Source organism: Sphingomonas sp. ATCC 31555 (assembly GCF_000282895.1).
GTDB lineage: Bacteria > Pseudomonadota > Alphaproteobacteria > Sphingomonadales > Sphingomonadaceae > Sphingomonas.
Genome location: NZ_ALBQ01000011.1, coordinates 227441 through 283762, shown reverse-complemented (window position 1 = coordinate 283762; position 56322 = coordinate 227441). Strand labels below are relative to the sequence as shown.

General features: G+C 66.5%; 55 protein-coding genes, 1 tRNA gene and 2 pseudogenes (2 of these 58 only partly in view). 30 read left to right on the top strand and 28 right to left on the bottom strand.

The features are described from left to right. Positions 1-929, top strand: the 3' portion of a protein-coding gene (locus B215_RS0105680) for a fumarylacetoacetate hydrolase family protein (protein WP_019368670.1). It extends 34 nt beyond the left edge of the window; 929 of the gene's 963 nt are visible here — the last part of the coding sequence; the start codon falls outside the window, past its left edge; the stop codon is at positions 927-929. Positions 930-1089: 160 nt separating this feature from the next. On the opposite strand, the gene B215_RS21240 is transcribed toward B215_RS0105680, so the two are convergent. The 3 genes from B215_RS21240 to B215_RS0105670 form a co-directional block, all read right to left on the bottom strand. Continuing rightward, the gene (locus tag B215_RS21240; protein ID WP_152997932.1) at positions 1090-1395 is read right to left on the bottom strand and encodes a hypothetical protein; all 306 of its coding nucleotides are present in this window, start codon (positions 1393-1395) and stop codon (positions 1090-1092) included. A 1-nt stretch (position 1396) separates the two neighbouring features. Then, entirely contained in the window at positions 1397-1768 is a 372-nt protein-coding gene (locus tag B215_RS0105675) for a cupin domain-containing protein (RefSeq protein WP_019368669.1), read from the bottom strand. 344 nt (positions 1769-2112) lie between these two features. Beyond that, complete coding sequence (locus B215_RS0105670) at positions 2113-3759, bottom strand: glycoside hydrolase family 43 protein (RefSeq protein WP_019368668.1); 1647 nt, start codon at positions 3757-3759, stop codon at positions 2113-2115. A gap of 306 nt (positions 3760-4065) precedes the next feature. Here B215_RS0105670 and cphA point away from each other — a divergent pair, with 306 nt between their 5' ends. The 4 genes from cphA (at position 4066) to B215_RS0105645 (ending at position 10130) form a co-directional block, all read left to right on the top strand. Next, on the top strand, positions 4066-6828 hold the full coding sequence (gene cphA, locus B215_RS0105665; RefSeq protein WP_019368667.1) for a cyanophycin synthetase: 2763 nt from the start codon (positions 4066-4068) through the stop codon (positions 6826-6828). Next, positions 6821-7717 carry an isoaspartyl peptidase/L-asparaginase family protein gene (locus tag B215_RS0105660; RefSeq protein ID WP_019368666.1) on the top strand — a complete coding sequence of 299 codons (897 nt, stop codon included), beginning with the start codon at positions 6821-6823 and terminating at the stop codon, positions 7715-7717. Before cphA ends, B215_RS0105660 begins: the two co-directional genes overlap by 8 nt. Continuing rightward, positions 7710-8510: a cyanophycinase gene (locus tag B215_RS0105655; protein WP_019368665.1), complete on the top strand. Its 801-nt coding sequence runs from the start codon at positions 7710-7712 to the stop codon at positions 8508-8510. Before B215_RS0105660 ends, B215_RS0105655 begins: the two co-directional genes overlap by 8 nt. Before the next feature lie 393 nt (positions 8511-8903). After that, positions 8904-10130, top strand: a complete 1227-nt coding sequence (locus B215_RS0105645; RefSeq protein ID WP_019368663.1) for a nucleotide disphospho-sugar-binding domain-containing protein — start codon at positions 8904-8906, stop codon at positions 10128-10130. Here the strand turns inward: B215_RS0105645 and B215_RS19615 are convergent. The 4 genes and pseudogenes from B215_RS19615 to B215_RS20820 all read right to left on the bottom strand — a co-directional run. Next, positions 10102-10887 carry a fatty acid desaturase gene (locus B215_RS19615; protein ID WP_019368662.1) on the bottom strand — a complete coding sequence of 262 codons (786 nt, stop codon included), beginning with the start codon at positions 10885-10887 and terminating at the stop codon, positions 10102-10104. The genes B215_RS0105645 and B215_RS19615 overlap by 29 nt on opposite strands. 223 nt (positions 10888-11110) lie before the next feature. Next, positions 11111-11992, bottom strand: coding sequence for an NAD(P)H-hydrate dehydratase (locus B215_RS19610; RefSeq protein WP_019368661.1), 882 nt, complete (start codon positions 11990-11992; stop codon positions 11111-11113). Next, complete coding sequence (locus B215_RS0105630) at positions 11989-12750, bottom strand: histidine phosphatase family protein (RefSeq protein ID WP_019368660.1); 762 nt, start codon at positions 12748-12750, stop codon at positions 11989-11991. The genes B215_RS19610 and B215_RS0105630 overlap by 4 nt, the downstream gene beginning before the upstream one ends. Positions 12751-13320: 570 nt before the next feature. Then, positions 13321-13587: pseudogene (locus tag B215_RS20820) on the bottom strand (transposase); the annotation flags it as partial. On the opposite strand from B215_RS20820, the pseudogene B215_RS0105620 reads away from it, so the two are divergent. The 4 genes and pseudogenes from B215_RS0105620 to B215_RS20815 all read left to right on the top strand — a co-directional run. Continuing rightward, positions 13577-13855, top strand: a pseudogene (locus B215_RS0105620) (STAS domain-containing protein); the annotation flags it as partial. The pseudogenes B215_RS20820 and B215_RS0105620 sit on opposite strands and share 11 nt — an antisense overlap. A 65-nt stretch (positions 13856-13920) precedes the next feature. After that, a complete protein-coding gene (locus B215_RS0105615; protein ID WP_019368657.1) occupies positions 13921-15828 on the top strand; it encodes a BCCT family transporter in 1908 nt (635 codons plus the stop codon). A gap of 229 nt (positions 15829-16057) precedes the next feature. Next, complete coding sequence (locus B215_RS0105610; RefSeq protein ID WP_019368656.1) at positions 16058-16417, top strand: PRC-barrel domain-containing protein; 360 nt, start codon at positions 16058-16060, stop codon at positions 16415-16417. A gap of 60 nt (positions 16418-16477) precedes the next feature. Then, on the top strand, positions 16478-16651 hold the full coding sequence (locus B215_RS20815; protein ID WP_019368655.1) for a DUF1328 domain-containing protein: 174 nt from the start codon (positions 16478-16480) through the stop codon (positions 16649-16651). Here B215_RS20815 and B215_RS0105600 read toward each other — a convergent pair whose 3' ends face one another. Further along, positions 16652-17113, bottom strand: coding sequence for an MgtC/SapB family protein (locus B215_RS0105600; protein WP_019368654.1), 462 nt, complete (start codon positions 17111-17113; stop codon positions 16652-16654). Between the two features lie 39 nt (positions 17114-17152). After that, positions 17153-18862: an SLC13 family permease gene (locus B215_RS0105595; protein WP_019368653.1), complete on the bottom strand. Its 1710-nt coding sequence runs from the start codon at positions 18860-18862 to the stop codon at positions 17153-17155. Between the two features lie 180 nt (positions 18863-19042). Here B215_RS0105595 and B215_RS0105590 point away from each other — a divergent pair, with 180 nt between their 5' ends. Then, positions 19043-20494 (top strand): L,D-transpeptidase family protein, encoded by a 1452-nt coding sequence (locus tag B215_RS0105590; RefSeq protein WP_019368652.1) that lies wholly within the window; start codon positions 19043-19045, stop codon positions 20492-20494. A 1-nt stretch (position 20495) separates the two neighbouring features. Here the strand turns inward: B215_RS0105590 and B215_RS0105585 are convergent, their stop codons facing one another. From B215_RS0105585 to B215_RS0105575, 3 genes are all read right to left on the bottom strand, one after another. Then, positions 20496-21704 carry a cation:proton antiporter gene (locus B215_RS0105585; protein WP_237718455.1) on the bottom strand — a complete coding sequence of 403 codons (1209 nt, stop codon included), beginning with the start codon at positions 21702-21704 and terminating at the stop codon, positions 20496-20498. 29 nt (positions 21705-21733) lie between these two features. After that, positions 21734-23299: a DUF389 domain-containing protein gene (locus tag B215_RS0105580; protein ID WP_019368650.1), complete on the bottom strand. Its 1566-nt coding sequence runs from the start codon at positions 23297-23299 to the stop codon at positions 21734-21736. 71 nt (positions 23300-23370) lie between these two features. Then, positions 23371-24483 carry a serine hydrolase gene (locus B215_RS0105575; RefSeq protein WP_236704540.1) on the bottom strand — a complete coding sequence of 371 codons (1113 nt, stop codon included), beginning with the start codon at positions 24481-24483 and terminating at the stop codon, positions 23371-23373. 42 nt (positions 24484-24525) lie between these two features. On the opposite strand from B215_RS0105575, the gene B215_RS20810 reads away from it, so the two are divergent. Beyond that, positions 24526-24969: a hypothetical protein gene (locus tag B215_RS20810; RefSeq protein WP_082664506.1), complete on the top strand. Its 444-nt coding sequence runs from the start codon at positions 24526-24528 to the stop codon at positions 24967-24969. On the opposite strand, the gene B215_RS0105565 is transcribed toward B215_RS20810, so the two are convergent. Continuing rightward, on the bottom strand, positions 24966-25850 hold the full coding sequence (locus tag B215_RS0105565; protein ID WP_037513163.1) for an MBL fold metallo-hydrolase: 885 nt from the start codon (positions 25848-25850) through the stop codon (positions 24966-24968). The genes B215_RS20810 and B215_RS0105565 overlap by 4 nt on opposite strands. Before the next feature lie 68 nt (positions 25851-25918). Here B215_RS0105565 and B215_RS0105560 point away from each other — a divergent pair, with 68 nt between their 5' ends. From B215_RS0105560 to B215_RS0105550, 3 genes are read left to right on the top strand one after another with little or no spacing between them, the layout of a single operon-like run. Further along, positions 25919-26236: an ArsR/SmtB family transcription factor gene (locus B215_RS0105560; RefSeq protein ID WP_019368646.1), complete on the top strand. Its 318-nt coding sequence runs from the start codon at positions 25919-25921 to the stop codon at positions 26234-26236. Positions 26237-26240: 4 nt separating this feature from the next. Then, the gene (locus tag B215_RS0105555) at positions 26241-26759 is read left to right on the top strand and encodes a rhodanese family protein (RefSeq protein ID WP_019368645.1); all 519 of its coding nucleotides are present in this window, start codon (positions 26241-26243) and stop codon (positions 26757-26759) included. A gap of 7 nt (positions 26760-26766) precedes the next feature. Continuing rightward, entirely contained in the window at positions 26767-27546 is a 780-nt protein-coding gene (locus B215_RS0105550; protein WP_019368644.1) for a sulfite exporter TauE/SafE family protein, read from the top strand. Positions 27547-27757: 211 nt separating this feature from the next. Here B215_RS0105550 and B215_RS20805 read toward each other — a convergent pair whose 3' ends face one another. The 6 genes from B215_RS20805 to B215_RS19600 form a co-directional block, all read right to left on the bottom strand. Next, positions 27758-28279 carry a tyrosine-type recombinase/integrase gene (locus B215_RS20805; protein ID WP_269083847.1) on the bottom strand — a complete coding sequence of 174 codons (522 nt, stop codon included), beginning with the start codon at positions 28277-28279 and terminating at the stop codon, positions 27758-27760. A 39-nt stretch (positions 28280-28318) separates the two neighbouring features. Beyond that, positions 28319-28543 (bottom strand): phage integrase central domain-containing protein, encoded by a 225-nt coding sequence (locus B215_RS22120; RefSeq protein ID WP_443028896.1) that lies wholly within the window; start codon positions 28541-28543, stop codon positions 28319-28321. Next, positions 28497-28580 (bottom strand) — tRNA-Leu (locus B215_RS0105535). The genes B215_RS22120 and B215_RS0105535 overlap by 47 nt, the downstream gene beginning before the upstream one ends. A gap of 50 nt (positions 28581-28630) precedes the next feature. Then, complete coding sequence (locus B215_RS0105530) at positions 28631-29470, bottom strand: formate/nitrite transporter family protein (RefSeq protein WP_019368641.1); 840 nt, start codon at positions 29468-29470, stop codon at positions 28631-28633. 74 nt (positions 29471-29544) lie between these two features. Beyond that, positions 29545-31053, bottom strand: coding sequence for a YifB family Mg chelatase-like AAA ATPase (locus B215_RS0105525; RefSeq protein WP_026008986.1), 1509 nt, complete (start codon positions 31051-31053; stop codon positions 29545-29547). 322 nt (positions 31054-31375) lie between these two features. Continuing rightward, complete coding sequence (locus B215_RS19600; RefSeq protein ID WP_019368639.1) at positions 31376-31957, bottom strand: DUF305 domain-containing protein; 582 nt, start codon at positions 31955-31957, stop codon at positions 31376-31378. A gap of 356 nt (positions 31958-32313) precedes the next feature. Here B215_RS19600 and rpmH point away from each other — a divergent pair, with 356 nt between their 5' ends. From rpmH to B215_RS0105490, 6 genes are all read left to right on the top strand, one after another. Next, on the top strand, positions 32314-32448 hold the full coding sequence (gene rpmH, locus B215_RS0105515; RefSeq protein WP_010545931.1) for a 50S ribosomal protein L34: 135 nt from the start codon (positions 32314-32316) through the stop codon (positions 32446-32448). A gap of 83 nt (positions 32449-32531) precedes the next feature. Next, positions 32532-32810, top strand: a complete 279-nt coding sequence (gene rnpA, locus B215_RS0105510) for a ribonuclease P protein component (protein ID WP_050990139.1) — start codon at positions 32532-32534, stop codon at positions 32808-32810. Further along, positions 32807-33019, top strand: coding sequence for a membrane protein insertion efficiency factor YidD (yidD, locus tag B215_RS0105505; protein ID WP_026008985.1), 213 nt, complete (start codon positions 32807-32809; stop codon positions 33017-33019). Before rnpA ends, yidD begins: the two co-directional genes overlap by 4 nt. A gap of 22 nt (positions 33020-33041) precedes the next feature. After that, entirely contained in the window at positions 33042-34760 is a 1719-nt protein-coding gene (yidC, locus tag B215_RS0105500; RefSeq protein ID WP_019368636.1) for a membrane protein insertase YidC, read from the top strand. A gap of 71 nt (positions 34761-34831) precedes the next feature. Further along, the gene (gene yihA / locus B215_RS0105495; protein WP_019368635.1) at positions 34832-35467 is read left to right on the top strand and encodes a ribosome biogenesis GTP-binding protein YihA/YsxC; all 636 of its coding nucleotides are present in this window, start codon (positions 34832-34834) and stop codon (positions 35465-35467) included. Between the two features lie 8 nt (positions 35468-35475). Continuing rightward, entirely contained in the window at positions 35476-35802 is a 327-nt protein-coding gene (locus tag B215_RS0105490) for a gamma-glutamylcyclotransferase family protein (protein WP_019368634.1), read from the top strand. A gap of 4 nt (positions 35803-35806) precedes the next feature. Here the strand turns inward: B215_RS0105490 and B215_RS21960 are convergent, their stop codons facing one another. Next, a complete protein-coding gene (locus B215_RS21960) occupies positions 35807-37759 on the bottom strand; it encodes an alpha/beta hydrolase family protein (protein ID WP_019368633.1) in 1953 nt (650 codons plus the stop codon). A gap of 136 nt (positions 37760-37895) precedes the next feature. Here B215_RS21960 and B215_RS0105480 point away from each other — a divergent pair, with 136 nt between their 5' ends. Next, on the top strand, positions 37896-38558 hold the full coding sequence (locus tag B215_RS0105480; RefSeq protein WP_019368632.1) for a glutathione S-transferase family protein: 663 nt from the start codon (positions 37896-37898) through the stop codon (positions 38556-38558). 47 nt (positions 38559-38605) lie between these two features. On the opposite strand, the gene B215_RS0105475 is transcribed toward B215_RS0105480, so the two are convergent. Further along, positions 38606-39067: a cupin domain-containing protein gene (locus B215_RS0105475; RefSeq protein WP_026008984.1), complete on the bottom strand. Its 462-nt coding sequence runs from the start codon at positions 39065-39067 to the stop codon at positions 38606-38608. On the opposite strand from B215_RS0105475, the gene dapE reads away from it, so the two are divergent. Beyond that, positions 39067-40209, top strand: coding sequence for a succinyl-diaminopimelate desuccinylase (gene dapE / locus B215_RS0105470; protein WP_037513083.1), 1143 nt, complete (start codon positions 39067-39069; stop codon positions 40207-40209). The two genes, B215_RS0105475 and dapE, sit on opposite strands and share 1 nt — an antisense overlap. 6 nt (positions 40210-40215) lie before the next feature. Here dapE and B215_RS0105465 read toward each other — a convergent pair whose 3' ends face one another. The 4 genes from B215_RS0105465 to B215_RS0105450 form a co-directional block, all read right to left on the bottom strand. Continuing rightward, positions 40216-41892 carry a putative bifunctional diguanylate cyclase/phosphodiesterase gene (locus tag B215_RS0105465; protein ID WP_026008983.1) on the bottom strand — a complete coding sequence of 559 codons (1677 nt, stop codon included), beginning with the start codon at positions 41890-41892 and terminating at the stop codon, positions 40216-40218. A gap of 97 nt (positions 41893-41989) precedes the next feature. Further along, positions 41990-42598, bottom strand: a complete 609-nt coding sequence (locus B215_RS0105460) for a Smr/MutS family protein (protein ID WP_019368628.1) — start codon at positions 42596-42598, stop codon at positions 41990-41992. Further along, the gene (gene mltA, locus B215_RS0105455; RefSeq protein ID WP_082664507.1) at positions 42595-43914 is read right to left on the bottom strand and encodes a murein transglycosylase A; all 1320 of its coding nucleotides are present in this window, start codon (positions 43912-43914) and stop codon (positions 42595-42597) included. Before mltA ends, B215_RS0105460 begins: the two co-directional genes overlap by 4 nt. An 8-nt stretch (positions 43915-43922) precedes the next feature. Then, positions 43923-44567, bottom strand: coding sequence for a Tim44/TimA family putative adaptor protein (locus B215_RS0105450; RefSeq protein ID WP_026008981.1), 645 nt, complete (start codon positions 44565-44567; stop codon positions 43923-43925). 159 nt (positions 44568-44726) lie between these two features. Between B215_RS0105450 and secB the strand changes: the two genes are divergently transcribed. The 3 genes from secB (at position 44727) to trpS (ending at position 48011) form a co-directional block, all read left to right on the top strand. After that, the gene (gene secB, locus B215_RS0105445; protein WP_019368625.1) at positions 44727-45236 is read left to right on the top strand and encodes a protein-export chaperone SecB; all 510 of its coding nucleotides are present in this window, start codon (positions 44727-44729) and stop codon (positions 45234-45236) included. A gap of 78 nt (positions 45237-45314) precedes the next feature. Further along, positions 45315-46883 carry a murein biosynthesis integral membrane protein MurJ gene (gene murJ / locus B215_RS0105440; RefSeq protein ID WP_019368624.1) on the top strand — a complete coding sequence of 523 codons (1569 nt, stop codon included), beginning with the start codon at positions 45315-45317 and terminating at the stop codon, positions 46881-46883. Between the two features lie 138 nt (positions 46884-47021). Beyond that, positions 47022-48011, top strand: a complete 990-nt coding sequence (gene trpS / locus B215_RS0105435) for a tryptophan--tRNA ligase (RefSeq protein WP_019368623.1) — start codon at positions 47022-47024, stop codon at positions 48009-48011. Between the two features lie 63 nt (positions 48012-48074). Here the strand turns inward: trpS and dnaA are convergent, their stop codons facing one another. From dnaA to mutM, 3 genes are all read right to left on the bottom strand, one after another. Further along, positions 48075-49454 (bottom strand): chromosomal replication initiator protein DnaA, encoded by a 1380-nt coding sequence (dnaA, locus tag B215_RS0105430; RefSeq protein WP_152997933.1) that lies wholly within the window; start codon positions 49452-49454, stop codon positions 48075-48077. Between the two features lie 428 nt (positions 49455-49882). Beyond that, entirely contained in the window at positions 49883-50146 is a 264-nt protein-coding gene (gene rpsT / locus B215_RS0105425; RefSeq protein ID WP_019368621.1) for a 30S ribosomal protein S20, read from the bottom strand. A 97-nt stretch (positions 50147-50243) separates the two neighbouring features. After that, positions 50244-51053 carry a bifunctional DNA-formamidopyrimidine glycosylase/DNA-(apurinic or apyrimidinic site) lyase gene (gene mutM, locus B215_RS0105420; RefSeq protein ID WP_019368620.1) on the bottom strand — a complete coding sequence of 270 codons (810 nt, stop codon included), beginning with the start codon at positions 51051-51053 and terminating at the stop codon, positions 50244-50246. Between the two features lie 89 nt (positions 51054-51142). Here mutM and ubiE point away from each other — a divergent pair, with 89 nt between their 5' ends. The 5 genes in view from ubiE to B215_RS0105395 are tightly spaced (at most 40 nt apart) and all read left to right on the top strand, a layout consistent with a single transcriptional unit that may run on beyond the window. Continuing rightward, a complete protein-coding gene (gene ubiE / locus B215_RS0105415) occupies positions 51143-51874 on the top strand; it encodes a bifunctional demethylmenaquinone methyltransferase/2-methoxy-6-polyprenyl-1,4-benzoquinol methylase UbiE (RefSeq protein WP_019368619.1) in 732 nt (243 codons plus the stop codon). Between the two features lie 40 nt (positions 51875-51914). Further along, positions 51915-53447 carry a 2-polyprenylphenol 6-hydroxylase gene (gene ubiB, locus B215_RS0105410; protein ID WP_026008979.1) on the top strand — a complete coding sequence of 511 codons (1533 nt, stop codon included), beginning with the start codon at positions 51915-51917 and terminating at the stop codon, positions 53445-53447. Then, complete coding sequence (locus B215_RS0105405; protein ID WP_019368617.1) at positions 53444-54550, top strand: hypothetical protein; 1107 nt, start codon at positions 53444-53446, stop codon at positions 54548-54550. The genes ubiB and B215_RS0105405 overlap by 4 nt, the downstream gene beginning before the upstream one ends. Further along, complete coding sequence (coaBC, locus tag B215_RS0105400; protein WP_019368616.1) at positions 54547-55716, top strand: bifunctional phosphopantothenoylcysteine decarboxylase/phosphopantothenate--cysteine ligase CoaBC; 1170 nt, start codon at positions 54547-54549, stop codon at positions 55714-55716. Before B215_RS0105405 ends, coaBC begins: the two co-directional genes overlap by 4 nt. After that, a protein-coding gene (locus B215_RS0105395; protein ID WP_192813032.1) for an alpha/beta hydrolase crosses the window boundary here: on the top strand, positions 55706-56322 show its 5' portion. 337 nt of this gene lie beyond the right edge of the window; only the first 617 of its 954 coding nucleotides appear in the window; its start codon is at positions 55706-55708; its stop codon lies beyond the right edge, outside the window. The genes coaBC and B215_RS0105395 overlap by 11 nt, the downstream gene beginning before the upstream one ends.

Genomic DNA, 56322 nt, shown 5'->3' with positions numbered 1-56322 from the left:
ACGGCGAACTGATCCTGGTTTCCCGCGACGGCGCCACCTGCCTGCCGGCCGGCGCCGCTGCGCCCCATCTGCTGGGCGCGCTCGAACACTGGGAGGCGGCACTGCCCGCGTTGCAGGGCACGGCCGCGCGGCTGGAGGCAGGCCAAGGCAGCCCGCTCGATCCCGCCACGCTGCGCGCGCCGCTGCCGCGCACTTGGCAGTGGCTGGATGGCTCCGCCTTCCCGACACACGGCGAACTGATGCAGCAGGCCTTCGATCTCCCGCCGATCGAAACCGACAAGCCGCTGATGTACCAGGGCCTGAGCCATCAGTTCCTCTCCCCGACCGAGGATGTGCCCTTCCCGTCCGAAGCCGATGGCATCGATTTCGAAGGCGAGTTCGGCGTCATCACTGGCCCGGTGCCGATGGGCTGCCCGGCCGATCGGGCGCTGGCGCATGTCCGGCTGATCGTCCTGATCAACGACTGGTCGCTGCGCACGATCGCGCCGGTCGAGATGAAGACGGGCTTCGGCTGGATTCAGGCCAAGCCGGCATGCAGCGTCGCGCCCTTCGCCGTCACGCCCGACGCGCTCGGCCAGGCCTGGCAGAACGGTCGCGTCTGCCTGCCGCTCACCGTCGCGGTGAACGGCGCCTGGTTCGGCAGCCCCAATGGCGACGCCATGGCCTATGGCTTTCACGAACTGATCGCCCATGCGGCGCGGACCCGCAGCTTGCCGGCGGGCACCATCATCGGATCGGGCACCGTTTCCAACGCCGATCACGCTACGGTCGGCTCGACCTGCATTTCCGAGCGAAGGGCGATCGAAAAGATCGCACACGGCGCCTTCCGCACCCCCTTCCTCAGCGCAGGCGATCGCGTGCGGATGCACGTGGGCGAAGACGCAGCGTTCTTCGGCAGCATCGATCAGCGGGTGGCGCTGGCACGCTGAGGCGGCAGGCGCCGGCCAGTCCTATTTCACCGGCGTCGCCTGGCGCAGGGCGCGTGAAAGAACGTCCATCGAATAGGGCTTGCGGACCAGATCAGATCCATGGGTGCCGCCCTAGGCATGCCCTGCCGCTGTCGTTCCAAGCTTGCCGGAGCAACTCCGTCTACCGAGGATCTTCCCGATCCCGGGGGCTCAGCGGGCTCTTCTGCGAGGCATGATGACTACTCGGCTGCGCGGAGAGGCGCCGGCATACTGCCAGCACGCCAAAACGATCGCGATGCTCGGCAATGCCTTTGTCCTCGAAATTGGGATCCAAGGCGTCCGGACATCTAGGGGCTGCCCAGTCGTCGAAGCGCTGCAGGATGTGGTGGCGAAATCGCTGGCCCTGCGTGACCTTTGCACAAGCCGAGCGGCACGACAGTTGACGCAGTCCTGCCGCGGCGCGCGACAGGCGCGCCGCGGAGGTCACGTCATTCCTCTTCAGCGGCCTCGGCTTCTTCCTTGGTCTTGTGATTGATCCCCTGCTCCTCGGCGGGCGGTGAGTAGACGGTGAACAGCTTCAGCGGTTCGTCGCCCTTGTTGATAATGTTGTGCTTCGCGCCCTTCGGGATGACGATCATGTGGTTGGGCGTCACCTTGGTACGGCTCCCGTCGACCACCGCCTGGCCTTCGCCCGCCACGAAGAAGGTGGTCTGATCGGCGTCATGCGTTTCCTCGCCGATGTCCTCGCCGGGTTCGATGCTCATCAGCACCACCTGGCAATTATCATCATAATAGACTTCCTTCTGGAAGTTCTTGTTCTTCGTCGCCAGGTCGATGATGTCCTTGTTGAATACGGCCATGCGGCATCTCCTGCTTGTGTGGACACTCGTGCCGGGGCGAGCCTGCTCCGGCGGGACCGCCGCTCTCAACGATGTGCCGGCACGAAGGGTCCGGTCGCATGTTCGATTGCAACGCGATGCGATCATTCGCTCGAGGTACAAGCTCGCATCTACAAGGAGAAATGCCTGCAGAGCCGCCACAGCCGCTCGCCTGCAGCAGGGGTACCCACGTACCGGCGGGCCTCAAACGCTTCCGGCGCATTGCCCTAGGGTCATGGTCCCAAGAGTTGATATCCTGGGGGAAGCCGGCTGCGACAATATGCACGTCATGATTCCGGCGGAGCGCCAGCGCGACACCTGCCGCATCACTGCGTCCAGGCCATCGGGCCGATCACGGTGCCGACGAATCCGCCTGCTTCGTGCGTGCTGAGGAAGCGCGCGTCGAGGTCGCGCTTCAGCGTGCCCTTGGCCTGTCCGCTCGCATAATCGAACGCGATGGTGCCGCCGGTGATCCGCAGGGTCAGTGTAACCGGCGCAGTGCCGGGTAGCGGGCGCGCGGCGACCAGTTGCTCGTCACCTTTTTGGCGCGTGTAGAGCGCGAGCGTCCGAACGCCGCCGGCGCGGGTCAGCCCGAAGAATAGATGGTTCTGGTCGCTCTGCACCGCGGCCAGACCGGCGCGATCGCCGTCTTTGACGGGCGCATAGCGAACGGTGACGCTGACGGTGGCGTTGGCGTGCTGCTGGCGACGACCGACAAATCCAGGCACCTGCTGCAGATCCCCTAAAGGGCCGCCCTTGGTGATCACCAGTTCGCCGCCTTCGACCTTGTAGAAGGGTGTCTTGGGGGTGCGGATGCCGATCCACTGCATCGACAGCCGGTTGCCGGCAAAGCGGTCGACATAGCTGAAGTCGCCGCTGGTCGGCAGCACAGGCCTGGGCTGTCGGGGAAGTGCCGGCGCCTTGGCGACGAGCGGCACCGCCTTGCCCGCGGGCAGGATGATCGGCCAGCCATCCACCCAGGTGACCGGCAGCAGGAACGTCTCGCGGCCGGCATTATAGAAATCGTCGGCATAGGGGCGCACCCCCAGGAAGGTCGCCCACCAATCGCCATTCTGCGTCTGCACCAGCTTGGCGTGGCCGGTGGAGGTCACCGGATGCGGCCGGTCGGGATCTAGGTCGCGCTGGGTGAGGATCGGATTACCGGCGAAGGGCACATAGGGCCCGCGCAGCGTGCGCGAGCGAAACGCCACCTGCGAATGATTGACGCTCGTCCCGCCCTCGGCGGCGGTGAGATAGTACCACCCGTCCTTCTTGAAGATGTGCGGCCCTTCGATCCACACCGGCTTCTTGGCGATATCGACGCCGCCGTTGATGAGCTGCGTGCTGGGACCCACCATCTTGCCGGCCCGCCAGTCATACTCCTGGATCCAGATCGCACGATGGCCATCGTAGCGCGGCGGCTCATCGGGTGCGCGGTTGTTGACGATATAGGCCTTGTCCCCTTCCCAGTAGATCGAGGGATCGATGCCTTCGAAGGGCAGCCAGATCGGATCGGACCAGGGGCCGCGCGGGTCCTTCGCCGTGATGACGAAATTGCCGTTGCAGCTCACGCAGGTGTTCACGATGGTGAAGGTGCCTTGGTGGTAGGAGATGTCCGGTGCGAACACCGCCTGCGACGTGCGCATGCCGGTGAAATCGAGCTGGCCCGGCCGGTCGATTGCGTTGGCGATCTGCGTCCAGTGCACCAGGTCCTTCGAATGAAAGATCGGCAGTCCCGGATAATGGGCGAAGGACGACAGGACGAGATAATGGTCGCTGCCGACGCGGGTGACCGATGGATCGGGATAATAGCCGGAAAGAATGGGGTTGCGATATTCGCCGGCGCGAAGCGCCACCGTTTCCGCAGCGCGGCCCGCATAGCGGAAGTCGCTGAACCGCGCCGGTGCCTGCGCCGTCGCGGGCGTTGCCATGATGGTCGCCAGCAATGCGGGCGCCGTGAACCGTGCAATCATCAGGCTGTCTCCTGCTCCGGGCGTGTATCTGCGTGGTGATGAACATCGGAATCTTGGCCGCACTACCGCCAGAGCCCTGGATCGTCAGGGCCGACAATTACCATTGCGCGAGCGACTTCAAGAGAAAAACTAGGGCCATCCGCTCAAAGCTGTTTGGCGTGCCCCCGCGCCGCTAGCGCGAATGCCGCCGGATAATCCACATCGTTTCAAACCGTTGATCCGCATCAAACGGCGGAACGCGGATGCCGGCTGCGCCGTTTTACGGGTTCAGGCACCGGTCCTCGGTGCCGCTTCCAGAGGGTAACCATGACAGCGTTGGTGCAGCCGGCCGATTTTGCGCGCCCGGCGACGGCGAACGGAATGCGGGTGCAGGAGCGCAGCGTCTATCGCGGTCCCCATCTCTACAGCACGCGGCCGATGATCCGCATCCAGGTGGATCTGCGCGACCTGGAGCAGTGGCCGAGCAACAGGCTGCTCGGCTTTGCGGACGCGCTGCTCGCGCTGCTCCCCGGGCTTGGCATCCATGGCTGCAGCTATCAGCGTCCGGGCGGCTTCGTCGATCGGCTGCGCGAAGGCACCTGGATGGGCCACATCATCGAGCATGTCGCGCTCGAGCTGCAGACACTCGCCGGCTCGCGGGTCACCCGCGGCAAGACGCGGTCGGTGAAGGATCGGCCGGGCGTGTACAATATCCTCTATGCCTATCGCGACGAAGCGCTGGGGCTCGCCGCCGGCCTGGCCGCGATCCGGCTCGTGGCAGACCTGCTGCCCCAGCCGCTGCGCAAGGTGGAGGGGCTGCGCCTGCTCGGCACCGCGCCGCTGGATTCCCCACAGGACGTGCGCGCGATCGTCGCTCCGCTGCAGGCGATCCTCAAGGCGAATGCCCTAGGCCCTACCACGCGTGCGCTAGTAGAGGCGGCAGAACGACGCGGCATCCCGGTCACGCGGCTCAACGAGCAGAGCCTGATCCAGTTCGGCTATGGCAGCCGCCAGAAGCGCATCCGCGCTAGCATCACCGGCGATACCGCGCAGATCGCGGTCGACATCGCGGGCAACAAGGCAATGACCAAGCAGTTGCTGGCCGAGGCCGGGCTGCCCGTGCCTCGCGGCGTGGTGGTTCGGCGCTGGGAAGAAGCGCTGGAGGAGGCGAAGCGGCTGAAATGGCCGGTGGTGATAAAGCCGCTGGACGGCAATCACGGCCGCGGCGTCACCACCGGCATCATGGAGGAAGACGCGGTGCGCACCGCCTTCGGACTGGCCGCGCAACATAGCCGCCGGGTGATCGTCGAACAGCAGGTGCCGGGCAACGATCATCGCATCCTGGTAGTGAACGGCAAGGTCGTCGCCGTCGCCGAGCGCGTGCCGGCGCAGGTGATCGGCGACGGCTTCCATTCGATCGCGCAGCTGATCGACGATCTCAACCAGGATCCGCGCCGCGGCACGGGGCACGAGAATGTGCTGACCCGGATCGTGATCGACGAAGCGATGCTGGCGCTGCTGGCAAAGGCCGGCCGCACCCCCGCGACCATTCCGATGGCGGGCGAGCAGGTGATCCTGCGCGACACCGCCAATCTCTCCACCGGCGGTACCGCAGTCGACCGGACGGACGTGATTCACCCCGCCAATCGCGCGATCGCCGAGCAGGCGGCGGCGGTCGTCGGCCTCGACGTTTGCGGGATCGACTTTCTCTCGCCGGACATTCGGCGCCCGGTGCGCGAGACCGGTGGCGGGATCGTCGAGGTGAATGCCGCGCCCGGCTTCCGCATGCATCTGGAGCCCTCGAGCGGCACCCCGCGCGACGTGGCGACCCCGGTCATCGACATGCTGTTTCCGCGCGGATCGCGCAGCCGCATACCGATCTTCGCGATCACCGGTACGAACGGCAAGTCGACCACTGCCAGGATGGTGTCCCGCATCCTGTGCCAGTCGGGCAAGAATGTCGGCATGACGTCTACCAGCGGCATCTACTTCAACGGCCATCTGATGGTGGAGGCCGATGCCAGCGGACCGAAGAGCGCGCGCGCGGTGCTGCGCAATGCCGCGGTCGACGTGGCGGTGCTGGAAACCGCACGCGGCGGGATCCTGCGCGAGGGGCTGGGCTATGACGCCGCCGATGTCGGCGTGGTGCTGAACGTCACCGCTGATCATCTGGGGCTGAAGGGTATCGACACCGTCGAAGAACTGGCCGCACTGAAGGGCGTGGTGGTGGAAAGCGTGGCACGGCGTGGACATTCGGTGCTCAATGCCGACGATCCGATGTGCCACCGCATCGCCCGGCACGCACGCGGCACGATCGTGTGGTTCTCGCTGTCTGGCGGCAGTGACCTTTCCGATCAGCTGCGTCGCCACATCGCGGCGGGCGGCATGGCGGTGGTGCGCGAACCCGACAGCTATGGCGGGTGCATCGCGATCCACCGCGACGGCGAGCGGATTGAACTGATGCCCGCCGCCGACATCCCCGCCACCTTGGGCGGGATCGCCGAATTCAACATCGCCAATGCGCTCGCCGCGGTGGCGATGTGCGTTGCGCAGCGCGTGCCGTTGGATGCGATCCGCGAGGGGCTTCACGCCTTCAGCGTCTCGTTCGAGGACTCGCCGGGACGCCTCAACATCCATGACGCACACGGGATGCGCTACATTCTCGATTACGCGCACAACCCCGCAGGCCTGCGCGCGCTGGGGCAAGTGATCGAACAGATGCGCCCGCGCTACCGCCGCGTGATCGGCATGGTCAGCATCCCCGGTGACCGGCGCGACTGCGACATTGTCGAGATGGGCCAGCTCGCCGGCGCTCTTTTCGACGAGATCGTTTTCCGCGAGGCGCCCGACGGCCGGGGACGCCCGCGCGGCGAGACCAACGGGCTGATGTCCGAAGGCGCGATGCAGGCAGGGGTGCAGCCGGAGAAGGTCCACCGCATCGTCGACGAGATGGACGCGGTGAACATGGTGCTTCAGCTTGGCCGCCCGGGCGACCTGCTGGTGATCATGCCCAGTGCGATCCAGGCGGTGTGGGATCGAATCCTCGCCTTCGAGCCCGAAGCGACAGTTCGGGAGACGCTGCATGTCTGAAGCAGCCCGGTGGGCGATCATCGTTCATGGTGGCGCCAAGACCATCGATCCGGCGCTCCATGATCGCAACCGCAAAGGCTGCGCCGCCGCCGGCAGGGCGGGCGCAGACGTGCTGCGCGTCGGCGGCAGCGCGGTGGCGGCGGCCGAAGCGGCGGTTCGGGTGCTGGAGGACGATCCGGTGTTCAACGCGGGCTTCGGCTCCGTACGGACGAGCGACGGCACGGTCGAGATGGACGCCGCGATGATGGAGGGTTCCAGCCTCGCGATCGGGGGTGTCGCGGGGGTGCGGCGCGTGCGCAATCCGATCGGCGTCGCGCGCGCGATGCTGCCGGACCAGCCCGTGCTGCTCGCCGGCGAAGGCGCGGAGCGGTTCGCGGCGGCGCACGGCATCGCGCTGGTCGAGCCCGAGACGATGCTGTCCCGCGAAACGCTCGCCTCGGAGAACAGCAAGGCACATGATACGGTGGGCTGCGTGGCGATCGACGCCACGGGCGCGATCGCGGCTGCCACATCCACCGGCGGACTACCGGGCAAGCACCCCGGCCGGATCGGCGACTCTCCCGTCCCTGGCGCCGGGCTCTATGCGGACGATACGCTGGGCGGCTGCGCCTTTTCGGGCGACGGCGAAGCGATCCTGCGGACGATGCTCGCGGCGCACGTGATGCACGCCTTGGAGACAGGCGGCACCGCACACGAGGCGGCCGAACACGCGATCGCTCGGCTCGGCAGGGTCGGCGGCGAGGCGGGCGCGATCGTGGTGGACCGATCCGGCGCCTTCGGCATTGCGCACAACAGCGATCACTTCGCGCTGGCACTGCATTCCAGCGAGCTCGATGCTCCGCGTGCTGCCGTTCACCGCGATGAATTGAAGGATATCCTGCATGGCTGAACGGGGCGGACCGCTGATCATCATCGGCGGCCACGAGGACAAGGAAGGCGACAAGGCCATCCTTAAGGAAGTCGCCGCGCGCGTGAAGCAGGGCAAACTGGTGATCGCCACCGTCGCCAGCCACAAGCCCGAAGGCTATTTCGACGCCTATCAAAAAGCGTTCGGTGCGCTGGGCGTCGACCATCTCGTCGAGCTGTATGTGCACGAGCGCGGCGACACGCTGGAGCAGCAAATGCAGTCGGTGCTCGAAGGCGCCGCCGGCATCTTCTTCACCGGCGGCGACCAGCTGCGCATCTCCAGCCAGATCGGCGACACGCCGGTGGAACGGATGGTGCGCGACATTCACCAGCGGGGCGGCGTGGTGGCGGGGACGTCCGCGGGCGCCTCGGTGATGAGCGAAACGATGCTGGTAAAGGGCTCCAGCTCGGAATCGCACCGCATCGGCGATCTGCACATGGCGCCCGGGCTGGGGCTGGTGCGCGACGTGATCATCGACCAGCACTTCGCCGAGCGCGGGCGGATCGGGCGGTTGCTCGGCGCGGTGGCGCAGAACCCGCGGGTGCTGGGCATCGGCATCGACGAGAATACCGCGATCGTGCTGGAGGGCTGCTGCTTCCGGGTGATCGGCGCGGGCGCGGTCTACATCGTCGATGGGTCGGGCGTAACGCATTCCAACATCGCCGAAGCCAGCCCGGAGCGCACGCTATCGATGCACGATGTGCGGCTGCACGTTCTCAGCGATGGGGACGGCTTCGATCTGGACGAACGCCGCCCGGCACTGCGGAAGGGCTGAAGCTCGACGGTGCAGCATCACCGGTGCATGCTGGGCGCGTCTGGCTGAAGCGGTGCGCTCGTCATCGCCGCGGTGAAGCGCACGATGCATGCGCCCATGCCCTCACATCTCCTCGCCTCGCTGCCGCGCGTCGCGGCCAAAATGGCCTTCAGGGTCGGCGCTCCCTGCCGGATCCGGAATCGCATCTCGGCCGCGACATCCGTCAGCCGCTCTGGCAACCGGACCCTTCCGACTCTAGCCACAGCATTCCTGGTCGACGAAGGTGTCGTCGCGGCGATCGACCCCAGCCAGCCTCGCGTTCCTCGCCTTTGCGTAACCCGAGCGTTGGCGAGGCACGGATGATGCCGGACAACGTTGGTGGAAATTCCGCTTCACACAGGCGATCGAGCATCGATGGGACATCTCGCTATCCTCACCGCTCCGCTGCCGGGTCATCTGAACCCGGTGCAGGTACTGGCCAGCGCCCTGGTCGGTCGCGGCTGGCGGATATCGCTGGTACATCTGGACGCAGCGCGGCGGTTCATTACCACGCCTGATATCGGGTTTACGCCCTTGCCGGGCGGAACGGAGCAGGTGCTGGAGGCGTATCTCGCCACCCTCGTGGAGCCGAACGGCCCCACGCGCCTCAGACGCATGATCGGTGCGACCGCGGCGATGACGGACAGGCTGCTGGCGGAAGCGCCCGGGGTGCTGGATCGGATCGGCGCCACCGCGATCCTCGCGGATGCGGTGGAACCCGCCGGTCCGCTGATCGCCGCCAGGCTCAAGCTTCCTTATGCCATTGCCGTGACCGGCCTGCCGCTCCTGGGCGAAGCCGATGTGCCGCCGCCCTTCGTCGGCTGGCGGTACCGCCCCGATGCGCTGGGCAGGTTCAGGAACCGATCCGGCTATGCGATCACCGATTGGCTGATGCGGCCCGTCCAGCGTGTGATCGATGCCCGTCGTCGCGAATGGAACCTCCCGGCGAGTTGCCCGCGACCACGGGTTCAGGTCGCGCAGTGCCCGCGGGGACTGGATTTCCCCCGCCGGCGCCTGCCGCCGGAGTTTCACTACGGGTCCCCCTGGCGCGCCGCCGAAACAGAGCCCCTGCACTTGCCGCACGACGGCCGCCCTTTAGTCTTCTGCTCGCTCGGCACGATACAGGGGGCTCGCCGGGAGCTCTTCGTCACCATGGCACGGGCTTGTGCGGCGATCGGCGCAAGAGCCGTGATCGGCCATGGTGGCGGCCTTTCGCCAATGGAAGAAAACGCACTGCCCGGCGATCCGTTGGTGCGTGCCTTCTGGCCGCAGGCGGCGGTACTGCGGCAGTGTGCCGCCGCGGTGCTCCACGGCGGCTTCAACTCGGTGCTCGATGCGCTCGCCGCGGGCGTACCGATCGTGGCGCTGCCGATCGGCTTCGAACAGCCCGCAACCGCTGCCCGGCTGGCGCATATCGGCGCAGGGCGCGTCCTGTCCCCGCGCGGGCTGAGCGTCGGCGAATTGGCCCTCGCGTTGGAAGCCGTCCTCCGGCAGCCAAGCTATCGGCAGGCCTCCCGTACCATCGGCGCCGAGATCGCTGTCGCCGGAGGTGCGGCCGCCGCCGCTGCCGCCGTCAACGCCGCGCTAGCCGCTCCCGCCTGAGTGCCGGCAGCCGCCACCAGGGTGTGCCGGGGCTCAGGTGATGTTCGTGATGATAGGCACCGAAGTGGAAGCAGGTAATCAGCGACAGCATCGGCCCCAGCGTGTTGCTGCGCGCATGATGTTTGTCGGCAAACGGCCGGCCATCATGGCGGTGCGGCAGATAAGTGCCGAACAGGAACAACTGCCCCAGCGCCAGCAGCGCGGGCACCGCCCAGAAGACGACGATGTTGAGCAGCGACGCCCCCAGCAGCAGATAGACGATCGCCGCCGCGGTGATCCGGGCGAGCTGGCCGTGCGTATAATAGGTCCGGAAGAAGGATCCGAACCAGGGTAGTGCACGCTGCGGCGCGTCGGCATGGAAGTCTGGGTCGTCGGCACTGCCGGGTGCCGCATGATGGGCGTGGTGCTTGGGCAGCAGGACGGCGTAGGAAAGGCCGGCATATGCGCCCAGGCAGAGCGCTCCCACAACCGCGTTCCATCTCGGCCTGCCCGGTGCAAGCGATCCATGCATGCAATCATGCGCGACAATGAACAGCCCGGTGCTGAGCCAGGCCTGTAGCAGGACGATGAACACCGCCAGCGGCGCGGCGGCGATGCTCCAGCGCCAGAAGAAGATGCACCCGACATGCACGGCCAGCCAGGCGCCCCCGATCGCCGCAGCGATCCACCGCCCGCGCTGTGCGACCCGCTTGTCCTGCGCGTCGATGCCACACCGGCCTTGTCGTCCTTCGTCGCGAGGTGCTTCTAACCGGGTCATGGATTGCTCCGGTGCTGCCCGCGCTGCCGTGCAGGCAGGTCGACGGCAGCATGGTTGGCAATGGGGTAAGCCGTTGTGACAAAAGAACGCCTTGTCTTCAACGCCAGGCAGCGACGCCGGGTCCGCGGCGCGAACGCTAAATCTGCGATCCGGGAAGGATGATGAGCCGATGCATCGCGCTCGTCCGCACCACGGCCGCCGGGACGTAAGCATCTCTGGAAGGTCAAAGCTCGCCTGCGGCCATCAGCGTCGGAAACGCCGAGGGCAGTTCCCGACCTAGAAAGCCGATGGGACCGACACGTTCCGCCAGCTGCCGGCCTGCTTCGCCATGCAGCCACACGCCCCAGGCGGTCGCCGGCAGCGGATCGGCGCCCCGCGCGAGCAGCCCGCCGATCGCACCGGCCAACACGTCGCCGGAGCCTCCGGTTGCGAGGCCGGGGCCGCCGCCGGGATACCGCAATACCCGGCCATCGGGCGTGGCGATATGCGTCTCCGGCCCCTTCAGCGCCACCACGGCGCCAAACCGTTCCGCAGCCGCCCGCGCAACGGTGGCAGGCTCGCGCGCAATCCGTTCGGGCTCTTCGTCCATCAGCGTCGCCATCTCGCCAGGATGGGGCGTCAGCACGGCCGCGCGCTCGCGCCCTTTGACCATCGCCGCGCGCGGCCCCAGAACCGCCAGCATGGCCGCGTCCAGCAGTAGCGCAGGCCGGTCGCGCGAGAAGGTGAGCACTGTATCCACTATCGCCCCGGCGTCCGCAGCGCTCCCTGTCCCAGGGCCCAGAACAAGCGAGTCGCACCGCTCCAGTAACCCTGCCAGCATCGGTCCGGCGTCGCCGCCCAGCTCACCCGCCGCGTTCGCCGGAAGCCCGAACACCGCGGCCTCCGGCATCGCCATGCCAAGCGCGAGCGCCGCGCGCTCCACCGTCGCCAGCTGGACCTTGCCTGCACCGGTGCGCAGCGCGGCCTCGCCGGTCAACCGCAGGGCGCCCGGAACCCGCTCCGCGCCGCCCGCGATCAGGACGCGCCCGCGCGCATTCTTGTCGGTCGCGTGCTCGCAGGGCGGCAGCGGATGGGCGGCCAGCCAGGCGCGATCCAGCGCGATCACCCCCGCGCTCCCACCATTGCATCGGGCGATGTCGTCACCCGGGCGGATGTGCTCTCCTCCATCGGCGCGGTGACGTTATAGCGCACCAGCTGCATACCCCCTTCCCCACACTCATATTCGGTGACCGAACAGTTGGCGACGTCTCCGGCGCGGTCGATCGCCAGGATCTCCGCCTCGCTCAATCCCTCCAGAATGTACCGCAGGCACAGCACGACAACCTGATGGGCGACGATCATCACCGGCCTTCCCGCATAATGCAGCGACACCGTGTCGAGCAGTGAGCGCAGCCGCAGGATAACGTCGCACCAGCTCTCGCCGCCTGGCGGCCGGTGGTAGAACTTGCCCAGCAGCCGCCGGAACTCGGCCTGCTCCGGGATTTGCGCGGCGATGCCCGCAGTGGTGTATCCGTCCAGAATCCCGAACTCTTTCTCGCGCAGCCGCTCGTCGGCGCAGATGATGGCGTTGGGCAAGCCGCGATGGGCGTCGCGCAACAGCCGTGCGGTCGCATGCGCGCGAACATAGGGGCTGCAAAGAATCACTTCTGGCTGGCCGTGTCCCTCGCCCGCGGCGAACCATCGTCCGAGCGCCATCGCTTGGCGCTCCCCGAGCGCAGAAAGCGGCACATCCACGTCGCGATGGTCGAGCGTTATGCGTTCCGCTCCGGCGTAATGCGCTGCATCTCTGGCGACATTGCCGGCGCTTTGGCCATGCCGGATCAGCCACAGCCGCGCCGGCCATCTGGAGGTAACGGAAGTCATCGACAATAAATGCCAGGAATCACAGCGCGTTCCCCAAGCGATGCAGGCGCGCGGCCAAAAAGCAGGCTCGCTCCGATGCTCCGGCCGCCCTCCTGGCCGTGCGGCCTTACCGTCAGAGCGGCGATACTTGCGACACTCTCCGCCAGCCCGGCCTTCACGCCGGCGCGGCAGGACGGGGTTCACCCCTCTCGCGCTCGGGATAGCGAGGCATCAGCAGACGTCGCGACTTCCTCGCGGCGCGCCTGTTGCGAACGGCCGACCGGTCTGGTCGTTGGACGCGCTGATCGCGCGGATCGCTGCGTTCCAATATGTACTGGTGCCCTAGCCGGACTCACATCCACCTCCAGAAACCCCAGAAAACTGACATTTTTTGCGTCCCCAGAATGCCGTGACCCACTCGTGGCTCACCAAAACTTGGTTCCGAAACCCGGACACGAACCCTCGCCTATCGAACCCATTTGGTAGTATTGGGTACGCTTCGCAGTACGCTTTCGGGCGATTGTGTTGAAAAGGTGGGAGTCGACGGCAGGCATGCCCGTGGTTTGAAATGGAGCCAGGCGCGCGCGCACCTCAGGCGGGTGCCATCCGTGTTGGCATCGGGATCAACTTGGCCATCTTGCGGAGGTTCTGGGCGGTAGCGGCGAGGAGGAACTCGTCTTTTGCGCCGTTGGAACCTCGCAGGCGCAAACGATCGAGCTTCAGGATGCGCTTGAGGGGCGCAAACAGCATCTGGACCTTCTTGCGCTGGCGACGGGAGCTTACATAGGCGTGGGTGGTGGCAATATCGCGGGCCAGGTCACGAGCGCCTTCGTGGATAGAGTGCGTGACCTTACGGGTCTCGGGCGAAATCTTCTTCGCCTCGGTCAACCGCTTCGCCCGCGCCTTCCAAGGGGAGGATCGCGCGGGCCAGGTGGTGATCGACGTGACGGCGGCCCATTTCTGGGACATCTCCGGCGTCGGCGCGCTCGACAAGATCGTCGCGCGGCTTTGTCGCGACGGCCGCGACGTCGAGGTGGTCGGCTATAACCGTGCGAGCGCAGACATCGTCGATCGCTTCGCACTCCACGACAAGACCGGCGTCGAACTGGGGCTGGCACCGCATTGAGCCCCCGGGTGGCGCGACGGCAGTTGCGGCCACCTTTTCGCCCGACGGGCGTTCAGCGTGCACATATGCTGAAAAGTGCAATCAACCCCCGCGTGTTCTTGGGCGCCTCGGCGCTCATCCTGGCCTTGCTCGGCGTCACCACCGCGATGCCCGGCAGCGCCGACCTCGCCTTCAAGGCGGCGCAGGCCTGGACCATCGACACGTTCGGCTGGTTCTACATTGCCGCGGTCGCGGTGTTCCTGGCCGTCGTCCTCGCGCTCGGCTTCGGGCCGGCAGGAAAGCTGAAGCTGGGGCCGGACGATGCCGAGCCCGACTTCCCCTATCTCTCCTGGCTGGCGATGCTGTTCGCCGCCGGCATGGGCATCGGGCTGATGTATTTCGCCGTGGCCGAGCCGATCCAGCACTATATCTCGCCCCCGGAAGCCAAGAGCGGCACGATCGCCGCGGCGCGGGAGGCCATGGCGATCACCTTCCACCATTATGGCGTCCATGCCTGGGCGATCTACGCGCTGGTCGGGCTGAGCCTTGCCTATTTCACCTATCGCAAGGACCTGCCGCTCACCCTGCGCTCGGGGCTGGCGCCGATCCTCGGCAAGCGCATCGACGGGCCGCTCGGCGACGCGATCGACATCTTCGCGGTGTGCGGCACGGTGTTCGGCGTAGCGACGTCGCTGGGCTTCGGCGTCTCGCAGATGACCGCCGGCCTCGCCTATATCTACGCCCTTCCCGACACGCTGACTGCCAAGATCGTCGTGATCGTGCTGGTGATGGGGGCGGCGACGCTGTCGGTGCTGAGCGGCGCGGATCGCGGCATCCGGCGGCTGTCCGAACTCAACCTCACCGTCGCCGTGCTGCTGATGCTGTTCGTGCTCGCGCTGGGCCCCACGCTGTTCCTGCTGCGCGCGCTGGTGCAGAATTTCGGCCTGTATCTCGATCACTTCGTGATCCGCACCTTCACGCTCTACGCCTATGAGCCGCGCGCCTGGATGGCGGACTGGACGCTGTTCTACTGGGCGTGGTGGATCGCCTGGTCGCCCTTTGTCGGGATGTTCATCGCCCGCATCTCGCGCGGGCGGACGATCCGCGAGTTCGTCATCGGCGTGCTGTTCGTGCCCACCGCCTTCACCTTCCTGTGGATGACGGTGTTCGGCAACACCGCGATCTCGCTCGATCTGGGCGTGGCATCGGGCGGGATCGCGCAGGCGGTGCAGGCCAATCTCTCCACCGCGCTGTTCAAGTTCCTGGAGTATCTGCCCGCCGCAAGCGTCACCTCCACCCTCGCCATCCTGCTGGTGGCGGTGTTCTTCGTCACCTCCGCCGACTCCGGCGCGCTGGTGATCGACACGCTGGCCTCGGGCGGCAAGGAAGACACGCCGCGCTGGCAGCGGATGTACTGGTGCGTGCTGCTGGGCGCGACCGCCACCCTGCTGCTCGTCGCCGGCGGGCTCGGCGCGCTCCAGGCGGCGACCCTGCTGGCGGCGCTGCCCTTCTGCTTCATCATGCTGCTGCTCGCCTATGGCCTGATCCGCCAGACCAATGCCGACCTTGCCGGCGAAGCGATCCCCGACGAAGCGCCTGCGATCAGCGAGCGCCTGAAGCGGCTGGTCCTGCCTGCGCGAAGGTCCGACATTCTCGAACAGCTCCATCGCAACGGCGAGCCCGCGCTGCGCGCCGTCTACACGGCGATGCAGGCCGAGGGCTGGACCGACCTGCTGCTCGAAATGGAAGAGAGCCAGGTGGCGCTTATCGTCGGCAGCCAGAGCGAACGACCGTTCACCTACCGCCTGTTGCCGCGCGCTCGGCCCCTAGCCGCCTATACGGCGCTGGAGGCGTCCGAAACGCGCCGCAGCATCGGCTGGTCGCTTGCCGTAGAAACGCTTCCGCCCGCCAAGTCGCGCGACCTCACCGGATTCTCCACGCGGCAGATCACCGGAGACGTCCTCAGCGCGCTGGAGCGATGGAAGGCGCGCTGATCGCCTAACGATGGTCGAAGCCGGAGATCGCTCCAGCGCAGATAACAGCCCTCCAGCACTGCAATTCGGGAATTAATCCTTTTCCACGGAACATGATCGGGTACGACCCGTTGCCCTAGAGACCGCCACGATATCGCTGCAGCATATCGAGCGCCCGATCGGGGCGCCACGGGCGGCGCGTTCAGGGAACGCCCAAAGGGACCATCCACCATCCGAAAGGAGATGCCCAATGGCAGACAACAACACGCTCGATCGCAACGAAACCCAGGACATGATCTCGTCCGCCAAGGTCGAGGGAACGGCCGTCTATGGCCGTGACGGAGAGAAGATCGGCTCGATCCACCACCTCATGCTCGGCAAGCGTGACGGCAAGGTTCGCCATGCCGTGGTGAGCTATGGCGGCTTCCTCGGCATGGGCGAGGACTATTTCCCGCTGCCGTGGAACGAGCTCACCTATGACGAGGAGCGCTCGGGCTATGTCGTCCAGCGTGACGCGGACCAGTTGCGCGGTGGACCGCATTATGCGCGGGACCACGAGCCGGTCTGGGATCGCGCCTATGAGGCGCAGGTCACCGGCTATTACGCCTGACGACGGCAAGGGTGCGGCGGCGATCGCCGCCCCCACCCCTCCAACGGATAGGAACACGCCATGATCAAATGGGCCCTCATCTTCGCCATTCTTGCCGCCGTGCTGGGTGTGCTGGGCTTCGGCGGCCCCGCAGCAGCAGCCTGGGGCATCGCCAAGCTTCTGTTCTGGATCGCGCTCGTGGTTGCGCTGGTGCTCTTCGTGCTAGGCTTCACGATCTACAAGAAGGCGACCTGATCACTCCGCATCATATTTCTGCGTGAAGGGGCCGCTTACCAGCAGGAGGAGCAGCACCGACGAGGCCAGGATGCCGGCAAGCCAAAGCATGCCGATGCCGCACAAAATGCCGATCACGCCCGCCGCCCAGATTGACGCGGCGGACCCTGCCCCCTTCACATAATTCTCCTCGCGGAACATCGCGCCGGCACCAAGAAAGCCGATCCCGGTGATCACGCCCGCGAAGACCCGGCCAGGCCCTACGTCCAGCTGCGGATCCCGTGTGCGCACCGCGAGTTCCAGGATCGCCAGCGAGAGCGCGCAGGCCCCCAGCGACACGATTACAAACGGACAATAGTCGATTGGCTTGCGGCGGAGGAACCGCTCTAGCCCGATCAGCAGCGGCAGGAGCAGCGAGGCGCCGATCCGCAGCAGCGCCTCGCCCCAGGGGATGTGGATCGGAGAGAAGGTTCCTGGCTCCATACCTGGGAAACGGATGGTCCCCCGCGGGGTTGCGCCATGCTACGGGAGAGCGAGCACCACCGCCGCCGTTCCGACCACCAGCACCACCAGCAGCGCGCCCATGCGCGCGTAATCGGTGAAGCGATAACCGCCCGGCCCCATGACCAAAAGATTGTTCTGGTGGCCGATCGGCGTGAGGAAGTCCGCCGACGTGCCGATCAACACCGCCAGCAGTGCGGCATCGGGTGCGATCCCAAGCACCCGCGCGGCATCGATGGCGAGCGGGCCCATGATGATCGCGGTCGCGACGTTGTTGAGGAAGATCGACAACAAGAGGGTCATGCCGCACAGCGCGGCGATCACCGCCACGGGCGGCAGCCCCGCAAGCGTCGTCCCCAGCCACTGGGCGGCGATGGCGGCGGCACCGCTCGTCTCGAAGCTGTGGCCCACCGGGATCATCGCCGCGAGCAGCACGATCACGCTCCAGTCGATCGCCTGGTAGACATCGTCGGCGCCGATCAGCCGCGTCGCGACCAGCACGACGGCAGCGGCAAGAAAGGCGAGCGCTGGCAGCGCCCCGAACCCGACGATCGCGAGAATCGCGGCTAGGAAAATTGCCACGACCGGAGCCGCGCGGCGGCGGGCGACCGGCAGGCGATCCACCCGGTCGATCTCGAGCAGCCGGGCACTGCCGACAAACTCGGCAAGGTCCGCCGGGCGGCCGCGCACGAACAGCTGGTCGCCGGCCTCGATTCGCAGCGAGGGCAGCGGCGCGCGCCGTCGCGCGGCCCGCGGTCCCACGGCGACGACCGTCAGCGTATCGCCGCTGCGGATACGAACCGCCTCATGGCTGAGCCCGATGAGGAACGAGCCGTGCGCCACGACCACGCGCGCCGTGACGCTGTCGTCGTCCGCCGCATGGAGGTCGGCCGCGAGCCCGGCCGCGTCGGCAGCGTCCCATTGCTGGCGGCGCGACACGACCAGCAGCCGGTCGCCCGCTTCCACCTGCACCTCGGGATGCACGCGATGCCCCTCCCGGAAGACGGCAAGCAGACGGACTGCTGCCGCCCGTAGACGGGGGAGCAGGGTTGCGAACGGCAGGGCCTCTCGGGCGGTCAGCTCGTACACCCGCCAAGGCGGCCGCGCCGGACGGTCCATCCCCTGTCGCACCGGCAGCAGCCGCCAGCCGACCAGCACGAGGTACAGAAGCCCCACCGCCGAAACCGCCACCCCCACCGGCGCCATCTGGAAGAAGCCGAAGCCCGTGCCCAGCTCCTTGGCGCGCACCGAGGACAGGATGAGATTGGCGGGCGTCCCGATCAGCGTCGTCATGCCGCCCAGAATGGTGGCGAAGGCGAGCGGCATCAGCGTCGCGGCAGGCGGCCGCTTGGCCTCGCGCGCCACCTGCGCGGCGATCGGCATGGTGACGACGAGCGCGGCGATGTTGTTCATGAAGGCGGAAAGGAACGCGCCCAACACCAGCAACACCGCGAGCCGGACGGTAAAGCCTGCACGCGCCGGCATCAGCGCCCGCGATACGCTGGCAGCGACGCCGGACAGCTCGATCGCGCGACCGATCACCAGCACCGCCGCGACCGCGATCACGGCGGGATCGGCGAAGCCGGCAAAGGCCTCTCCCGGTGGCGTAAGGCCGAGCAGCACGCAGGCGAGCAGCGCCAGCAGCGCGACAAGGTCGTGGCGCACGCGTTCCGAAACGAACAACACCAGCGCGCCCAGCAAGACGGCGGCGCTGAGAATCGCCGGGGTCATCCGCGACCCGCCCGCCAAAGCGGGGCACAGGCACGATGGACCGATCGGCGGCGCGGGTGCGTTTGCAAAGACATGACTGTTTCAAACCTTCGGTTTCGCTGCATGGTTGCAGCCCCCCTTCTCCTGTCCGTTGCACCTCCCGCTGCCGCCGCTGCCGTTCGCCAGGGTGCCGCTGTTCTCATGTCCGCGGGGCAGGCGCAGGCTGCGCTCCGGTCGCTCGCAACCGAGCCCGAGCTTCAGCGCTTCTATGATCGGGCACAGTGGCGCCTCGTTTGGACCGACGCGGCCGCGCGCGCCCTCGAAAATGCGATCGCGCACCGTGCCGATCATGGGCTGGATCGACTGTCCTTCCCGTCCTCTGTCGAGCCTGCCGCAAGTCCCGAGGCGCTGGATGTCGCACGCACGCGCGCCGCGCTGCGCTATGCCCGCGCGCTGGCCATGGGCGTAGTGGATCCGGCAACGCTGCACGCCGTCTACACCCTGCCCCGCCCCGACGTCGACATCGCAGGGGGGCTTGCCACCGCGCTCGACCGCGGCGACCTGCCCGCCTGGCTTGCCGGCCTTGTCCCGCAGGACGCAGACTATCGCCGCCTTTCCGAGGCCTATCGCGCCGCGGTGGCAGAGCAGCGCCTCGGCAGCGGCTCCGCCCCCCAAATCGCTGCGGACGGCCTGATCCGCCCTGGCGACCGCGACGATCGCGTTCCGGCGATCGTCAAGCAACTCGCAGCGGAAGGCTATCTGCTGGACCTCGGTACGACCTCGCCCTCGGCCCCCGCCCCGTCTCACCTCTATACCAGCGACATCGCCGATGCGGTGCGCGCGCTGCAGCGCGACTATGGCCTTGTCGAGGACGGGGTCGTCGGTCCGCGCACGATCCAAGTGCTGACCCTGAGCCCGGCCGACCGCGCCCGTACGCTCGCCGTGGCGCTCGAACGGCTGCGCTGGCTGGCGCGCAATCCGCCGGCGACGCGGATCGACGTCAATATCGCCGCCGCGCGCCTCGCTTATTACCGCGACGGCATCCTGGTCGACAGCCGCAAGGTGATCGTCGGCAAGCCAGGGCGCGAGACGCCGCTGCTCTCCTCCCCGATCTACCGGCTGGTCGCCAACCCCACCTGGACGATTCCCAAGTCGATCGAAAATACCGAGCTGGCGCATGTCGGCCCGGACTATCTCGCCAGCCACAACATGGTGCGCCGGGGCGGCTATATCGTCCAGCAGCCGGGGCCGGACAATGCGCTGGGCCTGGTCAAGTTCGACATGGTCAATGACCAGGCGATCTATCTCCACGATACCAGTGCGCCGGCCCTGTTCGAGCGCAGCCAGCGGCATCTCAGCCATGGCTGCGTGCGGGTGGAGGATGCGCTGGGCTTCGCGCAACGCATTGCCGAGGACGAAGGCGTGGCCGATCGCTGGCAGGCGGCGAGCGCCAGCGGCGCGCAGACCTTCGTGGCCCTCCCGGTACGCATCCCGGTGCGGCTGCTCTACCAGAATGCCTTTGTCGACGAGATCGGCCGGGTAACGGTCCGCACCGACCCCTATGACTGGAACGGGCCGGTCGCGCGGGCGCTCGGCTTCGACGACGGTGCGCACACCAGAACGCAGGCCGACGCCATCGACATCGGCCCCTGACTCAATGCTCGGCGTCCGCCGCGCCGGTCAGCTTCCAGCGGCGGAGGAGCGGCGGCATGGTGAGGCCTTGTGCAAATATCGAGAAAGCAACGACGCCGAAGGTGACCACGACGATCGCACCGCGCTCGGCAACGCTCGCCGGCACCGCCAGCGCCAGCGCAAGGCCCACTGCCCCGCGCAGCCCGCCCCAGACCAGCACATGCTGATAGGTTGCCGGCAGCCGCAGCCCCGTGCGCCCGAACAGCGCCGCCAGCGGATAGACCGCCGCCGCGCGGCCGAGCAGCGTCAGCAGGATCCCCGCGATCAGCGCGCCGCTCACCAGCGCGATCGGCTGGTGCGCCTCATGGCTGCCGATCAGCAGGAACAGGCAGGAATTGGCGAGAAAGGCAGCATAGGCCCAGAAATCCTGGACATGCTGGCGCCCCGCGACCGAGATCGATCCTCGCGGCCCGATCGCGCCGACGATGATCCCGGCCGCCAGTGCGGCGAACACGCCCGAGGCATGGACATGCTCGGCCAGCAGGAAGCTCGCCCAGGCGATCACGGTGGTCAGCGTCACCTCGACCAGATGGTCCTCGGTCCGCCCCGCGACGGTCAGCACCACGAAGGCGATCGCGGCGCCGATCGCCACGCCGCCCAGCACCGTCCAGAGCAGCGACGTCGCGACGCTACCGACGCTGAGCCCGCCACCCTCGGCGACCGCAATGAGGATCGCGAAGCCCACGGCGGCAACGCCGTCGTTGAGCAGGCTTTCCGACTCCACCACCATGCTCAGTCGCGGTTCGGCCTTCATCTCCTTGAATGCGGCGATCACCGATACCGGGTCGGTCGCCGCGATCAGCACGCCGAAGAAGGCCGCGCCCAGCCAGCTCCAGCCCAGCAGCCAGTGCATGCCGACGGTGACCAGCAGAGCGGAGATGGCGACGCCGAGAAACGCCAGCACGATGGTGAGCGGCAGCTCCTCGCGGAACCGCTGCCAGCGCAGCTGCAACGCCGCCTCGAAGATCAGTGGCGGCAGGAACACGTTGAAGATCAGCTCCCGCGACAGCGGCAGGTTGGCGCCCACCGGCAGGAAAGCGAGTGCGATCCCGGCCAGCACCAGCCCGGCCGTATAGGGCAGCCCGATCCGCCGCGAGATCATCGCCACCAGCGACGCGACGATCAGCAACGTGCCGAGTTCGGGAAGACCGATTTCGTTCAACGCGGGCACTCCTGTTGGGGCTGGGCGGGAGAAAATCCCTAGGGCAGAACCGGCGCCGGGACGAGCGCAAAGCGTTGCCCGGCAGGCGGGGCTGCGCTTGCCGCGAGACCGGCACGGTGCAATTGCTCGGCAATGGCGAGCGCGCGTCGCTGCGTGAGGTTGGGTTTCGCTGGCGCGGTGCCCTTGGGCAGGCCCGGCACGCCGAGCGCACCGATGTTCCAGCGCCTCGCCGCCCAGATCGACGCAGCGACGGCCTCGGTCGCCCGCGCGTCGAGGCTATCGACATTGTCCGCGAAACCGATCTCCGGCAGCGGCCCCTGCGGCGGAACGATCGCCACCGTCCAGTCGCCCGCGCGCTGCGCCGCCCGCGTCTCGAGCATGCGGTAGGTCTCGATCCCTGCCCCCGGCAGCGGCGTCGCGGCGGCGGTGGCACGGTGATGGTCGCGGTCGACGGTGACGTCGTCGGGCTTCAGGCCCGCGATCAGCGCCACCATCTGCGCGATCTCGGTCACGCGCTGCGTCTCCTGATTGGACGCCTCCCCTGCCCGCCGCAGTTCCTCGCGCTGTGCCGCCAGCGCGTCGGCGCCCGCGCCGAGCAGCACCTGGTCGAGATTGAGGCGAACGGGCCGACCGAGCTGCGCCGCCAGCGCCTTCTGGATGGTCACGGTCTTCTGCATCGCGTCCTGCGGGGTAATCACCACGGCGCGGACGACCAGAGGCTCTCGGGTGAAGTCGAGGTCGAGCTGGGTGACCCGCGCCTTGGCGCCGAACCGCTCCGCCAGCAGCGTTCGCGCCTGGGTGACCGCCACCGCCTCGCGACCGATGCGGTTGAGCGAGATGCCGAGCGGGATCGCCATCGCGACGAAGACGAGGATCAGGATCGCCGTCTGCGTCCAGGTCTGGCGGCGCGAAAGATGATGGCCGAAGCCGTAGAAACGCGCCATCGCCGTGGCGGAGAGCGCGATGGTGATGAAGTTGGTCACGAACAACGCCAACGCACCCATCCCCACCGGCGCGTTCCACGTCGCGATGCCATAGCCGACGACCGCCAGCGGCGGCATCAATGCGGTGGCGATGGCCACGCCGACAATGGTTTCGCCCCGCCCGCGAATGATCGCATAGGTACCCGCCAGCGCCGCGAACAACGCAACGGCCAGGTCGAACAGATTGGGCCGAGTGCGCGCGACGATCTCCGAGGTCGGCGCCTGCAGCGGGGAGATGGTAACGATCAGCGCGGTGAATGCGACGGCGGCAAAGGCGCCGATCGCCAGCGCCTTGAGCGACCTTCGCAGCTCGACGAAATCGAACAGCGCGAGGCTGAAGCCGAAGCCGAGAATGGGGTTCATCAACGGAGAGATCAGCATCGCGCCGATGACCACCGCCGGCGAGGACAGCAGGAGGCCCAGGACCGCAATGCCGGCGGACATCATCGTCATGAAGGCAAAGCGGCCGGACCAACCGCTGTCCTCCACGATCCGGGCGACCACCGCCTCGTGGTCGATCGGCGCTACCACCGACTGGCGCCACCAGCGATACAAGGCCAAATGCAACAGGCGCTCGCGGAGCCGGGCACGGCTGTCCGTTGCTTGGATGGCTTCGTTCAAGGCGGTCCTCGTCCCGTTTTCTGTTCGTTGCGCGGACGTTAACCGCAATCCGTCCGTAGGCGAAGGCAAGTCTATTCGGCGGTGCGGATGATCGCGCGCGTGACATTGCCCATCAGCCGCATTCGCACCGGGATCGGCTGGCGGGTGCTGGCGATCATCACCGCCACCGCATAGCGATGCCCATTGGGCGCGGTGAGCAGGCCGACATCGTTATAGCCGGTGGCGAGATTGCCCAGTTCCTGCCCGGTCCCGGTCTTGTGCGCCATTTTCCAGCCGGGCTGCAGGCCGGACTTCAGCCGCAACGGGCCCGTCTTGCTCGCGAGCATGATCCGGAAAAGCCGATCGGTAGAGCCATAGCTGAGCAGCTCGTCCTGCGCTAGCAGCGACAGGCCCAGCGTGATGCCATTGGCGGTCGCGCCGTCATAGGGCGCGGCCAGATAGCGATCGAGTGCCTTGCGGCGTTCTGCCGCAGGCATGGCCGCGCGCGCCTGGAGGAAGCCCCAGCCGCCCGCCCATTCCTTCCGCCAGACCAGACCGGCAGTCTTCGCCTGGAGTTCGCGCTCGCCGGGACCGAAGCCGACGCCGTCGATGCCTTTCTCCTTCAGCATGCGGCGGATGGCGGCAGGGCCGCCGACCTTCCACAGCAGCACGTCGTTGCAGGTATTGTCGCTGCGGGTCAGCGCGCATTCGAGCAGCGCGCCGACGGTGGTGCGATAGCCGTTCGGCCCGACCAGCGGGCGGATCGGTTGGTGGAAGACGGTGAGATCCTCGCGGATTACCTTCACCGGCGTGGCTAGCGACATCCGAGCGTGATCGATCGCATCGAACACCGCGATCGCCACCCACAGCTTGCTTACGCTCTGCTGCGGATGCGGTCGGTCACCGTTCCATGCGACCATCCAGCCACGATCGACATCCCGTACCGAGATCGCAACCTGCCCCCGGAACCCGGCGCCAAGAGCCTGCACCGCATTGAGCAAAGCCGCCGGCGGCTCGTCGGATCGCCTGGGCCTCGGCGTCGCGGAGGTCGCGTCGATCGGCGGCGCGACCAACGTCGGGCGTGCAACGGGCGGCGGCGGTGGCGCCTTTACAGCGATAGGGGGTGCGGCGGGAACACAGGCGGCGAGCAGGATAGCCGGCGCAACGTGCACGCCCAAGCGGACGACAGTATCGATACGTGGCAAATAGCCCTCCTTTCCAAACGGCTTACCGTCGGAAGCTCAGGATTGCAGGGCGAGCTAACTCGGTTCGTCGCCCAGCAGTGGTCATTCGTCGCCAACGAGGATCGTCTCGCGTACCGCGCGCGCTGCCACGACGACCCGTCGCGCATCATGATCCACGAGAGCATCGTTCGCCTTGAACCCGATCCGGTCCACCCACCGCACGAGAAGCGCGCGGCGATCGGCATTGTCGCAGTCCGCGGCAATGTCGCCCAGCGTCTGCAGATAATGAATCGCCGCGATGGTGCTGGTCCCCGCATGCTGGAGCAGGGCACCGAAGGATCGTTCAAGAAGCGCTGCGAAGCCGAGCGGTTGCGCAATCACGCGAACCGCTTCGCCCTCGTCCCGGCGCAGCGGCTCGGGCAGCGCTACGGATTCTGGGAAACCGAGGCACGGTCGCTCCAGCCGGGCGACACGATCATCGAGGTCGCCCCTTCAGACAGCGCTTAGGCCGCCGGGCCCTCCTTGGACTTCCACTTCACCGGGATGCGCAGATAGGTGACGCCATTTGCCTCGGCCTGGTGGAAATGGCCGGCGCGAATGTTGACCTGGATCGAGGGCAGCAACAGCTTGGGCACCGGCAGCCCGGCGTCGCGCTGCTCGCGCATCGCCACGAACGCGTCCTCGCTTACACCGTCATGGATATGGACGCTCGATCGGCGCTGTTCGCCTACCGTCGTCTCCCAGCGATAGTCGTCACGTCCGGGCGCCTTGTAGTCGTGGCACAGGAACAGCCGCGTGGCGTCGGGAAGGGCGAGCAGGCGACGGATCGAGCGGTATAGCGTGCGTGCATCGCCGCCAGGGAAGTCGGCGCGTGCGGTGCCATAATCCGGCATGAACAGCGTGTCGCCGACGAATACGGCATCGCCGATCCGGTAGGCCAGATCGGCGGGCGTGTGGCCGGGCACGTGCAGCACCTCCACGGCCAGCGTGCCGATTGCGAAGCGATCACCGTCCTCGAACAGCCGGTCAAAATCCGACCCGTCGGTCTTCAGATCGTCCATCGCGAAGACCGGACGGAAGATCTTCTGCACGTCGCGGATATGCGCGCCGATTCCGACCCAGGCCCCGGTCTGCGCTGCGAGAAATGGCGCGGCCGACAGGTGGTCGGCATGGGCATGCGTCTCCAGCACCATCTGGATCCGCCAGCCATGATCGCGTGCGAAGGCAAGGATCGCCTCGGCCGAGCGCGTGTCGGCGATGCCGCTCGCCGGATCGAAGTCGAGCACCGGGTCGATCACCGCGGCAACGCGCGTGGCGGGATCGCCGACGAGGTAACTGATCGTGTTGGTGGCATGGTCGAAAAACGCTTCGATGCAGGGCTGCGCCATGATTTCCTCCATTAGCTCTTGCTAATATATTAGAGGATGCTACATAAGCAAGTGCTAATGGAGTTCGCATGATGCTGAAGCCGCCGATGGACCTGGCGACATTCGAGACAAAGGCCGGCCAGGTTGCCGACATGCTGAAGGCGATCGGCAACGCGCGGCGACTGATGCTGCTGTGCAAGCTCGTCGAGCATGGCGAGAGGACGGTCGGCGATCTCGCCCGCGAGGTGGGGCTGTCGCAATCGGCATGTTCGCAGCACCTCGCCAAGATGCGCGACGAGGGCCTCGTTACCTATCGGCGCGAAAGCCAGACGCTCTGGTACGCCATCGCCGATCCGCGCGTCGAAACGCTGCTCGCCACCCTGTACCAGCTCTACTGTAAGGATTGATGCGATGACGCTTGCCCCCCTTTCCCCCGCCGACACCCGCGCCGCGATCGAAGCCGGCGCGCGACTGGTCGACATTCGCGGTACCGACGAACATGCACGCGCACGCATCCCCGGCGCGTTGAACGTCCCGCTCGAACGGATCGGCGAGTTGCCCCGCGACGGGCGCCAGGTCATCTTCCACTGCCGTTCCGGCATGCGCACCGCAGCGAATGCGGCGCAGCTACGCGCGGCGGCAGGAGACGCCCCGTCCTATGTCCTCGCAGGCGGCATCGATGCATGGCGGACGGCAGGCCATCCCGTGATCGCCGACCCTTCGCAACCGATCGAGATCATGCGGCAGGTGCAAATCACGGCAGGCGCGCTGGTGCTGGCCGGGGTGCTGCTCAGCCTCTTCGTCGCGCCGGGATTTATGGGCCTGTCCGCCTTCGTCGGCGCGGGACTGATGTTCGCCGGCATTACCGGCTGGTGCGGGATGGCAAACCTGTTGCGGTTGATGCCATGGAATCGGCGCGCAGGCGCTTGAGCCGCGCATGGACACCGCCACGCTTCTCGCCACGCTCGCCTCCGGAGGCGTGATCGGTCTGGTCCTCGGCCTGGTCGGCGGGGGAGGATCCATCCTCGCCGTACCGCTGCTGGTTTACGTCGTCGGCATCGGATCGCCGCACGCTGCGATCGGCACCGCCGCCGTCGCCGTCACGGTCAACGCGCTCGCCAGCCTTCTCGGCCATGCCCGGGCCGGACGCGTGAAATGGCGATGCGCCGGCGTGTTCGCGGTCTCGGGCATGATCGGGGCGGCTTTGGGCGCCGAACTCGGCAAGGCGTTCGACGGCAAGCGGCTGCTTGTTCTGTTTGGGATGCTAATGATCGGCGTCGGCCTCTCCATGTTACGCAAGCGCCGCGCAACCGAGGCTCCCGACGTCCGCCTCACCCGCAGCAGCGCCGCGACGCTGCTGCCCCGGCTTGTACCGATCGGCCTCGCCGTCGGGCTGGCGGCTGGCTTCTTCGGGATCGGCGGCGGATTTCTGGTCGTGCCCGGGCTGATCCTCGCGACGGCGATGCCCCTCCCCTTCGCGATCGGCACATCGCTGGTCGTGGTCAGCGCACTCGGTCTCACGACGGCGACCTCCTACGCCCTGTCCGGTCTGGTCGACTGGAGCGTAACGGCGGTGCTGATCATGGGCGGGGTTGGCGGGACGCTGGCGGGCATTTCGCTGGGAAAAATGCTCGGTGCTCGCAAAGGCGTGCTTGAACGCGGCTTTGCTGCCGTGGTGATTACCGTTGGAAGCTACATCATTGCCTCAACGACGTAGAATGCGTTCTCCAATCCAAAGTAAGAACATCTCCACACTCTTCTTTTCGAGTTCTCAAGAAATAGATATTATTTCTGCCAAGGACATAAGTTACGAGTATCAGACCGCGCGAATTACACGCCATTTTGGCTATATAAACTATTACCAAACCGCACCTGCTATAGGATCGCAAACATTCTCACGGAATATTCGCCCCTGCAAGCACCACACCCTAGCCGCGCTTGTTGAACTTGGCCTCGATAATCGTCCCGCCTACCCGCAGCTGATCCAGATAATCCGACCGCCATTGTGCCATGCGGACCCGCTCCTCCCAGTGGGCGCCGCGGTGATAGGCGGCCCTAACGCGATCCCTCTCGCCGTGCGCCAGTGCCCGCTCAATTGCATCGGGGTGCCACAAGCCCGATTTGTTCACCAAAGTGCTCACCATCGCGCGAAAGCCATGGCTGGTCATCTCATCATGGTCGAAGCCCAGCCGTCGGAGCGCCACGTTCATCGTGTTGTCTGAAATAGGACGCTGCGTCGTGTAGAGCGCGGGGAACAAACATTCGTTCGTTCGAGGAAGCGAACGCAACTCCTGCCACAGATATCTTACCTGTCGCGATAGCGGCACTGCATGAGCCTGCTTCATCTTCATCCGCTCGGCCGGTACCCGCCAGACCTTGTCGACGAAGTCGATCTCGTTCCACTTTGCCTGCCGCAGCTCGCCCGGCCGCAGGAAGACGTGCGGCGCGATGCGCAGGGCATAGAGCGTTTCCGGTCGCCCTTCATAGTCCTAAATGGCCCGAAGCAGTTCCCCCATTTTCTTCGGCTCGATCGCGGCGTGATGCTTCACGCGTGGGACGAACAGCGCGCCGCGAAGGATTTCGGCTGGATTTCGCTCGGTGCGCAACGTCGCAAAGCCATAGCGAAACACCCGCCCGGCAAAGGACCGCAGACGAACCGCCGTTTCATGGTGCCCCTGGCCGGACTCGAACCAGCATGCCTTTCGGCGTTCGATTTTGAGTCGAATGCGTCTACCATTTCGCCACAGGGGCAGCGACGGAAGCGCACGGCTAGACGAACCGCGCGCGCGCCGCAACCCGCTTCACACCTCTTCGTGCACCTGTGCATGCGCCAACAGCGCGAACAGCACCGATCCGCCCAGAATGTTGCCGAACAGCGCCGGCGCCAGGAAGCCGCCCAGCACCCAGCCCAGGCTCGCCTCGCCGGCCAGCCACAGCATCCACGCCTCCACCGCCCCGGCCACGACGTGCGCAAACTCGCCGAGCGAGATGAAATAGGTGCAGAACACCAGCACGAAGAATTCCTGCCGCCGCGCCCCCGGCAGCGACCAGGCGATCCCCGCCATCAGAAAGCCCGCCGGCACCGCTGCGCGCACCGCATCCCAGCCGGTAAGCTCCAGCAGGCTGCGCGAGGTATCGAGCATCGCCTTGGTGCTCGCTTCCGTTCCCACCCAGCCCGTCGTCGCCAGCGTTGCGATCAGCAGCGTACCCGCCAGATTCGCCGCCAGCACCAGCCCCCACAGCCGCCCGAGCCGCCCCAGGTTGCGAAAGGATGGGTTCGCGGCGACCGGGATCACGGCGGACAGGGTGCTCTCGGTAAACAGCTGCAGCCGCCCGAGCACGACGATCACGAATCCCAGGCAATAGCCGATGCTCGACACCGCCAGCCGCCATTCGCTGTCGGGCAAATGACTCTCGATCAGCCCCCGCCCGAGCACCGATGCCGCCATCGCCACCCCAGCGACCATCCCGGAGAAGAACAGCGAACTCGCCGGCCGATCCAACTCCTCGTCGCCCTGCCGCCGGATCACCTCATGGATGACGCGCGAGGATGCCGCCTCGCGCTCCTCCACCGCGTCCTCCTCTTTGGGCGGAAGATCGGCCTTCTCATCGTCGGGCGCTTCGTTTCGGGACTGTTCCATCGCGCCTGAACGCGAAGAGCCGCTCAGAGTTGCGGCGCCGACATCATCAATCCGGGCGGGAATCGTCGCGCATCTCAACTCCGCGGCGCCTGGCGACGGTAGCTGAGCGCCTCCGCCACATGGATGCGCCCCACGCGCTCGGCGCCCGCCAGATCGGCGATCGTCCGGGCCACGCGCAGCACCCGCGTATAGCCCCGCGCGGAGAGCCGCATCGCCTCGGCCGCCTGGGCGAGCAGCTTGCGGCCCGCATCGTCGGGGGTGGCGACCGCCATCAGCGGTTCGCCATCGGCCTCGGCATTGGTCCGAACCGACGTGCCTGCATAGCGCACCGTCTGGATCGCCCGCGCCGCCGCCACCCGCGCCGCGACCTCCGCCGATCCTTCCGCTGGCGGCGGCAGGACGAGGTCGGCAGCCGTCACCGGTTGCACCTCGACATGGAGATCTATCCGGTCGAGCAGCGGACCGGAGACCTTGGCCTGATAGTCCGCCGCACAGCGCGGCGCCCGCGCGCACGCGAGCGCCGGGTCGCCCCGATGCCCGCAGCGGCACGGATTCATCGCCGCGATCAGCTGCACCCGCGCCGGAAAGGTCACATGCGCATTGGCCCGCGCGACGCTCACCACCCCGGCCTCGAGCGGCTGGCGCAGCGAATCGAGCACCGCGCGCTGGAACTCCGGCAATTCGTCGAGGAACAGCACGCCCAGATGCGCGAGGCTCACCTCGCCCGGCTTAACCTTCAGCCCGCCCCCGGTCAGCGCCGCCATTGAGGCGCTGTGATGCGGAGCACGGAAAGGCCGGGTGCGCGTCAGCCGCCCGCCCTGCAACGTCCCCGCGACCGAGGCGACCATCGAAACTTCCAGCGCCTCGGCCGCCTCCAGCGGCGGCAATATGCCTGGCAGGCACGACGCCATCAGCGACTTGCCCGCACCCGGCGGCCCCACCATCAGCATATTATGCCCGCCCGCCGCCGCGATCTCTAATGCGCGCTTGGCGGTTTCCTGCCCCTTCACCTGGGCGAGGTCCGGCCCCTGCCCGGGCGCATCGACTTCGCCGGCGCGGGGCGCGGGCAGCAGCTGGTTGCCCTTGAAGTGGTTGAGCAGGCCGATCAGGTCGGCAGCCGCCAGCACTTCCACCTGCCCTGCCCAACTCGCCTCGGGCCCCTGCGCGGCGGGGCAGACCAGCCCTTTGCCCTCCTCGCCCGCATGCATCGCCGCCAGCAGCACGCCCGGTGACGGCGCGATCCGCCCGTCCAGCGCCAGTTCGCCGACCACCACATAGCCCGCGATCGTCTCGGCATCGACCACGCCCATCGCCGCCAGCAGCGCCAGCGCGATCGGCAGGTCGAAATGCGATCCTTCCTTGGGCAGGTCGGCGGGCGAGAGGTTCAGCACGATATGCTTGGGCGGCAGGGCGAGCCCGATCGCCGCCATCGCCGCGCGCACCCGCTCGCGGCTTTCGGCCACCGCCTTGTCGGGCAGGCCGACCACGACGAATTTCGGCAGCCCGGCGACGAGGTTGCACTGCACCTCCACCGCACGCGCTTCCAACCCAAGATACGCGACCGTCGAAACGCTGGCGACCAAGATGCGCTCTCCCCCGGCGTCAGCATAGCCGCTTTTTTCCGATGCGAAAGCGTTCCGATCGGTAGCGGCCAAGCGGAACGCGACGATACCGCCACTTCCCCGCATCTTGCTGGACCCGCCCTCGTTCCTTACATGTTCCTCGGCGCTCGCCTGCTCTTTGAACTGTCCGGCATCTTCAATCCTCGCGCCTGCGTAGAATCGCGAGAGTGCCTAAACTTCCTAAACTTTGCCGGTCGCAGGGCGGGGCGAGGCCCTGAAGTTTATGGGGGAGGCAGGCGAAGGGGGCAGCCGGTTCGTTTCGGCTCGGCAATGCGGCATTTCCTTACAGCGGCTTGTCTGCCGGCAATTTGCCGCTGACCAGGTCCCGCGCCTCTGCCGCACCCGCTTGCGTCAAGAGCGCGGGGCCGGCCGGGAGTGGTTGGTTTGCCCGCCTGCCGTACTCGTCGATGTCCTTCAGCAGCATTTTCATTTCGGCGATTTCCTTTACCTGATCGCGCGTGATCCGATCGGCTAGATAGCGCACCCGTGGGTCGCGGAGGTCCGCTCGCCGCGAATTGTTGATGGCAATAGAGTGATGGGGAATCATCGACGTCATGTACTCGGTGTCACCGATCAGCGTCTGATTTCTGTTGATGGTCAACAGCGCTACGCCTCCGATAAAGGCGACTGCGAGGACAATGATCTTCGTGCGTGCCGGGCGATACATCCCCCACATGAAGGCAAGCATGACCGCAGTCATGACACAGCCCATGACCAAAGACGATACGAGGCGGGTCAGGCTGAACAGCGCGTGATCCCAACTGTAGACGAGTTGGTACATGAGGAAGAACATGATGAAGGTAGAGGTAGCGATCATCGCCGCAAATCGCCCCCACCCCATGCCCATCTTGTGGTCGTGGTTCATCAAAGCCTCCGTGCGCTCTGACGTGAACGACCCAGCCCTGCTTTGGTTCTGACGTCCGCTTCCCTCGCCTTCCGCTGTTCAGCCCACCCGCCCGGAAGCGCTCGTCGCCTGTGTTCCGGGGGATGAGAATGCGGTGGGACCCTAAACTTCCTAAACTTCACCGCTCCCGCGGGCACCCCCGCCAACCCGCGTCTTGTGCAACCAACACACCCCACCCATCTCTGCGGCCATGCGTCAGGAACTCGCCCGAATCCCGCATCCTGCGTTGACTCGCTCGTCACTTCCCCGTAAGGGCGCTCGACACGCGGCCGCCCCTGTGGCGGCCCTTTTACGTTCTAGATACTCGAGGATGAGCGATGAAGCGGACCTTTCAGCCGAGCAACCTGGTGCGTGCGCGCCGGCACGGCTTCCGTGCACGGATGGCAACCCCGGGCGGTCGCAATGTGATCCGCGCCCGCCGCGCCCGCGGCCGCAAGAAGCTGTCGGCGTAAGCACCGACACGCCCTTGCTGAGCCTCGACCGGCTCACGCAGCGCAAACACTATCTCGCCGCTAATGCGGGCAAGCGGGCGCCCATGCCCGGCTTCGTCCTTCTGGTGCGCGAACGTGGCGATGCCGATCCGTCGATGCGGATCGGCATTACCGTTTCCAAGAAAGTTGGCAACGCCGTTATCCGCAACCGGATGAAGCGGCGTTTTCGCATGCTCGCGCGCGAAGTGCTTCCGGAAGCAGGGATAGCCGGCGCAGACCATGTGCTGATCGGCAGGAACGGCGGAATCGAGCGCCCCTATGCCGATTTGAAGGCGGAACTCGCCAAGGCGCTCCGCCGCGTCCGTCCCAAGGCCGGCCAGTGATTGCGCGCCTCCTCATGCTGGTCGCGCGGGCCTGGCAGCTGGGGCCGTCGCTGCTGCTGCCGCCCAGCTGCCGCTATCAGCCTTCCTGTTCGGCCTATGCAATCGAGGCGCTTCGCCGCTATGGGGCGGTGAAAGGCGGCTGGCTTGCGCTCCGGCGCATTGCGCGCTGCCATCCATGGGGCGGGCACGGCCCAGATCCCGTTCCTTGAGCTTTCCTTCCGGGGATTATCGGTGAAAGAAGAACAGAAGAATTTCGTCCTCTTTGCGGTGTTCGCGGCGCTGATCCTGTTCGGCTGGCCGGTGATCAGCCGTTGGGTCTTCCCGCAGCAGCCGCCTGCCCCGGCGAAGATGGTTGATGGCAAGCTGCAGCCGGTGCCTAATCCCGGTGCCGATCCGGCCGCGAACAGCCCGAAGGCGATTCGCAATCGCGACGCCGTGCTCGCCGAAACCCCGCGCGTCGAAATCGAAACGCCCGCGCTGCAGGGGTCGATCAACCTCAAGGGCCTGCGCATCGACGATCTCGTGCTGCGCGAATATGATCAAACGGTCGCGAAGAATTCGCCGCCGATCCGCCTGCTCTCGCCCAGTGGAGCGGAGGGCGCCTATTTCGCCCAGTTCGGCTGGCAGGGTCCGAACGTGCCCGACGCGAACACCGTGTGGCAGGCCGATGGCGACAAGCTGACTCCGGCAACCCCGGTGAAGCTCACCGCCACGAACAGCGCCGGCCAGGTCTTCCAGGTCGAACTCGCGGTCGATTCGAACTTCATGTTCACCGTCCGCCAGACGGTGGCGAACCGCGCGGGCGCGCCTGTCGCGGTCACGCCCTATACGCTCATCTCGCGCGGCCAGCGCTCGGCCGATACCAGCCAGTGGGCCGCGCATGTCGGCCCCGTCGCGGCGACCAGCGATGCGGCGAACTATATCGACTGGAAGGATATCGAGAGCACGCCGCAGCAGTTCGCCACCACCGGCGGCTGGGTCGGCTTCAGCGATCATTACTGGCTCACCGCCGCGATCCCGGACCAGCGCGCGTCGGTGAACATCCAGCAGCGCGGCACCGCCGCCCAGCAATATCAGGCGGATGTCGCCCGCTCGCAGCCGATCTCGGTGCAGCCTGGCCAGCAGTCGAGCTATACCAGCCACTTCTTCGCCGGCGCGAAGGAAGTGAAGCTGCTCGATGCCTATCAGAAGCAGTACGACATCGCGAAGTTCGAACGCGCGATCGACTGGGGTTGGTTCGAAATCATCGAGCGCCCGATCTTCACCTATCTCAGCTGGCTGTTCAGCGTGGTGAAGAATTTCGGCGTCGCGATCATCCTGCTGACGATCACCATCCGCGCCCTGCTCTTCCCGATCGCCCAGCGCCAGTTCGCCTCGATGGCGAAGATGCGCCAGGTGCAGCCGAAGATGAAGGCGATCCAGGAACGCTTCAAGGACGACAAGCCGCGTCAGCAGCAGGAGATCATGAAGCTCTACAAGGATGAGAAGGTGAACCCGCTCGCGGGTTGCGCACCGATGCTCCTGCAGATCCCGATCATGTTCGCGCTGTACAAGGTGCTGCTGCTCACCATCGAGATGCGTCACCAGCCGTTCGCGCTGTGGATTCGTGACTTGTCGGCGCCCGATCCGGCAACGATCCTCAACCTGTTCGGCTATCTCCACTTCACCCCGCCCAGCTTCCTGGCGATCGGCGTGGTGCCGGTGCTGCTCGGCGTGTCGATGTACTTCCAGATGAAGTTCAACCCCGCGCCGATGGACGAGATGCAGAAGCAGGTCTTCGCTATCATGCCGTGGATGCTGATGTTCCTGATGGCGCCGTTCGCGGTCGGCCTGCAGATCTACTGGATCACCTCGAACGTGCTGACCGTGCTCCAGCAGCAGCTGCTCTATGCGCGGCATCCGGAAATGAAGGTACCGGTGGAAAAGCCGAGCGCGGCCAAGGCCAAGTGATGGTGGCGCGTCCTTCCAACTCCTCCGCGGTACGGGGAGGAGTTGAAGACCGCAGCAAGGCGTATGAATCAATGTCCTTCGACCCCGACCAGATCGAAGCCGCGCGCAAGCTGTTCGCCGGCCCCATCGCGTTCCTCAAGTCAGCGCCCGCGCTGGAGCACCTGCCCGCGCCGACGGTGCCGGAGATCGCGTTCGCCGGTCGCTCGAACGTCGGCAAGTCATCGCTGATCAACGCGCTGACCAACCGCAACAGCCTCGCCCGCACCTCGGTCACCCCGGGGCGGACGCAGGAGCTCAACTTCTTCGACGTGGGCGAGCCGCTGCGCTTCCGCCTCGTCGACATGCCCGGCTACGGTTTCGCCAAGGCACCCAAGGACATGGTCCGCAAGTGGCGCTACCTGGTGAACGACTATCTGCGCGGTCGGCAGGAACTGAAGCGCGCGCTGGTGCTGATCGATTCGCGGCACGGCATCAAGGATGTCGACCGCGAGATCCTCGAGATGCTCGACAATGCGGCCGTTAGCTACCGCCTCGTCCTCACCAAGACCGACAAGATCAAGGCGAGCGAGCTGGCCGAGGTCACCGCGAGGACGGTGGAGGAAGCCCGCAAGCGCACGGCCGCTCATCCCGAGATCCTGGCGACGTCGAGCGACAAGGGCATGGGCTTGCCCGAACTGCGCGCCGCGGTGCTCGAAGCGATCGGCTGAAGGCGAGGGTGGAGCCGCTCTTCTCCTACGGCACGCTCCAGTTGGAGCAGGTGCAGCGCAGCCAGTTCGGGCGGCTGCTCGAGGGGGTGGACGACGTGCTCCACGGCTATGTCGTCACCGAACTCCAGATTCGCGACCCCGCCGTGCTCGATGCCAGCGGGATCGAAACGCACCTCGCTCTCGTTCGCGGCGACGGGCCGCCCATCGTCGGCAAGGTTTTCCAGCTCACCACGCAGGAACTGGCAGCGGCGGACGTGTACGAGAGCGAGAATTATGTCCGGGCATGGGTGCCCCTCGCCTCGGGCACCCACGCCTGGGTCTATGTGAAGGCCTGAGCGCTCAGGCCGGGTTGTACTTCGCCAGGAACGCTTCCAGCGCCTGGAGGAAGCTCAGCCGGTCCTCGCCGCGGGTAAAGTGGTGGTCCCCTTCGGGCTGTTCGATGAACTCGAAGGGCTTGCCCGCCGCCCGCAGCCGATCCGCCATCAGCTTGCTCTGCTTGAACGGCACGCGCCGGTCCTTCTTGCCATGGACCAGCAGCACCGGCGTGGAAAACTCCTCGGCATGGAACAGCGGCGACACCGCCTTGAAGTCGGGTGCCTGCTCCTTCATCCAGTCCTTGCCGGCGCCGCCGCCCAGAAACTGCGAGTCATAGGCGACCATCCGCCCCAGGTCGGACACTCCGGCAAAGGAAACGGCGCAGCGGAACAGCGCGCCATCCCGCTGCGCCGCCCGCATCGCCGCATAACCGCCATAGGAGCCGCCCACCACGCAAACCCGCTTCGGATCGGCGATACCCTGATCCGCGAGCGCCGTGACCGCATCGTTCAGATCGTCCTGCATCGCCAGGCCCCATTGCCCCTCGGCCTTGCGCAGAAAGGTCGTGCCATAACCGGTCGATCCCCGATAATTGGGCTGGATCACCGCATAACCGCGGTCGGCGAGGAACTGCGACCACCAGTCCCAATTCTCTTCGTCACGCGCCGAAGGGCCTCCATGCGGCATCAGGATCAGCGGCAGCTTCTTGCCCCCGCTGCCCCGCGGCAGTGTCAATACCGCGGCGATCTCAAGCCCGTCACGCGCCTTGTACCGGATCGTCTTGACCGGGTGCAGGCGCCGCAGCTTCAGCGTCGAGTTGTTCATCGCCAGGGGCTCGAGCGAGTCGTCGGCCGCCTTGTAGATGAAATAGGCGCCGGGAGCGCTGGCATCGCCCACCTTGGCGATCACCACCGAACGATCAGTGCTGAAGCTGGTGATTTCCACCTGCGCGCCCTGCACCATGCCGCTCAGTTTCTTCTGCAAGGCCGCCATCACCGGATCGGTCCAGCGGGTGGTGGAGCGGTTCTCCGTCACTTCCACGCCCAGCAGGGTCGATCGCGCCGGATCGACCACGGGCCAGCTGATGTCGTAGCCGGGGGTCGAGAAGATCTGCTTCCCCGTCTTCATCGTCGCCAGGTCGAACTCCCACAGCGCGGAGAATCCCTGCTCGTCATCCTGCACCACCAGCGCCTTGCCCGGGTCGGGCAGGAACAGCGATGGAACCAGCAGACTGTCATGGATCCCCTTGGCGCGGTCGACGACACGAAAGGCTCCCCGCCCGTCGGGGCGATACAGCAGCCGCCGGTTGCGGCCGTCCTCACTCGTGCCGATACCCATGCGGACCGTGCCGCTCGCATCGGCATACCAGTCCATCACGCCTTCGCGGCCTTCCAACACCCGCTTGTGCTTGCCCGTCGACACGTCGACCTCATCGACCCGCGGCCAGAACCCGGCGTCGTTGGTATAGATCGACGTCTGCGCCGCGAGCAGGATCCGCGGCGTGCCGTCATGGGCGCTCCATAACAGCTTTCCGCCGTTCTGCGCCGTATCCGAAGTGTTGAGCGCTACGATCTTGCCGGTATTGGCGTTTACGCCGATTGCGCGGGTGATGTACCATTCGTCACCCTGAACCGGCGTCGTCCGGCCTACTCCGATGACGAGCCATTCGTCGTTCACCCAGCGCCACCAGTTGAGATCGGCATCGCCGGTGCCGATCAGCTTCTTCGACGTGCCGTCGATCGTCGCCACCGCGAAATATTGCGTGCCGCGAACTGCCAGCTGTGCCGCGAAGCGCTTGCCATCCGGCGAGAGCTCAGGGCTCTCCAGCACCGGCAGTTCCGCGAACACCGCCGTGTCGACCTTTCCCTGCGCCGGCTTGGCGACAGCCGGCACCATATCCTGCGCCTGCACCGCCGCAACTGCGCCACCCACCGCGACGACAGCTGCCGCCGCGAACAGGCACCACTTCTTCCGCATTTCGTCTCACCCCCGAGTCGCGGCCCCCGCCGCCTCTATCAACAGTGAAAATATTTGCGGACGCGCGCAACGGCTTTGCCGGAACGCAAGCCGCTTCCGGTTGCCGCGCGGCACGGCCACGGCTATCCCCCTGCCCATGAAGCTCATCATCGGCAACAAGGCGTATTCTTCCTGGTCGCTGCGCGGCTGGCTCGCCTGCAAACTCTCCGGGCTCCCCTTCGAGGAAACGGTCGTGCCGATGTACGATCAGGATTGGGACAAGCGCCGCCAGGGCGCAGAGTTCGCGCCCTCGTCGGGCAAGGTGCCGATCCTGTGGGACGACGATGCCGTCGTATGGGACAGCTTGGCGATCGTCGAATATCTGAACGACAAGACCGGCAACACGCTGTTCTGGCCGCAGGATCCTGCCGCGCGCGCGATGGCGCGATCAATGGCGGCGGAAATGCACTCCAGTTTCACCGCGCTGCGCAGCAAGCACAGCATGAACATCCGCCAGGTCTATCCAGCCGCACCGGTGGATGCCGATGTGCAGGCCGATCTTGCCCGGATCATGGAGCTCTGGGCCCAAGCCCGTGCGCGCTACGGCACCGAAGAGCCCTTCCTGTTCGGCGCGTTCGGCGCAGCAGACATCATGTTCGCGCCGGTGGTGACTCGGATCGTCACCTATTCCTTGCCCGTGCCCCGCTTCGCCCAGAGTTACATGCTCGCCATTCTCCAGCATCCCTTCCTGCAGGACTGGATTGCCGGCGCTCAGGAAGAGGAATGGGTAATCGAAAAGTACGAGCTGCCGGTTGCGTGAGCTTGCGCGCCAAGCCCATCCGTTTCCGGGGGGCTTGGCAGCGCTAGCTACTTCAACCGTTCCGTCTCGTACCGCGTCCCGTCCTTGCGGAAATAACCCTCCGGCGTGAACACCATGTCGATGTCCGGGTACGCCCCGCTCCCGCGCGGCCCCGCCCCGATTGCCAGGAAAACGGCGTCCTCCCCGGATCGGTTCTGCAGATGATGGCCATTCGCCACCCCGGCGGGGAATGCGGCGCACTCCCCGGCACGCAGCACCGTCTCGCCGCCATCCTCGACCAACACCGCCTCGCCGGCCAGCATCACCACGAACTCGTCCTCGCTGTCGTGCCAGTGCCGCTGCGACGACCAGGCGCCCGGCTTCAACACCACATGGCTAACCCCCATCGCCGTCAATCCGTTCGGCGGCGCCAGTCTGCGATACCAGCGTCCCATAACCGGCGCTTCGAACGGCGCTGGATATCCTGTGGCGTTGGTCTGCGGGATTGTATCCAGGTCCAGCTTGGGCAATGTCGCCTCCGTTGCGCTTTGGAGGTATTGTGCCGGACGTCGTTGAACTCACCAAGGCCCTGATCGGCGCCGAAAGCATCACCCCAGCGCGCGGCAGCGTGTTCGACGTGCTGGAACAGGCGCTCACGCCGCTTGGCTTCCGCGTCGAGCGCTTCATCGAAGGCGAGGCGCCCGACGGCCCGGTCGAGAATTTGTTGGCGGTTCGGGGATCCGGCGGCACGCACTTCGCCTTTGCCGGCCATCTCGACGTCGTCCCCCCCGGGGAGGGCTGGACCAGCGGCGCCTTCGCTCCCGAGGTTCGCGGAGACCTACTCTATGGCCGCGGCGCGGTCGACATGAAGGGTGCCATCGCCGCCTTCGTCGCCGCCGCCTCTCAGGTGCCGGAACGCGCCGTTACCAGCCTCATCATCACCGGCGACGAGGAGGGCCCTGCAACCTTCGGCACGCCCAAGCTGATCGAGCGCATGGCCGAACGAGGTCTGAGACCGGATTTCTGCCTGGTCGGCGAACCTACCTCGGCGCACCGTCTGGGCGACACAATCAAGATCGGCCGCCGCGGCTCCACCGTGATCGATGTTACCGTGATCGGCCGCCAGGGGCATGTCGCCTATCCGCACCTTGCCGATAACCCGGTTCCGCGTCTCGTCCGTGCCCTGGCCGAGATCGACGCGATTGAACTCGATGCGGGCAACGCCTGGTTTCAGCCTTCGAACATCGAGGTGATCGATCTCGCGGTCGGCAACAAAGCAACCAACGTGATCCCCGGCCGCGCCGCGGCGCGGATCAGCATCCGCTTCAACGACGAGCAGCGCGGCCCCGATCTGATCGCGAGGATCGAGGCTATCGTTCACCGACACGCGCCGTTGGCGGAAGTGAAGGGCCGCGTCTATGGTGAAGCGTTCCTGACACAGCCGGGTGCGCTATCGCAACTCGTTAGCAGTGCGATACACGCGAAACTGGGTGTAACTCCAGAGCTTTCCACCACTGGCGGCACGTCCGATGCACGCTTCCTGTCACAGCTATGCCCGGTGGTGGAATTCGGCCTGCTGAACGCGACGATGCACAAGCTTGACGAAGCGGTCACTCTTTCAGATCTGGAAGCGCTGACAGGCGTGTATGCGGAGATCCTGCGGCGGATCTAGGCTGCGTCAGCCAATGGCACAGCACGGCGTCATGTCCTGCGCCCAGGCCAGGAAATCGGCTTCCGCCATAGGGGCTCCCATTGCATAGCCCTGCAGAACGTCGCAGCCGATGATGCGGAGCACGGCGGCTTGCGCTTCCGTTTCGATTCCTTCCGCAACGGCTTCGCAACCAAGGCCATGGATGAGGGCGATCACCGCCTGCGCGATCCCACGAGCGTCAGGGCTGTCAGCGATATGTTCGATTACGCTGCCGTCCAGCTTCACTCGATCTACCGGCATCCGCTTCAACCGAGCGAGATTCGAATAGCCCGTGCCGAAATCGTCGATTGCGATCGACGCCCCGTCCGCGCGCAGCGCGGCGATCGCCCGCAGCACCGCCTCGGAGCAATGCATCGCCAGCGTCTCGCTAAGCTCTAGCTCCAGCAGATGGGCGGGTGCCTTGGCAGCGAGCATCGCCGCGCGCAAGCGTCGGAAATAGCCGGCATCATCGATCTCGCGCGCACTCACATTGATGGCTAGGCGCTGCTCGATTCCCATGCGCCCCCAACGCGCGAGCGTCGACGCCATCTGCGCGACCACCCAATCCCCGATCTCGACGATCAGTCCGGTTTCCTCGGCGCGAGTCAGGAAAGCGGCGGGTAGCTTCATGCCCTCCGGATGCTGCCAGCGGAGCAGCGCCTCCGCCCCGACAATCCGGCCGTCCGCTGCCGAAAGCTGGGGCTGGAACACAAGCGTGAACTCGCGACGCTCGATCGCGGCGCGCAATTCGGATTCGAGTCGCACTCGCTCTGCCATGTCCGCTGCCAGCCCATCGCTGAACGATTCAACCCTCCCGCGCCCACGCGCCTTCGCATGATACATGGCAGCGTCGGCCGATCGCATCAGCTCGTGCAGGTTGCGCCCATGATAGGGAAAGCGCGCGATACCGATCGACGCACCAATCGACACTTCCTGCCCAGCCAAGGCGAACGGCTCGGTTAGGGCGGCGATGATTCCGCCGCCGATCCGCTCGGCTTCGGCAGGGTCGGGAAGGTGCGCGAAGAACAGGGTGAACTCGTCCCCCGCCAGGCGGCCGATCAGCGGCGGCTCGCCTCGCCCGAGCGCAGCAAAGCGATCCGCCACCGCGCGCAGGCGATTGGCAACCATGCTCAGCATCACGTCGCCCACGGCATGACCCATGGTGTCGTTGACGGCTTTGAACCTATCGAGATCGATGAAGAACAGCACCGCGGCCGCCTCGTCGCCGCCTTCTTCCAGCATGCGCTCGGCGCTACGCCGAAAATGAGGGCGGTTCGCCAGCCCGGTCACGGTGTCGAACATTGCCAGCCGGTGCACGCTCTCCAGATTGCCGTGCAGCTTGTGGAACAGTTCTTCCAGCGCCGTGGCCAGTGCTGGGGCACCTTGCCGCAGCCGAGCCGGAACCTCCGCCTCCAGATCGCCGAGCGCAGCACTTCCCAGGCGATCGACGGCAGCGGCAATCGACGAACGGAAGGTGTGCCGCGCGCCAGCGGCGCCGAGGATCCCCGCAGCGCCGGCTAGCAGGCCCGCCAGAGCCGCAAGGCCCAGGGCTTCCGCCGCCGGCACATCGATGGCCAACAAGGCTCCGCCCACCGCCGTAAGCGTCGCGGCGGCAGCGCCGATCGCAAGGCTCGACGTGCGATTCCAAAGGGCCAAGCCTGTCACCTGATCTCCGCTCCGAATCCCCTGATATCCACTCGGTTGCCGGTCTATGGATGCGCGCGACGCTGGCAGAGATAAGTTAACAAATTCAGTCCCGGATCTACTGCCGGTGGCGGCGCAGCACGATATACAGCGCCCCCGCCCCGCCGTGTCGCGGGTGAGCCTGCCGGACGGCTGCAATGCGATCGGCGTGGCGGCTTGAGGCCAGCCAGTCGCCCACGGCCGCCCGAATCGCACCACGCGCGTGAGGACGTTCCGACTCCGGGCGCGGCGGCTTGCCCGTGATCAGCAGCAACACCCGATCGCCCCGGGCTACCGCCTGCGCCAGGCCGAAATCCAGCCGGTCATAGGCCGAATGCAGCGTGTGCCCGTGGAGGTCGACGGTGCTTTCCGGTGCCACCAGCCCGCGCGAGAGGCGGCGGTCCCAGGATTTGTCGAGCGTGTTGCCGGCATGCCCGACGGTCGCGGGGGCCGTCAGCGTGATAGCGGCCGGCGTTCTGCGTACGGGCACCAGCTTGCCCACGGGTATCTTGATGGGGGTCGGAACCGGTGGAGTGGGAAGCTGCGTCAGATTAGGAGTTGCCGAGGTTGAGGACGCGACCACCTTTTGCGGCCCCGCGCGTCCATGGATGGGCGTCACGCTCGCCACCACGCGCTGCCACAGCGCCGCTTCCTCGGGCGCCAGCGTTCGGCGCCCGCGCCCGCTCATGGCTGTGGCAGGGCCATAGGCGTTGCGCTCCGCCGCGCCAGCGTGCCCCGCGGTAACAGCAGCCAGGCAGTGCCCCGCGCCGACATGCCACCGGCGATCGCCCGGGCATCGTCGCCAGCGCCCCAGAACGTATCCACGCGATTGGCACCCTTGATCGCACCACCGGTATCCTGCGCCACCCAAAGCCCGGTAGCGTCAGTGCGATCCATGGAGAGGAAAAGCGGCGCACCCAGTGGAATGAACTTCGGATCGACGGCAGCGCTTGCCCACCCCGCCACCGGATATCCCATCGCGCCCAGCGGGCCCGCCCCGGTCAGTTCCTTGAAGAAAACGAAGCTCTTGTTCTCGCGCATGATTGCGCGGCCTTCTCCAGGGTTCGCGCGAAGCCAAGCGACGATCCCCTGCATCGATGTCTGGCCGGGCCCGAGCAGCCCCCGATCCTTCATCAGCTTGCCGATGCCTGTATAGTCGCGGCCGTTCTGCCCGGCATAGCCGATCCGCACGATGCGGCCATCCGGTCCGCGCAGACGCCCCGATCCCTGCACTTGGAGGAAGAACATCTCGATCGGATCAGCGGCCCAGGCGACGATAGGGGCATGGCCTTCCAGCGCCCCCTGCTCGATCTGGGTCCGGTCATAATAGGGAACGAACTGTCGCCCATCGACGCGGCCGCGAATTCGCTTTCCCTTCAGGGCGTCGGAAAACAGGCCCAGATCGACTTCGATCAAATTGTCCGGAACCCCGTACACCGGCACATCGTAGCCGGCACGCCTTTCGCGGCTGCCTGCAATTTCAGGCTCATAATAGCCGGTTGCGAAGGCCGCTCCATCCCCGACCTGCACCGTTTCAAACCACTGCACGAAGAATCGCGACGCCTCCGCAACGGGCCAGTTGGCCGCGGCTGCGCAGGCACCGGCCCAATCGCTACCCTGCGTAAGTCCGGACGCGTCGGTGCGCCGCATCAACCCAGGGCAGCTCAGGTTGAACGCAGTCAGCGCACGCGCTGCGCTTTCGCCGGTGATCGGCAGCGTCTCCACCGCCGGGCCAGGCACAATGCCCGCATTGGCAGCGGTCGCGGCACCGGGTGCGGGGGGTGCCGACGGCATGGGGGCCAGCGGCACGGCGGCGGTCGGCTGCCGGGCGGGAAGGTTCGGGGGCGTTTCAGGTAAGGACGACGTTGGGGCCCCGGCGGAAGGACGTTCCGGCACCGGCGCCGGTCTGGCGGGTGCGGGTCGCGCGCCAGGTTCGGGCGGCACGACGGTGCCCGAGCAAGCGCCGAGCAAACCCGCGAGCGCCACTACCCCCCATCTACGCATGTCGCCCCTCAGGCTTCGTCGGTCTCGACCAGCTTCCAATTCGGATCGTCGCTGCGCAGGCTGCGCGCAAAGGTCCACACGTCGTGAGTGGTGATGGCATCGCTCATCGATCCGGCCACCACTGCGCCATCAGCGTCGCGCGTCACGGCAACAACATCGGCGTCGAAACGTACGGTGACCCGCGCCACCTTGTTCTCCAGCGATGCGGCGGAGATCACGGCGCGCTCAATCGAAACGAGGCGATTGTCGAGCGTCTGACCCAGCGCCTTGCGCTCGGCGATCGACTGCAGGAAGGCCGCGCGGACGTCCTCATCGACCAGCCAGGCCAGCGTTTCCTCGTCACCCTTCCAGAAGGCCTCGAGGATCATCCGGTACGCAGACTTCGCCCCTTCGACGAACTGGTTGACGTCAAAGCTCGAATCGGCCGCGATCACGGAGCGCAGGCCCGTTTCGGCGCCCGGCTCGATGGCGCGGTTCAGCGACTCGCGCGGCTCCGCGACGGCGTCGATCGTCCGCGTTACCGGCGGCATCGCTACGCGTTCTTCGGCGGGCTTGGGCAGCGCTTGTTCATGCCCGGTACGCTTGCCGAGTACCGAATACAGACGCAGCGCGAGAAACCCGGCCACCATCGCGAATAAAATGACGTAGAACACTGGCCCTCCAAAGCCTCCGTTCCCAGTACATAGGCCTTCATGCCGCCGGTTTCAAATCGAACGGCGCCGGGCCGATTGCGCGGCTGGCAGAGCCCTGCTAGTCGCAAGTCGAGTAACGCGCCGACTGCGCGAAAATCTCCGGAAAAAGAGGAAGTTTCGATGGCCGAGAACGACACCTTCGCCGAATTCGGCGAAACTGCCGCCAATGGCGCCGATACCGCGCCCCAGGCAGGGGTGCTGTCGCAATATGTGAAGGATCTGTCGTTCGAGAACCCGAACGCGCCTGCCATTTATCAGCAGCAGACGGCCCCGGCCATCGACGTGCAGTTCAACATCGGTTCGAATCGCGTCGGCGATGATGTCTACGAAGTTGCGCTGAAGATCGAAGTTCGCGCCCAGGCAGGTGATCAGGTCGCGTTTCTGGTCGACCTCACCTATGCGGGCCTGTTCGCGCTCCGCAATATCCCGGCCGAGGCGCTCGATCCGTTCCTGCTCGGCGAGGCGCCGCGCATCCTATTCCCGTTCGCCCGCCGCGTGTTGGCCGATCAGGTCCGTGATGGCGGCTTCCCGCCGCTGATGCTGGAGCCGATCGATTTCGCCGGCATCTACATGCAGCAGCGTGCCCAGCAGGAAGGCGCGATCGGCTTCGAAGAAGCCGGTCACGCCTGATCCGGGCTGCAGCCTGAATTCGGGGGCGCGCCGCATGCCGGTGGCGCCCCCTTTTCTTTCTAGAACGGCGAAATCTCGATGAAGCTTGTGCGTAGCCTGGGTTCGGTGGGCGGCCTCACGCTCGCCAGTCGCATCCTTGCCCTGGTCCGCGATTCGCTCCAGGCGCGCTATGTCGGCGCGAACTTCGCGTCGGACGCCTTCCTCGTCGCCTTCCGCCTGCCCAATATGTTCCGCGCCTTCTTCGCCGAGGGCGCGTTTGCATCGGTGTTCATCCCGATGTTCAACCAGAAGCTGGGCGTGAACGGCGAGCGCGGGCCCGCTTTTGATTTCGCCGAACGGACGCTTTCGGTGCTGTTCGTCATCCTGCTGGCGATGACGCTGGTGGCGCTCGCCGCCGCCTGGCCACTCACCATGGTGCTGTCCGGCGGGTTCGAGAAGAAGCAGCCGACCCCCGAACAGTTCGCCTTCGCCGTGGAGCTGTCGCGGATCACCATCCCCTATCTGATGCTGATCTGCCTGGCCTCGTTGCTCGGCGGCATCCTCAACTCGCTCGACAAATTCTGGGTCAACGCCGCCGCGCCGATCCTGCTCAACATCGCCATGGTCTGTGGGCTGCTCTTCTTCCACGGCACGCCGGAGGAAACCGCACGCGTCCAGGCGATCGCGGTGCCGATCGGCGGGCTATTGCAACTCGGCTGGCTGGCGCTGGCATGTCGCGCCTCGGGCGTGTCGCTTCGCCCCCGCCTGCCCCGCCTCGACGACGAGGTACGGCGGTTGATGAAGCTGATCCTGCCCGCCGCAGTGGGTGCGGGCGCGGTGCAGCTGAACCTCGTCATCTCCACCGCGCTTTCGGGCAAGCTGCTCGACGAAGGCTCGATCTCGTACATTTATTATGCGGACCGGCTGAACCAGCTGCCGCTCGGGCTGATCGGCATTGGCCTCGGCACGATCCTGCTGCCCACCATCTCCCGCCTGCTAGGCGCCGGCAAGGACGCCGAGGCGATGGAGACGCAGAACCGGGGCATGGAGCTGGCGCTGTTCCTCACCCTCCCCGCGATGGTGGCGCTGATCGTTACCGCCGAGCCGATCGTGCGCGGGCTGTTCCAATATGGCCACTTCACGCCCGAGGACACGGTGAAGTGCGCCTGGGCGCTGGCCGGCTTCTCGATCGGTCTGCCCTCGTACATCATCGTCAAAGTGCTTACGCCGGGCTTCTATGCCCGGCAGGACACCAAGACGCCCGTGCGGCTGGCGATGGTTTCGGTTGCGGTGAACATCGCCGCCAATCTCGCGCTGATCCCCCTGATCGCGCATCTCGGGCCACCACTCGCCACTGCGCTCTCCTCCACCGTCAACGTGACGATGCTCTATCTCACGCTGCGCGAACGCGGCCATTTCACCGTGGACGCGCAACTCGCCCGCCGGGTGCCGCGACTGGCGCTGGCCGCGATCCTGATGGGCGTAGCGCTCTGGACGGGCGCCAGCCTGCTCGACCCGTGGCTGAACGGCCGGATCTGGGAGCGCTATACGGGCCTGGTGATCCTGGTCGGCGCCGGCTGCGCGATCTATGTAGCCGCCTGCTTCGCCACCCGCGCCTTCCTGCTGTCGGATCTCAAGGCGCTGGTCCGCCGCCGGGCCGCGCGCTGAGCCCGGTTCCCCTTCGCCCCAAGCTGCTCTAGAGCCGCGGCGTCCTGGCTATTCGCGCGGCCGAAAGCACCCCCGCCGCCATGGACCCGCGGCCGGTCCAACGGCCGAACGGTCAACCGGGTGCGGAGTGACATTCCCATGCGCGTCGTCTCGGGCATCCAGACTACCGGCAACCTTCATCTCGGCAATTATTTGGGCGCCATCAAGCAGTGGGTCGCGATGCAGGATCAGGGCGAATGCCTGTTCTTCCTCGCCGATCTTCACGCACTTACCGGCACGGTGACCCCGCAGGAGCTCGCCAACTCGACGATCGAAATGGCCGCCACCCTGTTTGCCGCGGGGATCGACGATCGCTCGATCCTGTTCAACCAGGCGCGCGTTCCCGCCCATGCCGAACTCTGCTGGATCCTCCAGGGCACCGCGCGAATGGGCTGGCTCAACCGCATGACTCAGTGGAAGGACAAGGCCGGCAAGAACCGCGACGGCGCGAGCGTCGGCCTGTTCACCTATCCGGTGCTCCAGGCCGCCGACATCCTGGTCTATCAGGCCACCCACGTGCCCGTCGGCGAAGACCAGAAGCAGCATCTGGAACTCACCCGCGACATCGCCACCAAGTTCAACCAGGATTTCGGGGTCGAGCTGTTCCCGCTGCCCGAGCCGCTGATCAGCAAGGCCGCGCCGCGGATCATGTCCCTGCGCGACGGCAATGCGAAGATGTCCAAGTCCGATCCGTCGGACCTGAGCCGCATCAACCTGATCGACGACAACGACACGATCGCCGCCAAGTGCCGCAAGGCCAAGACCGATCCCGAGCCGCTGCCGGACTCGTTCGACGCGCTGGCCGAGCGGCCCGAAGCCCGCAACCTGGTGACGATCTTCGCCGCGCTGGCGGACCGCGATCCGCAATCGGTGGTGGCGGAATATGCGGGGCAAGGCTTCGGTGCATTCAAGCCGGCGCTGGCGGACCTGACCATCTCGGTCCTCGGCCCAATACGCGAGCGCTTGACCGCGCTGTTGAACGACCGGGGCGAGGTGGGCGCCCAACTCGCCAAGGGCGCTGCGCGCGCCGGCGCTCTGGCTGCGCCGACGCTCAAGGCAGCACAAGCTGCCGTCGGCCTCCAGGTCTGAAAAACAAAGCGCCTCCCAGGAGCGATCCTGGGAGGCGCTTTGTATTCTATCCGGTAGGGCCGCTTAGCCTTCCAGCGCCCGCATCAGCGCCCGCACGGCGCCGTCGATTTCCACATCCTTGGCGCGCAGATCCTCGATCCGCTTCACCGCGTGAATCACGGTCGAGTGATCGCGGTTGCCGAACTTGCGGCCGATTTCCGGAAGCGACCGGGTGGTAAGCCGCTTTGCCAGGTACATGGCGATCTGGCGCGGACGCGCGATCGCTACGGCGCGGCGGGCCGAAATCAGGTCCAGCTGCTTCACTTCGAAATGTGCTGAAACCGCGCGCTGGATCTCGTCGATCGTGATTCGGCGCTGGCTGGTACGCAGCACTTCCCCGAGCACGGTAGTCGCGAAATCGACGGTGATCGTCTCGCTAGACAGGTTGGCATAGGCCACCAGTCGGTTCAGCGCGCCTTCCAGTTCACGGATGTTGCTGGTGATTCGTGCCGCCAGCAGGTCAATCACCTCTGCGGGCATGTCCACTGCCGGCATGTCCTTGAGCTTGCGCTCCACGATCGCACGGCGCAGGTCCAACTCCGCCGGCTTGATGTCGACGGCCAGCCCAGCACCCAGACGACCGACCAGGCGCGGCTCGAAGCCCTCCAGCGCCTGCGGCGCACGATCTGCGGCGATCACCAGCCGCTTTCCGGCGTTCATGAACTCGTTGACGGTATGGAAGAACTCTTCCTGCGTCGCGTCCTTGCCGCCGATGAACTGAAGATCGTCGATCATCAGCAGGTCGACGGAGCGGAGCCGCGTCTTAAACGCCAGCGTATCCTTGTTGCGCAGCGCCTGGACGAACTCAAACATGAAGCGCTCGCCCGTCGAATAGATCGCGGTTGCACCGGGATTTGCTTCGAGGAACACGTGGCCGATTGCGTGCATCAGGTGGGTCTTGCCCTGGCCTGTGCCGGCGTGGAGAAACAATGGGCTGAACTGGGGCGCCCCGGGCAGCGCCACGGTGCGCGCAGCATTGAACGCAACCCGATTCGTCGCGCTCACCACAAAGCGGTCGAAGGTGAAGCGCGGATCGAATGCCGGACGTTCGGCAGGCTCGGCCATCGTCTCGACGCGCGGTGCCGAGACGGCCTCGGCGCTGAGCACGCGCTGGCCGGCTTCGGCCATCGTTTCGATCGAAACGCTGCGCACGTCGGGCAGCACAGCCCGAAACTCGAGCAGCAGCCGATCCGCATAATGGTTCTTCACCCATTGGGTGAGGAACGCGGACGGCAGGCCGAGCCGCACCGCGCGGGAATCGCTGCCATCCACCAGCACTACAGGCTTCAGCCACTGGTCGAACAGGCGCTGGCCGGCCGAACGGCGCAGATTGGCGCGCACGTGTGCCCATGCCTTGGCGACGTCCTGCCCGTCCTCACGTTCCAGTGGTTGAACCTGAGTCAAGTGACGCACCCCTCCTTCACGGGAATCGCTGACTCCCGCGTGACAAAAATAAAATAATCCTGAGGCGCATCGCCGCCGGCAATACCCCCGGGGACGTGCGATGCGCTCGATGTCCCGGCCAGCACTGCAGCCGGGATGCTTGTTTTAGGAAGCTCGAACTGAGTCGAGCAAGGCCCCCGGATGTAAAGTTTCTGAAATAGTTTTGTTGACAGCCAGAACCCTAGGGAATCCGTGGGCGTTGCCAAAATACTCAATTATTATCGAAACTTACGGGCAGCATGCGAGATCGATGATTTGCGAATCGCAACGACTCGCGGATTTCCGCGAGTCGTTAAGTTGCCAAGATTTTAAGCAAGCGCAGCTACGGGAAAACGCGAAAAACCCCGCCGGAAAGGTCCGGCGAGGTAAATGTTACTAAACAGTTACGATTATGCGAGCGCTTGAAGACGCTTGTTCAGACGCGAGAATTTGCGCGCAGCAGTGTTCTTGTGCAGCACACCCTTGGCAACGCCACGCGCGATTTCCGGCTGCGCAGCGGCGAGCGCTTCGGCAGCGGCCGCCTTGTCGCCGGCGGTCAGGGCGGCTTCGACCTTCTTCACGAAGGTGCGGATGCGGCCCACGCGCGCACCGTTGATCTCTGCACGGCGCTCGTTACGACGGATGCGCTTCTTCGCTTGCGGCGTATTCGCCATTCGGTCTTGTTCCTGCTCGAAATGGGTGAGGCGCGGAAGCGAGCCCACGCCGGAAAGACGCGCCCCTTAACGGCTCCGGCGATTCGGGTCAACCGTTTCAGCGCTGGCATTTGCCGCAATAGAAGGTGGAACGCCCTGAATCTACGCGGCGCTGCACCGGCCGGCCGCAACTGCACGGTGCCCCTTCTCTGCCGTAGACGCGCCACTCCTTGGCGAAATAGCCCAGCTCGCCATCGGGGCGGGCATAGTCGCGCAGGGTGGAGCCGCCGGCACGAATCGCCGCCTCCAGCACCTCACGCACCGATGCCACCAGCTTCTCCAGCTTGGCCCGCGCGATCGAACCGGCCGGTTTGGTGGGGGCAATGCCCGAAAGGAACAACGCCTCGCATACATAGATATTGCCAAGCCCGGCCACGACGCGCTGGTCGAGCAGCAGCGCCTTAACCGGCGCGATCCGGTCACGAAACGCATCTACGAGATGCGCGGCGGTGAAATCCTCGCTTAAAGGCTCCGGCCCCAGCGCCTTGAACGCGGGCCAGCTGCCCAGCTCCGCCGTGGGTACCAGGTCGATCGAACCGAATCGCCGCGGATCGTTGAGCGCCAGACGGTGTCGCGCGGTCTCGATCACGACATGGTCGTGCTTGCCCAGCTCCGCCGGGTCGATCCGCCAGCGCCCCGACATGCCGAGGTGGAAGATCAGCGTGTCGCCGCGATCGGTATCGATCAGCCCGTATTTCGCGCGCCGCGAAAGGCCGGTGACCGCGGCACCGGTCAGACGCTGGCCCAGATCCACCGGGAACGGGCGGCGCAGGTCCGCGCGGTTCAGCAGCACGTGCTCGATCCGCTGCCCCTCCAACACGGGAGCCAGGCCGCGAACGGTGGTTTCTACTTCGGGAAGTTCAGGCATCTGGCCCTACAGCTAGGAAGTGCGGGGCGGAATGTCACCTGCCCCTCAGCCCCCTTGGTTTGGCCGTCGCGTGCGGCTAAGGCACCCCCATGCCCGATACCGTCTCCTTCGGTTACGAAGACGTCGCCCCTGAGGACAAGACCCGCCGCGTCGGCGAGGTGTTCTCGAATGTCGCCAGCAAGTACGACCTGATGAACGATGCCATGTCGGGCGGCATGCACCGGCTGTGGAAGGACCGTTTCGTCCGTCGGGTGAAGCCGCGCGCGGGCGAGCATATCCTCGACATGGCCGGCGGCACCGGCGACATCGCCTTCCGCATGGCCGAGAGCGGCGCCGCGATCACGGTTGCCGACATCAATCCGGAAATGCTCGCCGTTGGCGTCGAGCGCGCCGCGCAGCGCGGCATCGACGGGCTGGTGTGGACCGAGGCCAATGCCGAAACGCTGCAATTCCCCGATCGCTTCTTCGATGCCTATACGATCGCATTCGGCATCCGCAACGTGACCGACATTCCCAAGGCGCTCCGCGAGGCGCACCGCGTATTGAAGCGCGGCGGCCGCTTCTTCGTGCTGGAATTCTCGACCACCCAGTGGCCGGGTTTCGCCGAAATCTACGACGCCTATTCGCACAAGCTGGTCCCCAAGCTCGGCAAGCTGCTCGCGCAGGACGAGGACAGCTATCGCTACCTGATCGAATCGATCCGCCGCTTCCCCGACATGCCGAGCTTCGAGCGGATGATCGCCGAAGCGGGCTTCCGGCAGACCAAGGTGGAGCCATTGCTCGGCGGGCTCGTCGCGATCCACAGCGGCTGGAAGATTTGATGGGAGATCCCGTTCGATCCTCCCCGTGGAGGATCTGGGCATGACCGCGCCCGCCGTCCATCTCTGGCGCCTGCTCAAATGGGGCCGCATCCTCGCGCGCCACGGTGCGTTGCGCGGCATCGAGCGCGACGCCAACACGCCGCGTCCGGTGCGCCGCCTAGCCCGCATCGCCCGGCTGGGCGCCCGTGTGCCGGCCGTTCCCGCCTATGCCGATGCCTTCCAGGCGATCGGCCCGGCCGCGATCAAGCTCGGCCAGACGCTCGCGACGCGCCCCGATCTCGTCGGCGAGGAAGCCGCGCACGACCTGCTTCGCCTGCAGGACGCGCTGCCCCCCGTCCCCTTCGACATCATCCGCGAGCGGATCGAGACCAGCTATGGCCGCCCGCTCTCCGCGGTGTTCGCGGAAGTGGAGGAAAAGCCGATCGGCGCCGCTTCGATCGCCCAGGTCCACCGTGCGGTGACCACCGACGGCCGCCGCGTCGCGGTGAAGGTACTGCGCCCGGGTATCGAGAGCGACTTCGCCCGCGCGATCGACACCTATGAATGGGCCGCCGCCCAGCTCGAGGCCTATGGCGGCGAGGCGCGTCGCCTGCGCCCGCGCCTGGTGATCGAAAGCTTCAAGCGCTGGACGGTGCGCGAGCTCGACTTCCGCCGCGAGGCCGCCTCGGCTTCCGAACTCGCCGAAGCGATGACCGCCGAGCCGGACTTCATGGTCCCCCAGATCGACTGGCAGCGCACCACCGGCAAGGTGCTGACGCTGGAGTGGATCGACGGCATCAAGCTCAGCGACCGCGACGCGCTGGTCCGCGCCGGGCATGACATGCCGGGGCTGGCGGGCAAGCTGATCAAGGCCTTCCTCCGCCAGGCGATCGCCGAGGGCTTTTTCCATGCGGACATGCACCAGGGCAATCTGTTCGCGCTGCCGGACGGCCGCATCGCCGCGATCGACTTCGGCATCATGGGCCGGATCGACCGGCGTGCGCGGGTGTGGCTGGCCGAGATCCTCTATGGCCTGATCACCGGCGACTATAAGCGCGTCGCCGAGATCCATTTCGAGGCGGGCTATGTCCCCTCGCATCACAATGTCGCCGAGTTCGCCACTGCGCTGCGCGCCGTGGGCGAGCCGATGCGCGGCCTGCCGGTGAAGGAAATGTCGATCGGCGGCATGCTCGACGGCTTGTTCTCGATCACTCGCGACTTCGACATGATGACGCAGCCGCATCTGCTGCTGCTCCAGAAGACGATGGTGATGGTGGAGGGCGTCGCGCGCGGGCTCGATCCGGACATCAACCTGTGGGACGTCTCGGCGCCGTTCGTCCGCGAATGGATCCGCACCGAGCTGGGCCCAGAAGCCAAGGTCGCCGATCGGCTGATCGAGGATCTGCGGACCCTCGCCCGACTGCCGGAGCTGGTCCGCAACATCGAACGCCGCTTCCCTGCTCCCGGCGGGGCACCCCCGGAACCGCCGCTGCGCGAGATCCAGGTGGTGCGCGTCGGCGGCGGCTGGCGCTATGGGCTGGTGGCGCTGCTCGCGGCCGCCGTCGGCGTACTCGGAACGCTGCTGCTGGCATGATCCCGCGCACGCGCCGCGTGTGGACCGTCCACCCCAGCCGCTTCGCCGCCCTGTCGCGGAGCCGCGCCCGGCTGGCATGGCTCGCGGTGATCCTGGTCCTGCTTGCATCGCTGACGGCACTCGCCGTGCCCCCGCTGACCGGCACCGAAACTGGCGGCGATCACATCACCGATGTCGGGCTGTACGAACGTGTCGTCGCAAGCATGAAAGGCGGCGACGGCTATTATGTCGCGGCGAGCGATGCGATGCGCGCGGGCGGCTATCCGCTCTCGCCGTTCGTAACCGTGCGGCTGCCCGCGCTTGCGGTCGTGCAGGCGGCACTGCCCGGCTGGGCCAGCATCGCTCTGCTGCTCGCGCTGGCCACCGCCACTGCCGTTGCCTGGGCGACGCGCATCGGCGTCGCGCTCACCGGCATCGCTCCACGTGCAGTGTTGATGCTGCTGCTCGCGGCCTCCATGCTGGCGTTCTTCCAGCCTGCCATGGTGCTGTTCCACGAAGTCTGGGCGGGCCTGCTGGTCGCCTTGTCGCTTGTGCTGCGCCGCCCGGGTCGCGCGCTGGAATCGATCGCCCTCGCCTTGGCGGCAATGCTGATTCGGGAAACGGCCGCGCTCTATGCCCTCGTGATGCTCGCCTTTGCCCTGCGTGAGCGGGCGCGACGTGAGGCTGTGGGATGGATCATCGCGCTGCTTCTGCTCGCCGGCGTGCTGGTGTTGCATGCCCAGGCCGTAGCCGGTGTCACCGGCCCGCTCGATCCGGCATCGGCGGGTTGGACAGGGCTGAACGGCCCGGGCTTATTCCTCCAAGCCTTGCTTGCCGCCACCGCGCTTCAGGCACTGCCGGTAGCAGTCGGTGCGCTGCTGGTCGCCCTTGCGCTGATCGGCTGGGCAAGCTGGGACGATGCCCTGGGCTTGCGCACGTTCACGCTGCTGATCGCTTATGGCGCGGCTATCTCGATCTTCGCGCGGCTCGACAATTTCTACTGGGCGCTGATGATTGCCCCCGTGGCGCTGATCGGCCTAGTGTTCCTACCCGACGCGCTGGCGGACCTGTGGCACCGCGCGCTCGACAGACGCCGGATCAAGGTTACAACGGTGGTGCAATGAAGCGCATCCTGCTCATCGTCGGCGGGGGCATCGCCGCCTACAAGGCCTGCGAACTTGTCCGCTTGTGCCGCAAGGCCGGGATTGGCGTCACGTGCGTGCTGACAGAAGGCGGCCAGCATTTCGTGACGCCGATGACGCTCGCCGCGCTGTCCGAGAATCAGGTCTATACGACGCTGTGGGATCTGAAGGACGAGGCCGAGATGGGTCACATCCAGCTCAGCCGCCAGGCCGATCTAGTCGTCGTCGCGCCCGCCACTGCAGACCTGCTGGCGCGGATGGCCGGCGGCATCGCCAGCGATCTCGCAACCACTCTGCTGCTCGCGACCGACAAGCCCGTGCTCGCTGCCCCAGCGATGAACGTGCGGATGTGGAGCCACGCCGCCACCCGCCGCAACGTCGCCCAGCTGCGCGCCGATAGCGTCACCGTGCTGGAGCCCGACGAAGGTCCCATGGCGTGCGGCGAATATGGCCCCGGCCGCCTGCCCGAGCCCGAGGCGATCCTCTCCGCGATCCAGCAGGTGCTTTCGCCGGTGCAGCGGCTGGCTGGCAAGCACGTTCTCGTGACTGCAGGGCCGACGCACGAGCCGATCGACCCTGTGCGTTACATCGCCAACCGCTCGTCGGGGAAGCAGGGCTTCGCCATTGCCGGCGCGCTGGCGGTGCTGGGCGCGCGCGTGACCTTGGTCGCAGGGCCGGTGACGCTCCCCACGCCGGCGGGCGTCACCCGGATCAACGTGGAGACCGCGCGCGAGATGGCAGCCGCCGTCGAGGCCGCCCTGCCTGCTGATGCCGCCATCATGGTTGCCGCCGTAGCCGATTGGCAGGTTGAACCCGCTGCCCAGAAGTTGAAGAAGGGGGATGCCGCGCCGCTGCTGCATCTCGCCCAGAATCCTGATATTCTCGCCGGGGTGGCGCAGGGATCGCGCCGGCCGCGGCTCGTGGTGGGCTTCGCGGCGGAAACCGAACGAGTAATCGAACATGCCGTCGCGAAACGTACGCGCAAGAACGCGGACTGGATTGTCGCCAACGATGTTTCGGGCGATGTGATGGGGGGTGAAGCCAATGCCGTCCATCTCGTCACCGCGACCGGCGTCGAAAGCTGGGAGCGGGCGTCCAAGGCCGACGTCGCCCGCCGCCTCGCCGAACGGATCGCCGATGCGCTTTGAGGCTCTTCTACGCTACGAGCCTGCGCTCCCCTTCCGCTTGCGGGAGGGGTCGGGGAAGGAACTGACGTGGCAGAAGCGCGGAGAGGCCTCAGCCACTCCCGCAAGCGGAAGGGGGACGTGCGCTGCTAGGTTCGCCCTTCCGGCGCTTGCCGGTGTCGCCCTGCTCGCCAGCTGCACCACGCCCGTCGCGACGACGCACACTGCCGCTACGGTCGAGCCCGCGCTCAACCTCCACGCGCGCAATTTCGGCGCCGCGACTCCGAACGCGGTGCGCACGTTGGTCGTCGTCCTGCACGGCGATGGCGCACCGGAATCGCGCAGCGACCATTACCGCTTCGCCGAAGCGGCTACCCAGAGCATTCCCAACAGCGCCGCCGTCGCGCTGCTGCGTCCGGGCTATGGCGATGCCGCGGGCAACCGCTCGCCGGGTCAGGCCGGACTCGGTATCGGCGACGACTATACGCAGGAGCGGATCGACGCGATCGCCGAGTCGCTCGGCGTCCTGCGTCGCCGCTTCGCGTCCGCGCGGCTGATCCTGGTCGGCGATTCGGGCGGTGCGGCGATCGCCGCCGATATCGCCGGCATCCGCCCCGATCTGGTCGACGC

Bases quoted from the DNA above. Each gene is read 5' to 3' on its own strand.
- B215_RS0105675 (WP_019368669.1), bottom strand. From the start codon at position 1,768: ATGGCCGTATTCAACAAGGACATCATCGACCTGGCGACGAAGAACAAG.
- B215_RS0105670 (WP_019368668.1), bottom strand. From the start codon at position 3,759: ATGATTGCACGGTTCACGGCGCCCGCATTGCTGGCGACCATCATGGCA.
- cphA (WP_019368667.1), top strand. From the start codon at position 4,066: ATGACAGCGTTGGTGCAGCCGGCCGATTTTGCGCGCCCGGCGACGGCG.
- B215_RS0105660 (WP_019368666.1), top strand. From the start codon at position 6,821: ATGTCTGAAGCAGCCCGGTGGGCGATCATCGTTCATGGTGGCGCCAAG.
- B215_RS0105655 (WP_019368665.1), top strand. From the start codon at position 7,710: ATGGCTGAACGGGGCGGACCGCTGATCATCATCGGCGGCCACGAGGAC.
- B215_RS0105645 (WP_019368663.1), top strand. From the start codon at position 8,904: ATGGGACATCTCGCTATCCTCACCGCTCCGCTGCCGGGTCATCTGAAC.
- B215_RS19615 (WP_019368662.1), bottom strand. From the start codon at position 10,887: ATGACCCGGTTAGAAGCACCTCGCGACGAAGGACGACAAGGCCGGTGT.
- B215_RS0105630 (WP_019368660.1), bottom strand. From the start codon at position 12,750: ATGACTTCCGTTACCTCCAGATGGCCGGCGCGGCTGTGGCTGATCCGG.
- B215_RS0105615 (WP_019368657.1), top strand. From the start codon at position 13,921: ATGCTGAAAAGTGCAATCAACCCCCGCGTGTTCTTGGGCGCCTCGGCG.
- B215_RS0105610 (WP_019368656.1), top strand. From the start codon at position 16,058: ATGGCAGACAACAACACGCTCGATCGCAACGAAACCCAGGACATGATC.
- B215_RS20815 (WP_019368655.1), top strand. From the start codon at position 16,478: ATGATCAAATGGGCCCTCATCTTCGCCATTCTTGCCGCCGTGCTGGGT.
- B215_RS0105600 (WP_019368654.1), bottom strand. From the start codon at position 17,113: ATGGAGCCAGGAACCTTCTCTCCGATCCACATCCCCTGGGGCGAGGCG.
- B215_RS0105595 (WP_019368653.1), bottom strand. From the start codon at position 18,862: ATGACCCCGGCGATTCTCAGCGCCGCCGTCTTGCTGGGCGCGCTGGTG.
- B215_RS0105590 (WP_019368652.1), top strand. From the start codon at position 19,043: ATGTCCGCGGGGCAGGCGCAGGCTGCGCTCCGGTCGCTCGCAACCGAG.
- B215_RS0105565 (WP_037513163.1), bottom strand. From the start codon at position 25,850: ATGGCGCAGCCCTGCATCGAAGCGTTTTTCGACCATGCCACCAACACG.
- B215_RS0105560 (WP_019368646.1), top strand. From the start codon at position 25,919: ATGATGCTGAAGCCGCCGATGGACCTGGCGACATTCGAGACAAAGGCC.
- B215_RS0105555 (WP_019368645.1), top strand. From the start codon at position 26,241: ATGACGCTTGCCCCCCTTTCCCCCGCCGACACCCGCGCCGCGATCGAA.
- B215_RS0105550 (WP_019368644.1), top strand. From the start codon at position 26,767: ATGGACACCGCCACGCTTCTCGCCACGCTCGCCTCCGGAGGCGTGATC.
- B215_RS0105530 (WP_019368641.1), bottom strand. From the start codon at position 29,470: ATGGAACAGTCCCGAAACGAAGCGCCCGACGATGAGAAGGCCGATCTT.
- B215_RS19600 (WP_019368639.1), bottom strand. From the start codon at position 31,957: ATGAACCACGACCACAAGATGGGCATGGGGTGGGGGCGATTTGCGGCG.
- rpmH (WP_010545931.1), top strand. From the start codon at position 32,314: ATGAAGCGGACCTTTCAGCCGAGCAACCTGGTGCGTGCGCGCCGGCAC.
- rnpA (WP_050990139.1), top strand. From the start codon at position 32,532: ATGCCCGGCTTCGTCCTTCTGGTGCGCGAACGTGGCGATGCCGATCCG.
- yihA (WP_019368635.1), top strand. From the start codon at position 34,832: ATGTCCTTCGACCCCGACCAGATCGAAGCCGCGCGCAAGCTGTTCGCC.
- B215_RS21960 (WP_019368633.1), bottom strand. From the start codon at position 37,759: ATGCGGAAGAAGTGGTGCCTGTTCGCGGCGGCAGCTGTCGTCGCGGTG.
- B215_RS0105480 (WP_019368632.1), top strand. From the start codon at position 37,896: ATGAAGCTCATCATCGGCAACAAGGCGTATTCTTCCTGGTCGCTGCGC.
- dapE (WP_037513083.1), top strand. From the start codon at position 39,067: ATGTCGCCTCCGTTGCGCTTTGGAGGTATTGTGCCGGACGTCGTTGAA.
- B215_RS0105460 (WP_019368628.1), bottom strand. From the start codon at position 42,598: ATGAGCGGGCGCGGGCGCCGAACGCTGGCGCCCGAGGAAGCGGCGCTG.
- mltA (WP_082664507.1), bottom strand. From the start codon at position 43,914: ATGCGTAGATGGGGGGTAGTGGCGCTCGCGGGTTTGCTCGGCGCTTGC.
- secB (WP_019368625.1), top strand. From the start codon at position 44,727: ATGGCCGAGAACGACACCTTCGCCGAATTCGGCGAAACTGCCGCCAAT.
- murJ (WP_019368624.1), top strand. From the start codon at position 45,315: ATGAAGCTTGTGCGTAGCCTGGGTTCGGTGGGCGGCCTCACGCTCGCC.
- trpS (WP_019368623.1), top strand. From the start codon at position 47,022: ATGCGCGTCGTCTCGGGCATCCAGACTACCGGCAACCTTCATCTCGGC.
- rpsT (WP_019368621.1), bottom strand. From the start codon at position 50,146: ATGGCGAATACGCCGCAAGCGAAGAAGCGCATCCGTCGTAACGAGCGC.
- mutM (WP_019368620.1), bottom strand. From the start codon at position 51,053: ATGCCTGAACTTCCCGAAGTAGAAACCACCGTTCGCGGCCTGGCTCCC.
- ubiE (WP_019368619.1), top strand. From the start codon at position 51,143: ATGCCCGATACCGTCTCCTTCGGTTACGAAGACGTCGCCCCTGAGGAC.
- ubiB (WP_026008979.1), top strand. From the start codon at position 51,915: ATGACCGCGCCCGCCGTCCATCTCTGGCGCCTGCTCAAATGGGGCCGC.
- B215_RS0105405 (WP_019368617.1), top strand. From the start codon at position 53,444: ATGATCCCGCGCACGCGCCGCGTGTGGACCGTCCACCCCAGCCGCTTC.
- coaBC (WP_019368616.1), top strand. From the start codon at position 54,547: ATGAAGCGCATCCTGCTCATCGTCGGCGGGGGCATCGCCGCCTACAAG.